The organism is Arthrobacter sp. Br18, assembly GCF_000520555.1.
Classification (GTDB): Bacteria; Actinomycetota; Actinomycetes; order Actinomycetales; family Micrococcaceae; genus Arthrobacter_D.
Window position 1 is genome coordinate 3,770 of the sequence record NZ_KI914853.1, and the last position, 49,436, is coordinate 53,205.

The following is a 49,436-nucleotide window of genomic DNA, read 5'->3' on the forward strand; positions in this document are numbered from 1 at the left end:
ACGAGCCCCTCCGGCAGCGGCAGGGAGCAGACGGTGCGGGACGCACGATACTCGGTCAATCCGCTTCCGGTCAGGTAGCCGCGCGCGATGCACTCGATCGGATACATCTGCAGCTTCCGGCACACCATCGCCCGGCCGGCGACCGCATCGGGAACTCCCCCTGCGGCGTCGGAGCCCAGCACATGGTTCGGCACACCGGCGAGCCGTTCGAACCACCACAGGCTCAATTGGGTAAGGATCCGCCCCTTGTCGGGAATCTCCGTCGCCAGCACGTGGTCGTAGGCGCTGATGCGGTCGCTCGCCACCACCAGGACGACGTCGGAATCGCCGTCGTCCGCCGGTTCGTACAGGTCGCGGACCTTCCCGGAGTACACGTGGTTCCAGCCGGGAAGTTCCGGATGCCTTGGCGTCCAGGGCTCGGAGGTGCTCACGCGTCGGCGCCCCGTGAAGCAGGTGAAGTGGGCGAAGCGGCAACCGGAGCGGAAGGCCCGCCGGCCACGCCGATCTCGCCCCGCGAGGCCTTCAGTGCGATATCGGTGCGGAACTGTCCTCCGTTCAGCCCGATCAGGGACATCCCTTCGTAGGCTTTTCCGCGCGCGGCTCCAAGATCTTCCCCCAGCCCGACGACCGCAAGCACCCTCCCGCCCGAGCTCACCACCTTGCCGTCCACCAGTGCTGTTCCCGCGTGGAAGACCTGGACGTCCTCCGTGCGCTCGGCTTTCCCGAGTCCGCGGATCCGGCCACCGGTGACGGGCGTACTTGGGTAGTTCTCCGACGCCAGCACCACCGCCACTGCGCTGCGTCTGGACCAGGTGAGGGGTTCGATCCGGTCGAGCCCGCCCTGCGCGGCCGCCAGAAGCACACCTCCCAGCGGCGTACGCAGCCGGGCGAGCACGGCCTGCGTCTCGGGGTCCCCGAACCGGGCGTTGAATTCGATGACGCGCATTCCGCGGGACGTCAGCGCCAGCCCGCAATACAGCACCCCGGTGAAGGGGGTGCCGCGGTGCGCCATCTCGTCGATGACGGGCTGCGCCACCCGCTCGATGACCTGGTCCACCAGACCGGCAGGAGCCCAGTCCAACGGCGAATAGGCACCCATTCCGCCGGTGTTAGGGCCGGTGTCGTCGTCGCGGATCCGCTTGAAGTCCTGCGCGGGCGCGAGCGGCAGGACGTTTCGCCCGTCGGAGAGAACGAACAGGGACACCTCCGGGCCGTCAAGGTATTCCTCGATGACCACGCTCCCGCCCACAGCGAAACACGCCTCCGCGTGGGCGAGCGCTTCGGCGTGGTCCCCGGTGACCACCACGCCCTTGCCAGCGGCCAGCCCGTCATCCTTGACCACGTAGGGTGCACCGAACGTGCGCAGCGCCTCCTCGGCCTGGCCGGTGGTGGTGGCCACCACCGCCATCGCCGTCGGCACTCCCGCTGATGCCATGATCTGCTTCGCGAAGGCTTTCGATGCCTCGAGCTGGGCTGCCGCGCGCGACGGCCCGAAGACGGGGATCCCTGCGTCCCGGAGGGCATCCGCCACCCCGGCGGCCAGCGGTGCTTCCGGCCCGATCACCACGAGATCCGACCGGAGCCGCTGGGCGAGAGCGGTGACCACGGCGGGATCGTCGACGTCGACGTCGTGCGTCGCCACCATCGCCGCGATCCCGGCGTTACCCGGTGCGGAATGGACCTCCCGGACGAACGGATCGGCCAGCAGGGCACGGACAAGGGCGTGTTCGCGGCCGCCGGGGCCTATCACCAGAACCTTCACAGTCGACCAGCGTACTGGGATTCACCCGTCCCGGCGAAGCCCGCAGCCCCTGTTACGGGCGCGGTTCACCCATACTCCGACAACTCCCCTCCGAATACCCACCATGATCACCATCAGGAAACTTTCCCGCGAAGCCACCGCGCTCGCGGCGCTCGCGGGAATCCTCGCCGCGGGCCTCGTGCTCGGGGTCGCCGAACTGGTCGGCGCCTTCTTCACTGCCCGCGCCACACCCCTGATCGCGCTCGGCTCCACCTTCATCGACTTCACCCCGGCCTGGCTGAAGGACTTCGCCATCGCCACGTTCGGCACCAGTGACAAGGTGGCCCTGTTCGTCGGCATGGCAGTGACTATCCTGGCCCTCGCGGCCGTCCTCGGCATCGTCGCCTTCCGCAGATGGGCGCTCGGTGCGGCGGGCGTCGTCCTGATGGGCCTGGTAATGATCGCGAGTGTCCTCTCCCGGGCGGGCGCCTCGATGATCGACGCCGCCCCCTCGATCATCGGCACCGCCGCCGGGCTGCTGGCCCTGCGCTGGCTGATCGCGCGCCTCCATTCAGATTCCGCAACAAAAGCTCACGACGGTGTCGTCGTTCCCGATGCTCCTCCCGGCCCCGCTCCCGCTTTCGCCGCGACGGGCCGGCGTGCTGCTGCCACGGGTCGGCGCGCCACCGCGTCGACCTCCGCCGCTCCCGCCGGAAGTGGCGCCCGATCCCCGTCACGCCGCTCCTTCTTCGCCGCAGCCGGGGTCACCGCGATCGCCGCCGGCGCCGCCGCCACCGGCGGCCGCGTCCTCGGCAGCATCCGGAGCAACGTGGCGGCAGCGCGGGACGGCCTCGCGTTCCCCGTCCCCTCGAGCCCGGCGAAGCCCGTTCCGGCCGGCGTCGAGGTGGACGTCGAAGGGGTCACCTCATGGCTCACGCCGAACCGGGATTTCTACCGCATCGACACCGCCCTCAGCGTGCCCCGGCTCGACCACGAAACCTGGGAACTCCGGGTGCACGGCATGGTCGAAGAGGAGTTCACGCTCTCCTTCCAGGACCTCCTCGACGCCGACCTCATCGAGCGCCACGTCACCCTGACCTGCGTGTCCAACCCCGTGGGCGGGAACCTGGTGGGCAACGCGAAGTGGCTCGGCTACCCGCTGCGCGAAGTGCTCAAGCGCGCCCGGCCCCTGGACGGCGCCGACATGGTGCTGTCCACCAGCTCCGACGGCTTCAGCGCCTCCACTCCCCTGCCCGTGCTCCAGGACGAGCGCGATGCCATGCTCGCGGTCTCCATGAATGACGAGCCCCTTCCGCTGGAACACGGCTTCCCCGTCCGGATGGTCGTGCCCGGTCTCTTCGGCTACGTGTCGGCGACCAAGTGGGTGATCGACCTCGAAGTCACACGGTTCGCCGACCAGACGGCGTACTGGACCGACCGCGGCTGGTCGGAGAAGGGGCCCGTCAAGACCATGGCGCGCGTCGAGGTGCCGCGGGCCTTCGCGAAAGTCGCCGCCGGCCCGGTCCGGATCGGCGGCTCGGCGTGGTCGCAGCAACGCGGCATCACCACGGTGGAAGTGTCAGTGGACAACGGAGCGTGGGAGAAGGTCACCCTCGCCGAGGAATATTCGGTGGACACCTGGCGTCAGTGGTCCCACGAGCTCACCCTCGACGCGGGCGCCCACACGGTCAGGGCGCGGGCGACCGACGCCGTCGACGGCGTACAGACGGAGGAACGGGCCGACACGGTGCCGAACGGCGCATCGGGCTGGCAGTCCGTGCAGTTCTCGGCCGAGTAGCCGCCACCCTCCTGGCCGGATGCCCTGCGGAACTCGCGCAGACGTGGTGGGTGCCGTCGCCGCACACCCACCATTCCTGCACGACTTCGTGCGGATCCGCCGCTGCCGGCCTGCTGGTCCTGGTGTTTTCGCCGGGCTGCCGGCAGCACGAACGCGCGATTTGAAGTCCCACGCCATAGGCAATACTTGGATCATGCCGACCTTCACCTCCGCTGATGCCGTTGACCTTGCCGTCCTGGAGCGCAACGGGTTCATCGAATCCCGCCATGTGGGCTCCGCCGTCGTTCTCGCGGCGGACGGCAGCATAGTGACCTCGCTCGGTGACATCAGCTCGCCGATCTACCCGCGCTCCAGCCTCAAACCGTTCCAGGCCCTTGCCGCGATGAAGGCGGGGGTGCCGCTGCGGGGACCGCAGGTTGCCCTGGCCACCGCGAGCCACGTCGCGAGCGACGAGCACATGGAGGTGGTGCGGACCATGCTGAGCGCCGCAGGGGTCACGGAAGAGGATCTCCAGTGCCCCGAGGACTGGCCGCAGGACGTCGAGGCACGCAACAACCTGGTGCGGAACGGCAAGGGGAAGCAGCGGATCGCGTTCAACTGCTCCGGCAAGCACGCCGCATTCCTCTGGGCCTGTACCGAGAACTCCTGGAACCACGCAGCCTACCTCGAGCCCTCGCACCCCCTTCAGCAGGGCATAGCGAACGTTCTCGAGGAGTACACCGATGAGACGCCCGGGCACTGGGGTGTGGACGGCTGCGGAGCTCCGGTGGCAACAGTGTCGCTGACCGGTCTTGCGCGCGGCATCGGAAAAATCGCCAGGGCTCCCTCGGACAAGAATGCCGACGCCCGCGCCGCGACGATCGCCACCGCCATGGTCGATTATCCGTGGGCCGTCCATGGGCACGGCATGGAGAATACCGTGGTCATGGCGGACCTGGGGATCCTCGCGAAGAGCGGCGCAGAGGGAGTTCTGGTGCTCGGCGCCCGCAATGGAGCCGCGCTGGCGCTGAAGGTGCTCGACGGCAACAACCGCGCTGCCACGCTGGTGGGACTGACGCTGTTCGCGGCGTCCGGCGCGATCGATGCGGACAAGGTGGGAGCCGTGCTCGAGAAGGTGGTGCCGCCCGTGCTGGGCGGCGGGCGCCCGGTGGGCCGCCTGCGATTGGCTGCTCCCGTGATGGCGCTGCTCGACTGAACGAGGACAGGTCGGAAGAACGAGCCGGAAGGACCAATCATGGCACGACGCCGCATCGCACCGGAGGCGGGTCGGACCGCCCTGCGGGAGGTGGCGGACGGGACTGCGTCCCGGAGCGAGCTCGCCTCGGCGGTCCGGTTCTGCCTTGAGGAGTTGGCGGAACGCGCGCCGGGCAACAGCGTGGAAGTGAGGGTGCCGCCCTTCGGCGTCGCCCAGTGCGTCGCCGGCCCGCGCCACACCCGTGGAACGCCGCCGAACGTCGTGGAGACCGACGCCGCAACCTGGCTTGCGCTCGTCACCGGCACGCTCACCTGGACCGACGCACGGGCAGCCGGCCGGGTAGCCGCGTCGGGTCAGCGCGCGGACCTGTCCACCTGGCTCCCGCTGTTCGGCCGGGTCGACACCCCGCGCGCTGACAGCGCGCAGTGAGTCATCCTGTCGGCCGGGTCCTCGCGGCTTCCCGGGCCGCCTCGGGGCGTCCGCCCGTTGCTGCCTGGCTTGTCGGCCTTGCCGTCACGTCGGTGTACATCGGATACTCCGCAACCCAGTGGCACCGGCTCGAGTCGCCGTCGTGGGACCTGGGGATCTTCACGCAGCTGGCCAAGGCCTACGCTGCGCCCGGAGCGCCGATCGTCCCCATCAAGGGACACGGCTTCAACCTCCTGGGAGATCATTTCCACCCTCTCCTGGTGCTCCTGGGGCCCGTCTACGCGGTGTTCCCCTCGGCGTTCACGCTGCTGGTGGTGCAGAACCTGCTGTTCGGCCTCGCTGTCTTCGTGGTGACGCGTGTGGGCGTCCGGCAGGCGGGCCGGCTGGCCGGCACCTGCATCGGTGTCGCGTTCGGCCTGTCCTGGGGGCTCCAGTCGGCCGTCGCGGCGCAGTTCCACGAGATCGCCTTCGCTGTTCCCCTGCTTGCCCTCAGCCTTGAGTCCGTGATCGACCGACGGCTCCTGCCCGCCGTGGCGTGGGGTTCGCTGCTGGTGTTCGTGAAGGAGGATCTCGGGGTCACCGTGCTGGTGCTCGGGCTCGTCATCGCCTGGCGGTTCCGTTCGCAGGCGGGCCTCTGGCTCGCCGCCTGGGGAGCGCTGTGGCTCGTGCTGTCGGTCCGGGTCATTCTCCCCGCACTGAACACCGGCGGCGCCTACGACTACTCCGACCGCATCGACGTGGGCCGAATGCTGGCAGACCCGGGGCTCGCCCTGGTTTCCCTTGTCAGCGGGGTCGCCAAGTACGAGACCGTGGGGCTCCTGCTGCTTGCCGGCGGCGTCCTGTTCGTGCGGTCACCACTCGCGCTGGTGGCGGTGCCCACGCTGCTCTGGCGCTTCGTCTCGATCCAGGAGGGGTACTGGGGTCCGGACTGGCACTACAGCGCGGTGCTCATGCCGGTGATCTTCCTCGCCCTGGTCGACGTTCTCGGTCGGTCACGAACCAGCGGACGGAAGTGGCTCCGTGCAGGGTCCCTGATCGCGGCTCCGGCAGTCGCCGTCGTCGCAGTCGTCCTGCTGCCCGGACAGGCCTTCGCTGACCTGGCGAAACCGCAGACCTACGAGCAGTCCCCGCGGTGGGATGCCGCGCACCGGATGATGGATAGCATTCCGGCGGAAGCGTCGGTGGAGAGCGGAGTGGTGCTCATGGCGTACCTGGCACCCGACGTCGAGGTCTACTGGCTGGGCAACGAGAATCCGGCGCCCGAATACCTCATCGTCGACGCCGAGGACTGGAGTTGGGGTCCCGTACGGCCCGCCGACGCCGTCGTCCACGCAGAAGCTACGTACCCGGGCAGTTCCTACGAGCTCATCTTCGACGAGGCCGGCTATCAGCTAGTTCGGAAGGCCCAGTAATCGCCGGTAGCCTTGACGTCATGAGCTCCGACCAGCCACTGCCCGATAATCCCCCGGAGCGCACGGAGGCAACGACATCCCGGGAGGTGACGGTCCGCCGGGCGCCTCGGTTCGTTCCGTTCATGGCGATCGGCGCTGTGCTCGGGTTCATCGCGGCCCTCGTCGTCGCCTACACCGGGCCGGTGGATCCGACCCTCACACGCGAGTCGGTGCTCGGTTTCTTCACGGTGGCCTTCGCGATTCCCGGCCTGATCCTGGGCGCCATCGTGGTGCTGATCCTTGACCGCCGGAGCGTGCGCCGCGCACAGCGGGCACGGGCGGAGCGCACGTACGACGACGACGCCCGGTAGCGCCGCGCGGCCAAGCTGACCGGCGCGAAGCACTCCCCCCTCGACTGCGCAGCAATTACCGGTTCCGCCGCTGAAAATGGTCATTACTGCGCACTCGCTGCCCGGGAACCGAAGGACGGCGGTCCGGTTGACCGCCCAACGACCAACTGCGGGACGATCAGGGGCGAGGCTCCGGCGACTCCCCGGCTGACACCTCGGGCAGATTCTTCGCATCGTGTTCCGCCAGCGAGCCATAGGCCGGTGTTCCCTCCGGCGGCGGCGGCGTGACGGCGGCCAGGATTCGGTGAAGGCTCATCGCGATCGATGCCGCCGCGCCGAAGGGGGCTTCCTTGGCCGCACTTCTGTTCATCTCACGCGCCACCCGGAGCATGGCCTGCTGAGCCCCGCGAAGCGTATCGTGAGCAATCTCGTTGACGGTCCACTGCTCGAGGACGTCGCTGACCGCGGCGAAAGCTTTCTGGAGAGGTTCCCGAAACGCAGGCGAGAGGGCGGGCTCGCGGGCGGTCCCGTGAATCGAATCCTGCAGCATGTTGGTGATGTTGATGGTGTGGAACGTGACCACCTCCAGCACCTCGATCTGCTCGAAGTCCTTCGCCAGGTCGCGGGGATGGAAGCGGCGTCGGACGTTGCCCCTGCGGCTCTCCTGGGCATACCTGAGTGCTGCCCACGCGCCCTCAGCCGTCCGTGCGAGATCCGCTTTCCGCTGGTCCCACCGCGGGTCGTCGGTGGCCCAGTTCTCCCGGAGTGCGTTGCCGATGTCCGCCATCTGCTGCGCGGCGGTCGTGCGCAGGACGGCAAGCTTCGCCACTGCCTCGTTCAGATGGAGGGGCGGGACCACCAGCGCACTGACCGTCAGGCCGATGAGCACCCCCACCACCATCTGGATGAGATAGCCCAGCGAATAACTCAGATCGTTGTTTCCGATCACCAGGACGAACAGTCCCGCGGAGGCAATTCCGGTTCCACCGCCGGCCGTGCGCTTCAGCCACCCGGCCAGCAGCACACCGCTGCCCACCACGAAGGCAATGGTCAGCGAATTCGGATCACCGATCCACGCTGCAAAGAAGGCAAGCATGATCCCGATGGTCAGGCCTGCCATGGTCTGCAGCCCCAGCTTCACCGTCCCGGCCACGGTGGGATAAATGGCGAGCAGGGCGCCCAGCGGCGCGTAGTACGGATACTCCGCCGCCACCCCGGGCATGGAAACGGCCACAACCCAGGCAATCCCAGCCGCCAGCGCAGCCTTGAACGACAGCAGGAGATGGGGGTGGCGAAGATACTGTCGCACCTCGGGGAGCTTGCTCCGCCGGCCGGGCCGCACCGTGGCGGAGCCGCCCTGTGGACTGGATGAATGATGAGCCGCCATGCCCACAGCATGGCATCCGCTCCTGAGGATCGACAGGGAACGCTGCACGCCGTCAGAAACCTGTGGGCGCCGGCTCACGCCACGGCGCACTACCACCCCGGCGTGAGAGAATGGGCAGATGCTGCGCGGTGACGGACAACTTTCCCATGATCTTCTTCCCGGCGAGAAGACACCCCAGGATGCCTGCGGTGTCTTCGGTGTGTGGGCTCCGGGAGAAGAGGTGGCCAAGCTCACCTACTACGGCCTCTACGCGCTGCAGCACCGCGGCCAGGAATCGGCCGGCATCGCCACGAGTGACGGACAGCGCATCAACGTCTATAAGGACATGGGCCTGGTCTCGCAGGTCTTCGATGAGACCACGCTGAACACGCTCACCGGACACATCGCCGTGGGCCACTGCCGCTACTCCACCACCGGATCCTCCCTCTGGGCCAACGCGCAGCCCACCCTCGGCGCGACCGCGGCCGGAACAGTGGCCCTCGCCCACAACGGAAACCTCACCAACTCGGCCGAGCTGCACCGGATGGTGCTGGAACGCCATGGAAAGCCGCGCTCCGGCGAAATGGCCCAGGGCAACACCACCGACACAGCACTCGTGACCGCTCTCCTCGCCGGAAATGACGACCGGTCCCTCGAGGAGACAGCCCTGGAGCTGCTGCCCAGCATCCGCGGCGCCTTCTGCTTCGTCTTCATGGACGAGGGAACCCTGTACGCCGCGCGGGATCCCTACGGCGTCCGGCCGCTCGTCCTCGGGAGGCTCGAGCGCGGCTGGGTGGTGGCCTCCGAGCAGTCGGCACTCGCCACGGTCGGCGCAAGCTTCATCCGCGAGGTGGAGCCCGGCGAGTTCATCGCCATCGACGAGTCGGGCGTCCGGTCCAGCCGTTTCGCGACCCCGACGGCGGCGGGATGCGTCTTCGAGTACGTCTACCTCGCACGACCCGATGCCGCGATCGCCGGCAGGTCGGTGTATGAGTCAAGGGTCGAGATGGGCCGCCAGCTGGCCCGCGAGAATTCTGTGGACGCCGACATCGTCATTCCGGTGCCGGAGTCCGGGACACCCGCCGCCGTCGGCTTCGCCGAGGAGTCCGGCATCCACTTCGCCCACGGTTTCGTGAAGAATGCCTACGTGGGCCGGACGTTCATCCAGCCCAGCCAGACTCTCCGGCAGCTCGGCATCCGCCTCAAACTCAATGCCCTGGAATCGGTGATCCGGGGCCAGCGCATCATCGTCGTCGACGACTCGATCGTCCGCGGCAACACCCAGCGGGCGGTGGTGCGGATGCTCCGCGAAGCCGGTGCGGCGGAGGTCCACGTCAAGATTTCCTCCCCGCCGGTCCGCTGGCCGTGCTTCTACGGCATCGACTTCGCCTCCCGTGCCGAGCTGATCGCCAACGGCGCAGCGGTGGCCGAAATCAGCAAGTCGATCGGCGCCGACAGCCTTGCCTACATCTCCGAGGACGGCATGATCGCCGCGACGCAGCAGCCCCGCGAACGGCTCTGCACCGCCTGCTTCACCGGTCAGTACCCCATCGAACTTCCCACCGACGACCGCCTGGGCAAGAACCTGCTCGAACACCTGGACCCCGCGGACAAGACCGGCGCCAACGGCTGCGACCCGGGACCCGACAGCGAATTCGAAGCTGTACTGACCGAGACAGACAAGAAAGAACGGGTATGAGCGCGCCGTCCAATCCCATTACCTACGCAAGCGCCGGAGTGGACGTGGAGGCGGGAGACCGCGCCGTCGAGCTCATGAAGGGTGCGGTCAAGGCGACCCACGGCAGCTCGGTGGTGGGCGGCGTCGGCGGCTTCGCCGGCCTCTACGATGTCTCGAAGCTGCTCACCTACCGGCGACCGCTGTTGGCCACCTCCACCGACGGAGTGGGCACCAAGGTGGCCATCGCCCAGGCCATGGACATCCACGACACCATCGGCTTCGACCTCGTGGGCATGGTGGTGGACGACATCGTGGTGGTCGGTGCGGAGCCGCTCTTCATGACGGACTACATCGCGTGCGGCAAGGTGGTTCCGGAGCGCATCGCCGATATCGTGCGCGGCATCGCCGCTGCCTGCTCGGTGGCGGGCACGGCACTGGTGGGAGGCGAAACGGCAGAGCATCCGGGGCTGCTGGGTGAGCACGAGTACGACGTCGCCGGTGCCGCGACCGGCGTCGTCGAAGCGGACGACGTTCTGGGGCCGGAGCGCATGCGCGACGGCGACATCGTAATCGCCATGGCCTCCTCGGGCCTGCATTCGAACGGGTACTCCCTGGTCCGCCGCGTCATCAACCAGGCGGGCTGGGCGCTCGACCGGCAGGTCTCGGAACTCGGCCGGACGCTCGGCGAGGAACTGCTCGAACCCACGAGGGTCTACGCCGCCGACTGCCTCGACCTTGCCCGCTTCGCTCCGGCCCGGGTACATGGCTTCAGCCATGTGACCGGCGGCGGGCTTGCAGCGAACCTTGCGCGCGTCCTTCCACTCGGCATGGAAGCCAGCATCGACCGCTCTACCTGGGAGCTGCCCCCCATCTTCTCGCTGGTATCCGAGCTCGGCTCCGTTCCGTTGCCGGACCTCGAGCGGACGCTCAACCTCGGCGTGGGCATGGTGGCGGTCGTCGGATCCGACGGCGCCGACGCGGCCCTCGCACGCCTTGCCGAGCGCGGTGTTCCTGCGTGGGTCATGGGATCCGTCGCCGCTGCCCGTGAAGGCCGGAACGACGGCCCGGACTACGTCCAGGGCGCCAAGGGCGTGGACGGCGGATCGGTGCGGCTTCTCGGCTCCTACGCCTGAGCGTCCTCGCGCTCCGGCCCGCCCTTCGATTGACCGTGCAGCCACGCATCGATGTCCGAGAGGAGCTCCCGTCGTCGCGCATCACTGACGAAGGCCGACCGGGCGCCGTTGGCAGCAAGCAAAGCCATCTGTCCGGCAGTGAATCCGAACGTGGTCCGGACCTGGGACAGGTTCTCATCGATATACCCGCCGAAGTAGGCGGGATCATCGGAATGGACCGACACGTTCAGCCCCCGCTCGAGCAGCTGCGGCAGCGGATGCCCGGCCAGCGTGTCAACCGCCCTCAAGCGCACGTTCGATAGCGGGCACACGGTCAGCGGCACCTGCTCATCCACCAGCCGCTGCACCAGCTCCTCATCCTCCAGGCAGCGGATCCCGTGATCGATGCGGTCGACCCGCAGCAGATCGAGGGCCTGCCGGATGTACTCCGGAGGCCCCTCCTCCCCCGCATGAGCGATGCACTTCAGGTTCGCCCGCCGTGCCCGGTCGTACAGCGCCACGAAGTCGCCGGGCGGGTTGCCCGCTTCCGCCGAGTCCAGGCCGATCCCGATGATTGGCGCCTGCATCGCCAGCAACTCCTCCAGCACCGCGAGCGCGTCCGCCACAGGCTGGTCACGCAGGAACGCCGCGATCAGCCCGCTGCTGATCCCGAATTCGTCTTCGCTGTCCGTCAGCGCCGAGGCAATCCCGTCAAGGCATACCTTCAGCGGCACCCCGCGGCTGGTATGCGCCTGGGGGTCCATCATGATCTCGACGTGCCGCACACCAGCCGTCGCGGCCCTCGCCAGGTACGCGCGGGTCATGTCGGCGAAGTCCTGCTCCGTCCGCAGGACGGCCATATTGCTGTAGTACAGGTCGAGGAAGGACTGCAGGTCCTGGAACTCGTACTGCTCCCGCAGCTCGTCGATACTTGCATAGGGCAGCGCCATGCCGTTGCGCGCGGCGAGCTCGAAGATCAGCTCCGGTTCCAGCGTGCCCTCGATATGGAGATGGAGTTCGACTGCGGGAAGCTGTGTCACGTGCTTTCCTCCTTCGGCGGGTAGGGTGCTCCTGCAATCTACTACGGCGGCCACCTGCTTGCGTGGCAGGAAGAAGACCCCGACGGCGCGCTCGTCGGTCCGGCGCGGGCGATGTCCGACGACGCCACCACCTGCTACCTGTTACCTTCTGGTCCGTCGCGGCTTCCAGGGAAACGCACCGACAGGCGCTGCTCCAGGCCGTTGACATGAGGTGCCCTCCCAAGTGCTCCTACCACCATCGTCGCCGGGCCGGGCACCATGCGGCCCCGCCGGGCGGGGTTTCGGGAAGCCGTGGAACCTCATATCGTTGTCCGTGTTGACTTGATTGCCCTGCAATGGAGGGATGGGACAGATGACGTTGCTATCAGGCCTGGAGGACTTGCGGCCACTGTCGGAGACCGAGGCGGAAATCTACATCGCGTCGGTATGCTTCAAGACCGGCCCGCCGGGAGCCGTGGGTGTGGAGGTCGAACGGATCGTGCACGACGCGCTGGATCCGCAGCGGACGATTCCGGTGGCTGAAGTCAGGGCCGCTGCTGCGGAAGTGGGCACGGACCTTCCCGGCGGTGGGGTCATCACCTACGAACCGGGAGGGCAGCTTGAACTGAGTTCGGCCTGCGCGCCCGACCTTCCCTCGGTGATCGAAGCTGTAAGGGCCGACCTGGCGGTAATCGACAGGGCAGTCGGGGACGCGGGGCTTTCCTTCAGCAGTGTTGCACTGGAGCCCTCCCGTCCTCCGCTGCGAACGCTGAACCATCCCCGGTATGCGGCCATGGAAGCCCACTTCGACAGCGGGGGTACCGCCGGGCGGATCATGATGTGTTCCACTTCGTCCCTGCAGGTGTGTCTGGACGCAGGCCTTCCAGGGATCGGTGCGGGCAGTGCCGTACAGCGCTGGCAGCACCTTCACCGCCTCGCGCCGGTGCTCGTTGCACTGTTCGGCAACTCCCCCTTCCGGCACGGAGCACCCAGCGGCTGGAAGAGTACCCGTCAGGCAGTGTGGCTGAGAACCGACCCGTCCCGCACCTCGCCCGTTCCTGACTCCGACGACCCGCCTTCAGCGTGGGCGCGGTACGCCCTCAATGCCTCGGTACTCTGCATTCCCAGTCCACACGGATCATGGGAAGCACCCCGCGGCCTGACCATGCGGGGCTGGCTGCGCGGGCACGGTCCCCGGCCCGTCCTGCAGGAGGACCTCGACTACCACCTCAGCACGCTCTTTCCGTTCATCCGCCCCCGCGGGTTCCTCGAAATCCGGGTCATCGACGCCCAGTCGGGTTCCGACTGGGAAGCCGCCGCCGCAATAACGACTGCACTGGTGGAGGACGAACTGGCAGCCGCCACAGCCGCCGAAGCCTGTGCCCCTGTAGCCGCACTCGCCGACCCCATGACCGCCGCGGCACGGGATGGGCTGGCGGATCCCGTCCTCGGACGAGCAGGGTGGCTGTGCGCTGAGGCAGCGCTGGATGCCATGGACCGGCTGAATGCCGATACCGGCACGAAGTCCAGGGTGGAAGCGTTCATTGAGCAGTACGCAGCACGCGGCCGCTCTCCCGCAGACCAGCGGATCGACGACTGGCGCCGCACCGGCCGGTTCTCGGACCCCGCACAGCGAAAGGAAATCGCCCGATGACGAATCCGGTGTCAGTAAGTTCCGCCACTGGGCTGGGGGATGTGCGTGCCTTCATCGCAGAGGGCCTGGAGCGTGCGCGCCGTCGTACCCACGCGCTCACCGCATGTGACGAGGAGGAGTTGCTCAAGCAGCATTCACCGCTCATGTCCCCGCTGGTCTGGGACCTGGCGCACGTCGGCAGCCAGGAGGAACTATGGCTGGTCCGGGACGTCGGCGGGATGGAGCCGCTTCGCCCGGAGATCGACAGGCTCTACGACGCCTTCGAGCATTCGCGCAGCAGCCGCCCTTCGCTGCCACTGCTGGCTCCCTCGGAGTCCCGGGGTTACCTCGCTGAAGTGCGCTCCAAGACACTGGACATCCTGGACCGGGTCCCGCTGGCAGGGTCACCGCTGCTGGACGGCGGGTTTGCCTTCGGCATGATGATCCAGCACGAGCAGCAGCACGCAGAGACCATGCTGGCCACCCACCAGCTCCGGATCGGCGAACCGGTGCTGCACCCCGTGGATCCGGAGGCCGCGGTGCTGGCCACCGGAGCGGCGCTTCCACCGGAAGTGCGGATTCCGGCCGGATCCTTCACGATGGGCACGTCGGTGGAACCCTGGGCCCTGGACAATGAGCGGCCGGCCCATGAGGTGCACGTTCCCGATTACTGGATCGACACGGTGCCCGTCAGCAACGGCGCCTTTCTGAACTTTCTGGACGACGGCGGGTACTCGAACCCCCACTGGTGGACCGCTGAGGGATGGAGGCATCGCAACGACGACGGCCTGACGGCACCGAAGTACTGGAAGCGGGAGGGCAGCACGTGGTGGCGGACCCGCTTCGGCGTTCTCGAACCGGTTCCCGCGGACGAACCCGTCCAGCATGTGTCCTTCTTCGAAGCCCAGGCCTACGCCCGCTGGGCCGGACGGCGCCTGCCGACCGAGGCAGAGTGGGAAAAGGCCGCACGCCACGACCCCGCCAGCGGCCGCTCCCGTCGCTACCCCTGGGGCGACGAGGATCCCACCCCGAGGCACGCGAACCTGGGCGGAGCATCGCTGCGACCTTCGCCTGTCGGGTCCTATCCCGCAGGAGCATCGGCGCTGGGAGCCCGCCAGCTCATCGGTGACGTCTGGGAGTGGACCTCCAGTGATTTCGGCCCCTACCCGGGATTCCGGGTGTTCCCCTACCGGGAGTACAGCGAGGTTTTCTTCAGCGGAGGCTACAAGGTGCTGCGCGGTGGATCCTGGGCTGTCGACGCCTCGGCCAGCCGGGGAACATTCCGGAACTGGGACTACCCCATCCGGCGCCAGATCTTCACCGGCTTCCGCACCGCCCGCGACAGCACTTCAGGCGAAGGGGCCTGAGAGTGTGCCGTCATCTGGCTTTCCTTGGACCGCCGACATCGCTGGCGACGCTGCTGGCCGCCCCCGATCACGGCCTCCTCCGGCAGTCCTGGTCGCCGCGGTACCAACGCAACGGCACCATGAACGCGGACGGGTTCGGCGTCGGCTGGTACGCCCCGGGGGATCCCGTCCCCGCCCGCTACCGCCGCGCCGTGCCGATGTGGACGGACCAGTCCTTCGCCGACGTGGCACGGGTCACCACCAGTGGAGCAGTGCTGGCTGCGGTGCGGTCGGCCACACCCGGTACGACGCCGGACGAGGCAGCCGCCGCCCCCTACGCATCGGGGAAGTGGCTGTTCAGCCACAACGGACGGATCGACGGCTGGCCCCGCTCCGCGGAGACACTGGCTGCGACGCTGTCTCCGGCCCGGCTCCTTGCCCTCGAGGCCCGGGTTGATTCGGCCCTGCTGTGGGCGCTGGTCCTGGAGCAGCTCGATTTCTCGGACTCCGCGGGCGGACACTCTCCCGCGGAGGCGCTGGCGCGCGTCGTGGCCGACGCGTCGGCCTCCAGCACGGGCAGGTACAACCTGCTCCTGACCGACGGAACCACCATTGCTGCCACAGCTGCCGGTGATACCCTTTTTTGGCGCTCAGATAACAGGGGGACAGTCGTTGCCAGTGAGCCTTCCGACGACGGTCCAGGCTGGCACGAGGTGCCGGATCAGTCCCTGCTGGTAGCCACTTCGCATGGCGTCGAAACAAGCCCGATAATCCCCGCAGAAATGGAGCCAGCACCCAGATGAACCTTTTGACAACGGCGCTTGAGATAGTCCATCACCTCCCTCCGCACTACCTCGAGCGCACGCTGCGCGAAGACGTCCGCGCAGGGCTCACCAAACCGGTGAAAACCCTGCCCCCCAAGTGGTTCTACGACCAGAGGGGCAGCGAACTGTTCGAGCAGATCACGCAGCTTCCCGAGTACTTCCCCACCCGCACCGAGCGCCGGATCCTCGCGGACCATGCAGCGGAGATGGCGGCGGCAAGCCCGGCAGAAACACTTATCGAGCTGGGATCCGGCTCATCGAGGAAGACTCCCCTGCTGCTCGACGCCCTGAAGGACGCCGGACCGCTCCGGAACTATGTTGCCGTCGATGTCAGCGACACAGCCCTGACGGAAGCCAACGGTGAGCTGTCCCGGGATTACCCCGATCTTGCACTGCAGGCTGTCGCCGCGGATTTCGAATCACAGCTGCAGCTTCTCCCGAGGGACGGTCGGCGGATGATCGCTTTCCTCGGTGGAACGATCGGGAACCTCGAGCCGGAGGCTCGGGCAGATTTCCTCGAGCAGGTGAGGGAACTGCTGGGCCAGGAGGGCGGGTCGCTCCTGCTGGGTACGGGCCTGGTGCAGCCGCCGGAGATCCTGATCCCCGCCTACGACGATCCGACGGGCGTGACTGCCGACTTCAACCGGAATGTGCTGCGCGTGCTCAACGCGGAGCTGGAAGCGGATTTCGACGTCAACGCCTTTGAGCACGTAGCGGTGTGGAACGGGGACGAGGAGTGGATCGAGATGAGGCTTCGGGCCACGCGTGCCATGCACGTGCGGCTGCCCGGTGCCGGACTCGAGATCGATTTCAAGCGGGGCGAGGTCCTGCGGACCGAGGTATCCGCGAAGTTCCGCCCCGAGGGCATCGCGGCTGAGCTGGCGGCGGCGCGGCTGACCATCGTGGGGCAGTGGACGGACGAGGACGAACGCTATGCCATGACGCTGGCCGAACCCCTCTAACCCCATCGAGTGCGCAGCAATGACGCCGATCTCGGAAAAAACCGGTAACTGCTGCGCACTGGACGGGGCTATCGGTAACTGCTGCGCACTCGACGGGAAGTTACCCACGCACAAAAGTGGCGCATCCAGCCCCGGGGGTTGGATGCACCACTTTGATGAAGAACCTGATACCGCTGCTCAGCCGGTGCGGCGTGAACCGCCGTCCTCGCCGTCGTCGCCGTACTCCTCGACGTACTTGTCCGCATACTCCGAATAGTCCGGTTCCACGGGTTCGGGAGCTTCAGTACGGCGGTTCGAGGCGCGACCGCTCGGGCCTGTGAGCTCGCGCTGCAGTGCCGTGTAGTCAGTCGCCGGGCTGAAGTACTTCATGTCCCGGGCCTGCTTGGTAGCTTTTGCCTTTTGACGGCCGCGCCCCATGGCGTGACCCCCTTTTTTGCGTCGATCCGGAGGTGGTCACTGGGGCGCAAGGCCCAAGGCTACAGTGAGGCCCCGGAGTATTCGGTCAATTTGTCGTAACCCTAGGTTACATGCTTTCACGGACGCCGGTGCGCCGGGTCCTCAGCCCGTCACGACGGTCACCATGAGGCCCTCATCCGCACCATCGCCGTCGGACCCTCGGCCCCGGTCCACCAGCACGGTGTCGCCGTCGTCGATCCCTCCGGCAAGGATGCCGCGCGCCAGACGGTCCCCGATCTCACGCTGGACGAGGCGCCGCAGGGGCCGAGCCCCGTACGCGGGATCGAAGCCCGTCATCGCCAGCCATTCGCTCGCGGCCGGCGTGACATCGAGCTGGAGCCTGCGGTCCCTGAGCCGGGACGCCAGTGCCTCGACCTGGAGGTTCACGATCCGCGAGAGGTCGTCGAGGCTCAGCGGATCGAACACGATGACGTCGTCGAGCCGGTTGAGGAACTCCGGGCGGAAGCTGGCATTCACGGTGGCCAGGACGGCGGCCCGCTTGGCGTCGTCGTCGAGCATCGGATCGACGAGGAACTGTGACCCCAGGTTCGAGGTGAGCACGAGGATCACGTTCCGGAAGTCCACGGTGCGCCCCTGTCCGTCGGTCAGCCGGCCGTCGTCGAGCACCTGGAGGAGGAGGTCGAAGACCTCGGGGTGGGCCTTCTCCACCTCGTCGAGAAGCACCACGCTGTAGGGACGGCGGCGCACCGCCTCGGTGAGCTGGCCGCCCTCCTCGTACCCGACATACCCGGGAGGAGCCCCGACAAGCCGCGCGACCGAGTGCTTCTCGGAGTATTCGGACATGTCGATGCGGATCATGGCGCGTTCATCGTCGAACAGGAAATCGGCGAGCGCCTTGGCGAGTTCGGTCTTGCCCACGCCGGTCGGGCCGAGGAACAGGAACGAGCCCGTGGGCCGGTCCGGGTCGGAAACCCCCGCGCGTGCGCGCCGCACCGCGTCGGACACCGAGGCGACTGCTCTCCGCTGGCCGATCAGGCGTGCACCGATGGTGTCCTCCATCTGCAGCAGCTTCTGGCTCTCGCCCTGCAGCATGCGCCCGGCAGGGATGCCGGTCCAGGCCGAAATCACTTCGGCGATGTCGGCGGCGCCCACCTCGTCGGCGACCATGAGCTCGGGAGCGCCGTCGGCCTGCTCCTCCGCCTGGGCAGCGTCCAGTTCCCGCTGGACCTGGGGTATCTCGCCGTAGAGGATCCGTGACGCCGTCTCGAGGTCGCCGTCGCGCTGGGCGCGATCGGCCTGCGAGCGCAGGTCATCGAGTGAGGCCTTGAGGTCACCGACCCGGTTGAGGCCGGCCTTCTCCGCCTCCCAGCGGGCGTTGAGTGCACTGAGCTGTTCACTCTTGTCGGCCAGATCGGCACGGAGGGTTTCGAGGCGCTCCAGCGACGCCTGATCCTTTTCGCCCGACAGCGCGAGCGCCTCCATCCGGAGCCGATCGAGCGCACGTTTGAGCTGATCGATCTCCTCCGGCGCCGAGTCGATTTCCATCCGTAGCCGGGACGCCGCTTCATCGACGAGGTCGATGGCCTTGTCCGGGAGCTGACGGCCCGAGATGTAGCGGTGCGACAGCGTAGCCGCTGCCACAAGGGCGGCATCCGCGATGGATACCTTGTGGTGCGCCTCGTACCGTTCCTTGAGCCCCCGCAGAATCCCGATGGTGTCCACGACCGACGGCTCCCCGACGTAGACCTGCTGGAAGCGCCGTTCGAGCGCCGGGTCCTTCTCCACCCGCTCGCGGTACTCATCGAGGGTGGTGGCACCGATCAGGCGCAGCTCACCGCGCGCGAGCATCGGCTTGAGCATGTTCCCGGCGTCCATGGACCCTTCGGAAGCACCCGCGCCGACCACGGTGTGCAGCTCGTCGATGAACGTCACCACCTGGCCGTTCGCTGAGCGGATCTCCTCCAGCACTGCCTTCAGCCGCTCCTCGAACTCACCGCGGTACTTGGCGCCGGCCACCATCGAGCCGAGGTCGAGGCTGATGAGGGTTTTGCCCCGCAGGGACTCCGGAACGTCTCCGGCCACCATGCGCTGTGCCAGGCCCTCGACGACGGCGGTCTTGCCGACGCCCGGTTCGCCGATCAGCACGGGGTTGTTCTTGGTGCGCCGGCTCAGCACCTGGACCACCCGGCGGATCTCGGCGTCGCGGCCGATGACGGGATCCAGCTTGCCCGACCGGGCGATCTCCGTGAGGTCCACACCGAACTTCTGCAGCGCCTGGAAAGTGTTCTCGGGATCGGGCGAGGTGACGCGGCGGTCGCCCCGGACGCCGGGAAGCGCCGCCGCAAGGGCGTCACGGGAGATTCCCGCCCCGCGGAGAATGATGCCCGCCGGTCCGGGATCTGCGGCGAGACCCAGCAGCAGGTGCTCGGTGGAGACGAACTGGTCGCCGAGCGACTCCGCTTCCTGCTGCGCCGCCGCCACCATCTGCAGGGAGCCCCGCGAAAACTGCGGCTGCGCCACGGAACTGCCCGACGACGCCGGCAACGCCTTGATGGCCGAACTCGCCTGGACGCTGATGTCATCGGGGCCCGCGCCCGCGGCCTTGAGGAGCGCCACGGCGACGCCGTCGCGCTGGTCCATCAGGGCTTTCAGGAAATGAGGCGTGTCCACCTGCGGGTTGCCTGCGGTGGAAGCGTTCATTGCCGCAGCTGAGAGCGCTTCCTGGCTCTTGGTCGTGAATTTGGTGTCCACAGCACTGTCCCTTTCTGATGGACGGCCGCCCGACCGTCCACGGATCGTTAACTTGAGTGTATTCCACTCAAGTCTGATCCGCAGTGCATCCTCCCCCGCTTCGCTCAGGGCGAAGCACCGCACACCAGGCACCAGCCTGTGAGGGCCGTCACCCGTTTCGGGGCGCCCGGGGTCCGGCAGGTAGTGTTGATGGTCCCCTCCGCGCCATAGCTTTGCGCCGATTTCCTGCGTAAAATTTTTGCACCAATGCCCCGCTTTGCCCGTTGGGGTTGCTATCAGCGTGGCATCAATCGATCCGAGGGAAGACATGAGCCAATCAACGAAAGCACCACCGGGCGCTTCGACTCCGGCGGAGCCCGAAAAGACCCCGGGCAAGACGCAGGTCAACAAGACGGTCTTTCTCGGCTCCGCGGCCGGCATCCTCGCCATCACCCTGTGGGCCATCGTCTCGCCCGAGAGTGCCGCGGCCGTCATCGGCTCCATCGTCGGATGGGTGTCCGTCAACCTGGGTTGGTACTACTTCCTCATCGTTACCCTAGTGGTGATCTTCGTCCTCGTCGTGGCGCTGACGAGGGTCGGCAAGACGAAGCTGGGTCCCGACCATTCCAAACCCCAGTTCAGCATGTTCACCTGGGCGTCGATGCTGTTCGCGGCGGGAATCGGCATCGACCTGATGTTCTTCTCCGTCTCCGAACCCATCACGCAATACCTCGCCCCGTCCCAGGGTGATGGCGGAACCACCGAGACGGCACGCCAGGCGATGGTCCTCACGCTGTTCCACTACGGCATCACCGGCTGGGCCCTGTACGCACTCATGGGCCTTGCCCTCGGCTACTTCGCCTACCGCCAGAACCTCCCCCTCAGCATCCGCAGCGCGCTGTACCCCATCTTCGGCAAGAAGGTAGACGGCGGCCTCGGCGACGCCGTGGACATCGCAGCCCTGCTCGGCACCATTTTCGGGATTGCGACCTCCCTCGGCATCGGCGTGGTCCAGCTCAACTACGGGCTCACCGTCATGTTCGGGCTGCCCGAGAACCTCGCCGTGCAGACCGGCCTCATCGTCGTGGCAGTCCTCATGGCCACCGTCTCCGTGGTCTCCGGCGTGGAGAAGGGGATCCGGCGGCTCGCGGAACTCAACGTCATCCTCGCACTCGGCTTGATGCTGTTCATCCTGATCACCGGCAAGACGAGCTTCCTGCTGGACGGAATCATCCAGAACACCGGTGATGTCCTCAGCCGCTTCCCGGGCATGACCCTCGACACCTTCGCCTACGACCGCCCCGATGCCTGGCTCAGCGGCTGGACCCTGTTCTTCTGGGCCTGGTGGATCGCCTGGGCTCCCTTCGTCGGGCTGTTCCTGGCACGGATCTCCCGCGGCAGGACCATCCGCCAGTTCGTCCTCGGCACCATGATCGTTCCCTTCGCCTTCATCCTGCTGTGGATCTCCGTCTTCGGCAACAGCGCCCTCGACCTCGTCATGGGTGGCAATGCGGACTTCGGCGAGACCGCGATGAACCAGCCGGAGCGCGCGTTCTATGGACTGCTGGAGCAGTACCCGGCCGCTCCGCTGCTGGTAGCAGTCGCAACCTTCACCGGCCTGCTGTTCTACGTCACCTCCGCCGATTCCGGCGCACTCGTGATGTCCACCTTCACGTCCCGCCTGAAGGACGCCGACTCCGACGGCCCCAAGTGGCTCCGCATCTTCTGGGCTGTGGCCACCGGCCTGTTGACCCTGGCCATGCTGACGGTCGGCGGCGTTCCGACACTGCAGAACGCCACCATCATCATGGGACTCCCCCTGTCGATCCTGCTGCTGTTCATCATGCTGGGGCTCTACAAGGCCCTCCGCGTGGAGAACTCGCTGATCGACAGCTACCGCTCAAGCCTTCCCGGCATCATCTCCGGGCGCGCGAACGAGGGCCGGGGCGGGCGGAACTGGCGGCAGCGCCTCGCCCGCGCCATGTCCTATCCCGGGCCTGCCCGGGCCAACCACTTCGTCGACACCGTGGCGCAGCCGGCCCTGCAGGAAGTCCATGACGAGCTGGCGGCCCAGGGCGCCGACGTCTCCCTGACCACCGGCATGGTGGAGGCCTGCGGCATCCGCCACGTCGACCTGCAGGTCAGCCTCGGCGATGAGCGGCCCTTCAAGTACCAGATCTACCCCGTGCAGTACGACACGCCGTCCTTCGCAACCGAGAACGCCGCGGCGGACGCGAAGTACTACCGGATGGAGGTCTTCTCGCTCGAGGGCAGCCACAGCTACGACCTCGCCGGCTACACCGCGGAACAGGTCATCACCGACGTGCTGGACCACTACGAGACACACCTCGAGTTCCTGCATCTCAACCGCGCAGTGCCCGGCAATACGGCACTCGCCGAGGACCAGAGCGCCAAGGACAACTGGGCGTCGGACTTCCCGCACCAGGAGGAGATCAAGTGAGTACAGCAACACTGTTCATCGGCGGCGCATGGGTGCCGGCGTCCGACGGCGGCACCCGCACCATTTCCTGCCCGGCCGACGGCGGACACGTCGGGACCGTCTCCGAAGGCACGAGGGACGACGCCGAGCGCGCCATCGCGGCAGCACGCCGGTCCTTCGACTCGGGCGAGTGGTCCTCCGTGCCCGCTCCGCAGCGGGGCGACTTCCTCCTGAAGGTGGCGACGGAACTGCGCGCCCGGAAGGACGAGTTCGCCCGTGCCGAGACCCTGGACACGGGCAAGCGCCTGGTCGAGAGCGAAATCGACATGGACGACATTGCCGACTGCTTCGCCTACTTCGGCAAGCTGGCCGGTCAGAATGCAGGGCGCATCGTCGATGCCGGGAACAACAGTGTGGTGAGCCGGATCGCCTACGAACCCGTCGGGGTCTGCGGGCTTATCTCCCCATGGAACTACCCTCTCCTGCAGGCCGCCTGGAAGATCGCGCCGGCCATCGGAGCGGGCTGCTCCTTCATCCTGAAGCCCAGCGAGCTGACCCCGCACACGGCCATCCTGATGATGGACCTCCTCGACTCGCTGGGGCTCCCCAAAGGCGTCGCGAACCTGGTGCTGGGGGCCGGTGCGGTGGTGGGGGCTCCCCTGTCCGAGCATCCCGACGTCGACATGGTGTCCTTCACGGGCGGCCTGGAAACCGGCAAGCGGATTGCCGCCGCGGCGTCGGGCACCATCAAGAAGGTGGCGCTGGAGCTGGGCGGCAAGAATCCCAACATCGTGTTCGCCGACGCCGATTTCGACTCCGCACTCGACAACGCGCTCAACGCCGCTTTCGTCCACTCAGGCCAGGTGTGCTCCGCCGGTGCCCGGCTCCTCGTCGAGGAACCCATCGCCGAGCGATTCGTCACCGAACTGGTCCGGCGCACCCGGGACATCCGCCTCGGCGGGCCCTTCGACGAACTCGCCGAAGCGGGTCCCCTGATTTCGGCCGCCCACCGCGACAAGGTCACCGCCTACGTCCGGAAGGGCGTCGACGAGGGCGCGCGGCTGCGCTGCGGTGGAACCTGGGGCGAAGGTGAGCTCGAGAAGGGTTTCTACTACCTGCCCACGGTGCTGGACCAGGTGGCCCGCGGTTCGTCGGTCCTTGTCGATGAGGCCTTCGGACCCGTCGTCACCGTGGAGACCTTCAACGGCGAGGACGAGGCGGTGGAGCTCGGCAATGACACTTCCTACGGCCTCGCCGGTGCCGTCTGGTCCCAGGACGCCGGCAAGGGCCAGCGCGTCGCTGCGCGCCTGAGGCACGGGACCATCTGGATCAACGACTTCCACCCGTACCTCCCGCAGGCGGAGTGGGGCGGGTTCGGCCACTCCAGCATCGGCCGCGAACTCGGGCCCACGGGATTCGCCGAATACCAGGAAGCCAAGCATATCTACCACAACATCGAGCCCGTGGTCACCGGCTGGTTCGAGGCACGCGTGAAGGAGGAGTCGGCATGAGCGGACTGCACCAGACCGAATTCGACTACATCGTCGTCGGCGGAGGCTCTGCGGGAGCCGCCGTGGCCGCACGCCTCAGCGAGGACCCGGCAGTGGAGGTCGCGCTCGTCGAGGCGGGCCCCGACGACCGTGGACTGGATGTCATCCTGCGGCTGGACCGCTGGATGGAACTGCTGGAATCCGGCTACGACTGGGACTACCCCATCGAGCCGCAGGAGAACGGCAACTCCTTCATGCGCCACGCCCGGGCCCGGGTCATGGGCGGCTGCTCGAGCCACAATTCGTGCATCGCCTTCTGGGCTCCCCGCGAGGACATTGACCAGTGGGAGCGCGAATTCGGGGCCACAGGGTGGAACTCCGACACCGCCTACGCGCTGTACCAGCGGCTGGAGACCAATGAGGACGCCGGACCGGACGCGCCCCACCACGGCAACAGCGGGCCCGTGCACCTCATGAACATCCCCGCCCATGACCCGTCGGGCCGCGCCCTCCTCGAAGCCTGCGCGCAGGCCGGCATCCCGAACGCCAGATTCAACACCGGCGAAACCGTCATCAACGGGGCGGGCCTGTTCCAGATCAACCGGCAGGCTGACGGCACCCGGGCGTCGTCGTCGGTGTCCTACATCCACCCCATCCTGGACCGGGCGAACTTCACGCTGCTCACCGACCTGCGGGCGCGTGAACTGCGCATCGACGCCGGGAACCGATGCACGGGCGTCGACGTCGTCGAGGGGGCATTCGGCCGTACCTCCGCGCTGACGGCTCGCGCCGAAGTGATCGTCTCGGCCGGTGCCATCGATTCGCCGAAGCTGCTGATGCTCTCCGGGATCGGACCCGCCGGGCACCTCACGGAGCGCGGCGTCGCTGTGCGGGTGGACTCCCCCGGTGTAGGCGAGCACCTGCAGGACCACCCGGAAGGCGTGATCCAGTGGGAGGCGAAACAACCGATGACGGGAACCTCCACCCAGTGGTGGGAGATCGGCATCTTCACCACCACCGAGGAGGGCCTCGACCGCCCCGACCTGATGTTCCACTACGGTTCGGTGCCGTTCGACATGCACACGCTGCGCCAGGGCTACCCCACCACCGACAACGGCTTCTGCCTCACCCCCAACGTCACCCACGCGCGGTCGCGCGGCACGGTGAAGCTGCGCAGCCGGGACTTCCGCGACAAGCCGATGGTGGATCCCCGGTACTTCACGGACCCCCATGACATGCGCGTCATGGTCGCCGGGATCCGGAAGGCCCGCGAGATCGTCGCGCAGCCGGCCATGGCCGAATGGGCGGGCGAGGAACTGTACCCGGGGAAGGACGTCCAGACGGATGAGCAGATCCAGGACTACATCCGGCGCACCCACAACACCGTGTACCACCCGGCGGGCACGGTGCGGATGGGTTCCCCCGATGACCCCCTGTCACCGCTTGATCCGCAGTTGCGTGTGAAGGGGATCCGGGGGCTGCGCGTCGCAGATGCCTCGGTGATGCCTGAACTCACCACCGTCAATCCGAACATCACCACCATGATGATCGGCGAGCGCTGTGCCGACCTCATCAGGCAGGACCGCGCCGCCGCGCTCCAGAGCAGCGGCGCCGGTGCCGCGGACAGTTCTGCGTCCGGCTGACCGGATGATCTCCCGCCCGCAACGCCTGCAGACGGGTTAGCGCAGAAGAAGGTTCCCCATCGGCCATAATGGCCTGATGGGGAACCTTCGTCGCGTCAACGCCGTTGTGGGCACTGCCGTGCTTGCCGCCACACTGTCGGGGTGCACCACCAGCGGGCCCACCGCGGAGGATGCCGCGCGGGAACTGGCCGACGGGCTCGCACTGCTCGATGTCTCCGGATCCGCCTTCACCGCTGAAGAAGCGCAGGATGTCACGACCGACCTCGGCACCATCACCGAGGCGCTGGATCCCCTCCGCCCGCAGGTCGCCGTGGCGTCGGTGGAATCCACGGGCGACGACGCCGCCACCGCACGCCTGAACTACACCTGGGACGTGGACGCCTCCGACGTCGACTGGACGTACTCGACGACGGCGCAACTGATGCGCGTGGACGACGAGTGGCAGGCGGTCTGGGACCCCGCACTCCTCGTGCCGGAACTTCAGGTCGACGAGCGCCTGACGATGGCCACAACGCAGGCGGAGCGGGCAGGAATCACCGGTGCCGGCGGTGAGGCCATCGTGACGGAACGGCCCGTGGTCCGGGTGGGCATCGACAAGATGCAGGTCCCGGAGCCGGAGCAGCCCGCAGCGGCCACTGCACTCGCGGAGCTCGTGGGGATCGATCCCGCTGCGTACACCGAGCAGGTGGCCGCCGCTGGCGCGGAGGCGTTCGTGGAGGCCATCGTGCTCCGCGATGACGCCTCCAGGACAGTGACCGATGAGCAGATCGAGGCAATTCCCGGAACGCTCGTCCAGGCCGACACTCTTGCTCTCGGGCCCACTCGCACGTTCGCGCGGGAACTTCTCGGGTCCGTGGGTCAACCGAGTGCGGAACAGATCGAATCGTCGGAGGGTGCCCTCACCGCCGGAGAAATCGCAGGGTTGTCGGGCCTGCAACTGCAGCACAACGACCAGCTGGCAGGAACGCCGGGCCTCGAGATCTCAGCGATGCCCAGCGATGGGGCGGGACCCCGCCAGCTCTTCGAAAAGGCACCCGTGGAGGGCACACCGCTGGCCATCACCCTTGAGCCGGCCCTGCAGACGCTGGCGGAGCAGGTCCTGGCCGAGGAGCCGTCGGCGTCGTCGATCGTAGCCCTCCGCCCCAGCTCCGGGGAGATCCTCACTGTGGCGAACGGACCCGGAAGCGAGGGCCTGCAGACAGCACTCCTGGGTCAGTACCCGCCGGGCTCCACCTTCAAGGTGGCCACGAGCCTGGCGTTGCTCCGAGAGGGCTTCACCCCCGAGACACCGACGGAGTGCTCTGCGGAACTCACCGTCGAAGGCCGCGCCTTCACCAATGCCAGTACCTACCCGGCGCAGTTCGTGGGAACCATCCCCCTGCTCCAGACCTTCGCGCAGTCCTGCAACACCGGCTTCATCTCGAACCGCGACATCGTCTCGCAGCCGGAATTGGCCGCAGCGGCAGCTGATCTCGGCATCGGCGTGGAATCCGCCGTCGGGCTTCCTGCATTCTTCGGGGCGGTGCCCGCCGAAGCCGAGGGCACCGCGCACGCCGCCGCCATGATCGGCCAGGGCGAAGTGCTGGTGTCGCCGCTCGCACTTGCCACCATGGCCGCCAGTGTCGGCAACGGTGCCCGCGTCACCCCGACGCTGCTGGCAGCGGGGCAGGACGAGGGGCAGCCGCCGTCGTCCTCCGCCCCGCCGTCCCCGTCGGGTACACCCGGGGACGCTCCGGCTCCCAGCTCACTCACGCCGGAGGAAGCCGCGACGCTGCGCACCCTGATGGCCGCTGTCGTCGCCGAGGGCGGCGCCCAACTCCTCAGTGACATCCCCGGAGAGCCGGTCCTCGCGAAAACAGGAACCGCCGAGTTCGGCAGCGAGGACCCGCCGCGCACCCACGCGTGGATCGTCGCGCTGCAGGGCGACCTCGCGGTGGCGGTCTTCGTGGAAGAGGGAGAGCTGGGTTCGACGTCCGGCGGGCCGCTTCTGGAAGCATTCCTGCGGGGAGCCGCAGGCTAGGAATGTGCCGACAGTTCACTGACCGACGACATGGGGGTTCCACAGCGACGTGACATTGATAGGCCGCATCCGTACGCGGATGCATTCCAGCTCATCCCGGTAAGCCCTCAGAAAGGGTCGTAGTGGATTTTTCCTTCGTACCGTTCGTCATCGGTGCAATCGTTCTTCTCGTTCTCCTCGTCCTCGTTGCCATCCTCGCGAAGATGGCACTCCATATCGCCAGTCCGGACCAGGCGCTCATCATCTCCTCGCGCGACAGCAAGGGACAGCCCGACCCCGACAGCCAGCGCGTGGTCTTCGGCCGCGTCTTCATCAACCCGTTCTCGCAGCGGGCCTATCCCCTGTCCCTCGCGTCCCGGCAGGTCTCGCTGAAGATCGAGGGCATCTCCCTCAACGGCATCAAGCTGCACCTCACCGGTGTTGCCCAGGTCAAGGTCGGCGGCGACGCCGACTCCGTCCGTAAGGCCGCGCAGCGTTTCCTGAACCAGCAGGACGCCATCGACCACTACACGCAGGAAACGCTCTCCGGCTCCTTGCGCTCGATCGTCGGCACCCTGACGGTGGAGTCGATCATCCGCGATCGCGCAACCTTCGCCAAGAGTGTCAAGGAGGAAGCCGAACATTCGATGCACAACCAGGGTCTGGAGATCGACACCTTCCAGATCCAGTCGGTGGACGATGATTCCGGCTACCTGAAGAATCTCGGCCGGCCCGAAGCCGCGCTCGCCGAGCGGAACGCGAAGATTGCCGAAGCGCGCTCCGTACAGGAGTCCGAGCAGGCCCGCGCGATCTCCGACGAGCAGGTGGCGCTGGCGCAGCAGCAGCTGATCATCCGCCGGGCCGAGCTGAAGGAGGAAGCCGACGCCCGTCAGGCACGGGCCGACGCCGCCGGACCGCTCGCCCAGGCCGAGCAGAACGAACAGGTGATCATCCGCGAACAGCAGGTGGCCCAGCGTCGCGCCGAACTGCGCGAGCGTGAGCTCGACACCGAGGTGCGCAAGCCCGCCGATGCTGAGAAGTACCGGCTGATCCAGCAGGCCGACGCGAAGCTCGAGGAACGACGGCGTGCCTCCGAGGCCACCGAGATCGAAGCCCGGGTCGAGCTCGCCAAACGGAAACTGAGTGCCGAGGGTGACCGCGTGGCTGCTGAAGCCGATGCCGCGGCGGATACCGCCCGCGGTAACGCCGCAGCCGCCATCAACGAGGCCAAGGGCCGTGCTGATGCAACGGTCATCAGCACGCGAGGTAATGCGGAGGCCGTCTCGACCGAGGCCAAGGGCAAGGCGGAAGCTGCCGGTATCGCCGCACAGGCCGAGGCATACCAGAAGTTCAACCAGGCGGCGATCCTCAGCAAGGTCCTCGAGGTGCTTCCGGCCATGGCCCGCGAGGTCGCGGCTCCCATGTCCGCGATCAAGAACATGACGGTGGTTTCCAGCGACGGCGCAAGCCAGCTGAGCAAGAATGTCTCGAGCGGCGTTCACCAGACCACGCAGATGATCAAGGACACCACGGGCCTGGACATCATCTCGCTGCTGGGAGATGCCCTCAGAAATGCCAACCCCGCCGGGCGGAACGCCCCGACCGGATCCTCCCCCACGGGCTCCTCCGCTGCTGCGCCGTCGGACAGTGGTCATGCCGGAGCTGATTCCTGACCAGCAGGGGCTGTTCAGAGTCGTCCTCGGACACACCAACAGCGGTGTCGACGGGTTGATGGGGAAATAACGCACACGCCCGGCTGGGGAGATCCAGCCGGGCGTGTGCCGATCAGGTGGGACCCGGCGCGCTTCTTGAGGAAAAACAGAACTTCCGTGCAAGCGGCCCTTGAGGGCGGGAGCCCATCCTTGAGAGAACGGTTCGGCCGCAAGGCCCGGAGGAGAGGCAGGTGACCATGCAGCACGAACAGACCCTGGACGCTCTCGATTTCGCCGGCCTGACCGTCGGTGAAGTGTGGCTCCATTACGTGAATATGGGCGGCGACATCGGCGAGACCGAAGTGGACGCCTACCTCCACGGAATGATGCCACTCCCCGCCGGCGAACGGAACTGCGTGTCCCAGGCAGTGAACGAGCTGATCGACGACGCCGCGGGCGGGCACCTTTCAGCCGGGTGCCGTGCGCCCTACAGCGTCAATCATTCGCCCATCAGGGAAGCGCTACTTCCTGCGACGAAGCAGGACTGTTCACCGCAGTACGAGGGCAGGTGCAGCGTGAGGTCGGAGAACGGGTAGCCGAAGCTGCATCGCGAGCGTCCGGCAGGTGGGCCAAATTGGGTGCCGGTTGTCACGCTTTCCCGCAGTATGACACCTGGCACGAGAGTGCTCTCCTGGAGCATCTGGCACGCTCTGCCGCCACGGAAGACCGGAACTCCTCCTCAGTCATCCTTCTCGCGGACCCGTGAGGAGTTCGATCAGGCACTGCACGGTTGTGGTGGCTGATGCGAGGTCGGCCCCTTCGGCGAGAATCCGCAGCAGGGCTCCATCGATGACGGCGAGCAGGACGCCGCCTGCGGCCTCGATGTCCCGGTATGGTACCGCCGGTCCGGCGTGAAGGCGCAGGGTATCCGTGAGCAGCGCTTCGATCCGCGAGTCGTACGCGGCGATAACGGCCCTGAGCTGCGGCTGGCGGGCGGCTTCGACGTAGCGTTCGTAAAGGCTCAGCAACGCTGTTCTATCCACGTCCGCCGAACCCACTGGAACCGGCGCGGCGACGCGGATCAGGGCCTCCGCCAGCGCTTCAGCGTCCCGAATCGGTGTATCCAACTTCCTGACTTCGTGCCGCGCCTTCTCAAGCCAGTCCTTCGCCAGGTAATGAACGGTTTCGGCAAGCAGATCGTCGAGCGATGCGAAGTAGTAGGTCGTGGCGGCCAGCGGCAGGTCCGCGTACTGGGCGACGGCGCGGTGACTGACTGCTGCAAAACCTCGCTGCATGATCAGCTTCCCGGCAGCCTCGAGAAGCAGTTGCCTTCGGCGTTCGCCTCGCACCGACGTCTTTCGCTGCGCGTCCCTCACCGCGCCCATGTCAGTGCGTACTACTGGAAAGTTGCAGACCGACAACGCCAGCGACCACGAGAACAATGGACACCAGTTTGAGCGTATCCGTGGACTCGCCCAGGTAGATCATTCCGAAGACGGCCGTGCCGACTGCGCCGATACCAGTCCACACCGCGTAAGCGGAACCGACCGGCAGGGTCCGGAGACCGATGCTCAGGAGAGTGAAGCTCCCCGCGGCGAACACCAGGAACAGCACACTCGGTAAGAGTCGAGAGAATCCCTCGCTGTACTTCAGCGAGACAGCGAATCCGGTCTCCAACAGCCCGGCTATCACGATCAGCACCCACGCCATGATTCGCTCCTCACCTGTACGTCATCCTGGTGGACCTATAGTTGGTACGATCGTACCAACTATAGGTCCACCAGTCCTCACCATCAAGCCTTCGTTGGAAATGTCCTCCCCGCGACGAGTCCCGACTCACAGGGCTCACTGCATTCGGCGGATTACTCGAGGTCGACGTTCAGTCTTAATGTCATGACAAATTACATTTCGGCTCCAAGCCAAGCAGCGGGAAAATTACGGCGATCCTCATCGACGATGTCCTTCTCTGCACCTCTGGGGTAGTGTGGAACCAGTTGTTTGTCCGGTCAAATCGATGCACTCTCAGGCATGAGGTCGAATCGAAGCTCACCGCACTGTCACGGAGGAGGATCAATGAACTCGTTGAGGCTCGACATCGATCGCTCCTCGCCGGTGCCTCTCTACCATCAGGTAGCTCAGGGGATCGAAGCCGCCATCCGCACGGGCGCCCTTGCCCCCGGAAGCAAGCTGGACAACGAGATAGATCTGGCGGCGCAACTCAGCCTGTCCCGGCCCACCATGAGGAAGGCCATGGACGAGCTGGTCCGGTCGGGACTTCTGGTACGCAAGCGGGGCGTGGGCACCCAGGTGGTGGCCAGCCAGGTGCGACGCCACCTCGAGCTGTCCAGCCTCTTCGACGACCTTCAGCACTCCGGCAGCAAGCCGGGCAGCGATGTGCTGTCGTTCGCCCATCTGGCCGCCGATGACTCCGTCCGGGAGGCCCTGGCTCTGCTGACGGGCGCGAAGGTGTACCACCTCGTACGTCTCCGGCGGGNNNNAAAAAGCCGCTGGCACTCATGGAGAACTGGGTGCGCGACGACGTCGCCGAGCTCAGTGAGAAAGCCCTCGTGGACCGGGGACTGTATGAGATCCTCCGGTCCGCGGGCGTGAACTTCCGCCTGGCACAGCAGCGCATCGGTGCGCGCACCTGCGACGACTACGAGGCAGGTCTGCTCGACATCGCGCCGGCGTCCGCGCTCCTGACGATGGACCGGACAGCGATCGACGATACCGGCCGGAACATCGAGGTGGGCCACCACGTCTACCGCGCCGATTCCTACAGTTTCGAAACGACCCTGGTCAACCGCTGAGAGAGGCTTCACCAATGGCTCGATGGGTATATCCGCTGGGATCGGCGAAGGCGGACGGCTGGCAGGTGTCCCTCGGTTCCGCTGGATCAGGGACGCCTGTTGACGGCTGGCACCACACGGGACTTCGGGTTGCTCTCCTGGCTGCCGGCGGCTCGGTGGAGCTCCCGGCGGAACCTGAGGAACGCATCGTGGTGCCGTTGAGCGGATCCTTCACCGTGAGCGCAGGAGGCCGGGACCATGATCTCGACGGACGCCCCTCGGTCTTTTCCGGGCCGTCGGACGTGCTGTACTCGGGCACGAAGGAACCGGTGAGGATCAGTTCCCGCGACGGCGGCCGGGTTGCCGTGGCCACGGCCCCGGCGCGAACGAGATACCCCGTCCGGCTGCTGAAGGCCGCTGACATCCCGGTCGAGCTGAGGGGTGCCGGCAACGCTTCACGGCAGGTGCATAATTTCGGAACACCGGGTGCCCTCGAGGCTGACCGCTTCATCGTCTGTGAGGTCCTCACGCCTGCGGGCAACTGGTCCTCCTACCCTCCCCACAAGCATGACGAGGAGAAGGACGGGGAAACGAACCTGGAGGAGATCTACTACTTCGAGACGCAGGTGGCGAGGGATTCCCCGGCTCCCGGCGCGACCGACGCCATCGGGTATCAGCGGGTCTATGCCTCGGACGAGAGGCCGATCGATGTGACAGCGGAGGTGCGCACGGGCGACGTCGTCCTGGTCCCCTACGGCTGGCACGGTCCGGCGATGGCCGCTCCCGGCTATGATCTGTACTACCTCAACATCATGGCCGGTCCGGGTGCGGTCCGCGAGTGGCTGATCAGCGACGACCCGCACCACGGCTGGGTCCGCGGCACCTGGGATTCCCAGGAGATCGACCCGCGGCTGCCGTTCACACGCTGAGTCTGAATTCGTGCTCGAGCTCCTCGAGCGACTTGTTCCGTGTCTCGGGAATGAACTTCCGTGCGAAAAGGATGGCTCCGATCCCCAGCACCACGAAGACGAAGAACGTGGTGGAAATACTGAGCGCCGCGACGAGGATGGGAAAGCTGAAGCTCACCGCGAAGTTGACCATCCACAGGACGAAGACGGACACCCCCATACCCATTCCGCGGATCTTCAGCGGGAAGATCTCGGACAGCATCAACCAGGTGACCGGTGAGATGGCTCCCTGCTGGAACGCAAGGAACGTCACGGTCAGGGAGAGAATCACGAAGCCGCGTGCGGTTCCCTCGGGAAGGATGAGGGAGAAGATCCCGATCAGGAGCAGGGCCGACGTCGTTCCGATCTGCCCGACGAGGAGCATGGGGCGGCGTCCCACCCGGCCGAGCAGCCAGATACCGACAAAGGTCGCCAGGACCGAGATGACGCCGTTGGCGATATTGGCGGTGAGCGCGGCCTCGGTACCGAAACCGGCATCCGTCAGGATCTGGGTGCCGTAGTACATGATCGAGTTGACGCCGGTGATCTGCTGGATCACGGCCAGTCCGATGCCGACCACGAACACGCGCTTCAGCCACGGTTCGCTGAGATCCTTGAAGGTTCCCATCTTGGCTTTGTAGTCCTCGACCGCGAGGGCCTTGACCTCCTCGAATTCCTTCCGTGCAACCTCCTTTTCGCGGATCTGCTGCAGCACGGAGTGCGCCTCACCGAAGTTGCCGATGGACGCGAGCCAGCGGGGGCTCTCGGGCACGAAATGCATGCCGATCCACAGCCCGATGGCGGGCAGGGTGGCGATCACCAGCATCCAGCGCCAGACGCCGTCGGTGTCGCCGAAGAAGTTTCCGAGGAACGCGTTGGTGGTGAAGGCCAGCAGTTGCCCGGTGACAATCATCAGTTCGTTGCGGGTCACCATCTGGCCGCGCCTCGCCGCCGGTGAAAGCTCGGCGAGGAAGATCGGCACCATGACCGACGCGCCGCCGACGGCCAGACCCAGCACCAGGCGCGAGGCAACCATGACGATGACGTCGGGCGCCAGCGATGCACCGAGTGTTCCCACGAGGAAGATGACGGCCAGGACGATGATCATGCGGCGTCGGCCGTATTGGTCTGCAAGCCGTCCGCCGAGGACGGCTCCGAACGCCGCCCCGAAGACGAGGGAACTCGCCACCAGTCCCTCGGTGAACGGCGTGAGGGACAGGTCCTCCTCCATGAACGGCAACGCGCCGTTGATGACTCCGGTGTCGAAGCCGAACAGGAGGCCGCCGAGGGTTGCAATCCAGGTGACCCTCCGCAGGAACCGATCCTGCCTGGTGTTCCCCGGTTTCCCTTCGGCGACACCCGCGGCCGGGATGGGCGTGGTGCTCATGGCTGGCTCCGCTCCTGCTTGGCCTTCGCGATGAAGGCGTTCATGGCGTCGAGCTGGTACCGGGACACTTCCGCGGCGTTCTCGTTCTCGGCGAAGACGCTGGAGACCATCACCGTGTCCTCCCTGTCGAAGAAGCCCAGACTGTTCAGCCCGCCGAAGAAGCCGCCCCAGTCGACGTCGCCGTCGCCGATCTTCAGGTGCTGGTGCACCCGGACCGAGTTTCCCGGCGGATTGGTGATGTAGCGGAGACCGGTCGAGGCCGTGTGGTCCATGGTGTCGGCGACGTGCACGAGCCTCAGGGTGTTCACTGCGGCCTGCAGGATGTCCTGCATGGGGTGGCCCATGTGGAAGGAGTGGCACGCGACGTACACGAAACCGATGTTGGGTGAGTTGAGCCCCCGGATCACGCGCAACGCTTCCAACCCGTCTTCGACGAAGTCGTCGGGATGAGGATCGATGCGGACGTCGATTCCCTCACGCTCGATGACCGGGAGCAGTTCCTCCATGGACCGGTAGAACGCGTCCTCCGACCTCTCCGCCAGCTCGGGGCGGCCGGTGAACTCGGTGCTCATCACGTCCACTCCCAGGTCCACTGCGATCTCGATGGCCCTCTTCCACTTGCGGACGGCGGCCACCCGTTCCTCCTCGTCAGGCGAGGCCCACCGGAGCACGGGGAGGATCGAGGCGATACCGACTCCCGCGTCCCGACAGGCCCTGCGTAACTCCGCCACGAGGGCGTCGTCGGCCTTCGGATGGCGGAAGAAGGGGAGGAAGTCGGGATGCGGGGTCAGCTGCAGGTGCTCATACCCGAGGTCGGCCACGAGTCGGGGGAACTCGAGCAGCCGGTGCGTGCTGTGGAACGGGGTGGGATCGAGCGCAGTCTTCATGGAGTCTCCAGGTATCGCTTGCGACGGGTGGGCGTGCTAGCTGTAGAGGGCAGGCTTCTCCTCCAGCTTCACCGAAACTTTTCCACCGGTCCGCTGTGCCTCGACACCCGCTTCGCAGCACGCGGCCGTCGCGTACCCGTCCCAGGCGGACGGGCCGCCGATCTCGCCGCGTGCCGCAGCATCGACCCAGGACTGCACCTCGACGTCGTACGCAGCGCCGAACCGCTCCTCGAAGCCGGGCGACACCCGGCCGCCCCAGCGTCCGGCGGTGCGGACGTACGGGCCGGTGTCCCGACCGATGTCGACGATTCCGTCCTCGAAGGACGCCTGGGTGGAGACCTGGTAGCCGAACTTCGCGTTGACGTAGATCTCGACGTCGGCGAGGACACCCGATTCCGTCTCGAGGAGCACGTGCTGGGGATCGTGCTGCCCCGTCGGCGCATTGCTGGTCGGCTTGCCCAGGCGAACCTGCACCGACGTGATCTCCTCGCCCGTCAGGAACCGGATGACGTCGAACTCGTGGACCACCGAATCGTGAATGAGCATCTCGTTGCTGAAGCCCTCCGGTGTTGCCGGATTGCGGTGCGCGCAGTGCAGCATCAGCAGTTCGCCCAGCCCGCGGTCCCGGACCACGGCGCCGAGCTGCCGGTATTCCTCGTCGAAGCGGCGCATGAAACCGACCTGGATGCGCTGGTGTCCCAGTTCTCTCTCGGCCTGCACCACGCGCCAGGCGGACTCGGCGTCGGGTGTCAGCGGTTTCTCGCACAGCACCGGAAGGTTCTTCCCGAGGGACTGGAGGAGGATGTCCTCGTGCAGGAAGCCGGGCGTGGCGATCAGGACGGCATCCACCCCGGGCAGCGCCAGCGCTTCCCCGGCATCGGTGAGGGCCACGGCGCCCTCGATGTCCGCCACCGCCGCCTGGGCACGCGCCAGGTCGACGTCGACGACGGCGGCAACCCGGGCGCCGGCGATCCGCCGGTTGAGCCTGGCGATATGGTCTGCGCCCATCCGTCCGGCGCCGATAACTGCTACTCCAAGGGTTCTGGACATCAAGAGTGCCTCTTTCCTGTGCGGGTGGTTAGTGGACGCGGGTACGGGAGCCGCAGGAGAGCAGGTACTCCCGTGTCCGCTTCGCGATCGGCAGGGGCACGTCGAAATCCACGGGATACATGTCCTGCTCGACGATCCCGAAGATGGGACGGTCCAGGGCTTCGACGGCCTCGATGACTTCGCGGAGGTCCGGCAGCCCGTGGGGCGGCTCGGTCATCACCCCGGCAAGGTTCGCGGCTGCCCAGGTCAGATTTTCGGCGTTGACCCGGGCAAGCACCTCCGGGTCGATCTGTTTGAGGTGCAGGTATCCGATGCGTTCCGGATAGGTGCGGATCAGGTCGAGGCTCGAGGCTCCGCAGTATTCGGCGTGACCTGTGTCGAGGCAGAGGTTCAGGTGTCGGGGATCGGTGCGCCGCAGCAGGTGCTCGATATCCGCCTGCGCCCCCACATGCGAATCTGCATGGGAATGGAACTGCTGGTGCAGGCCGAAGTCCTCGAGCAGCACCCTGCCGAGCCGATCGTGTCCCTCACACAGGTCGTTCCACTGCGAATCGCCCAGTGTGCCCGGTTCCACGGCCTTCCCGGTGACGTCGTCGCGCCACATCGCCGGGATGACCACCACATGTTCGCCGCCCATCGCGGCGGTGAGCTCGGCGACTTTCCGGGCCGGCTCCCATGCCACCTCCCACTGGTCGAGGCCCCGGTGGAACGCCGTGAACACCGTTCCCGCGGAGATGGACAGGTCGCGCTGTTTCAGTTCGTCCGCCAGACGCGCCGGGTCGCTGGGGAGGTAACCGTGAGGGCCGAGTTCAATCCACCGATAGCCGGATTCGGCTACCTCGTCGAGGAATCGTTCCCAGGGAATCTGCCGCGGATCGTCGGGAAACCAGACACCCCAGGAATCAGGCGCCGTACCGATGATGAGTTTGTTGATCGTCATGACGTCGTTGTCCTTTTCGGCATCAGTGCCGGTTGCTAGCCCAACAGCGGGCGCTGGCGGAGCTTGTGGTCGGTGTAGGTTCGGTAGGCCCCCCGGGTCGAGTCCAGGTCGGAGACGGCGGAGACCGGGACGTCCCACCACGATTCCGACGATGGCGCATCCAGCAGAGGGTCCGACTCCACATGGACGAGGATCGGTCCGCTTCCCTCAGGCGCGGACCGCGCGGCCCGGACTGCTTTCTCGAGATCCGCAATGGCCGTTCCGCCCGGCTGGATCCGCGTCACCGTCACACCGAGGCTTTCGGCATTCAGCGCAAGGTCGATCGGCAGGGGGGAACCGGCGTCGAAGCTGTGCTGTTCGCCGTCCAGGAAACGGTATTGCGTGCCGAAGCGCTGCGAACCGAGGGACTCGGACAGCGCGCCGATCGAAGCGTAGCCGTGGTTCTGGATCAGGACCACGATGAGCTTCAGCCGCTCCGCGACAGCGGTGACCAGTTCCGTGTGCATCATGAGATACGACCCGTCACCGACCATCACGACGACGTCGCGATCAGTACCGCCGCCGGCGCTCTCGGCGAGGGTGGCGCGCTTGACGCCGAGGCCCCCGGCGATCTCGTACCCCATGCACGAGAAGGCGTACTCCACGTGGTAGCCGTAGGGATCCCGGATGCGCCACATCTTGTGCAGATCACCCGGCAGGGAGCCCGCGGCGCAGATGACGACGTCCTGGGGAGCCATCGCGCGGTTCGTTGCCCCGATGATCTCGTTCTGCGAGGGCAGCGGCGAGTGGCGGGTGTCGAACGCCTCGTCCACGGCAGCGTCCCAACGGCGCTTCTCACCGGCGGTCAGCTCCGCGAGGTCCGCTCCGGTCCGATAGCCTCCCAGTGCTTCCGTGAGCCGCAGGAGGGTTTTGCGGGCGTCTGCCACGATGGGCACGGCGGTGCCGTGCTTGTAGGCGTCGATCGGAGCAATATTGATGTTGATGAACCGCACGCCCGGATGCTGGAAGGCGGCACGGGACCCGGTGGTGAAATCCTCGTAGCGGGTTCCGATGCCGATGATCAGGTCCGCCTGCGCGGCGAGGGCGTTTGCCGCCGTCGTCCCCGTGGAACCGACGGCGCCGAGTGCCAGCCGGTGGTCCCACGGGAGCACACCCACTCCCGCCTGGGTGTTTCCGACGGGGATGCCAGCCGCCTCCGCGAAGGCCGCCAGCTCCTGGTGGGCGAAGGAGTACAGCACTCCGCCTCCGGCGATGATGAGCGGACGCTTCGCGGCGCGGATGGCTTCCATCGCGCGGCGCACATCGTCGGCTTCCGGCTCGGGACGGCGGATGCGCCACTCGCGCTGCTCGAGGAACTCGAGGGGCACGGCGATCTCCTCGGCCTGCACATCCTGCGGCAGCGCAATGGTGACGGCTCCGGTGTCGGCGGGGTCGGTGAGTACCCGCAGCCCGTTGAAGAGCGCCGAGTAGAGCTGCTCAGGACGCGACACGCGGTCGAAGTACCTGGACAGCGGACGGAACGCGTCATTGACGGAGATGTCATACGCCTCGGGCCGTTCCAGCTGCTGCAGTACCGGGTCCGCCGCGCGGGTGGCGAAGATGTCGCTGGGCAGCAGCAGCGCCGGCAGCCGGTTCGTGGTGGCCAGCGCTGCTCCGGTCAGCATGTTCGTGGAGCCCGGTCCCACCGATGCGCTCACCGCGAAAGTGGCCCGCCGGCGGGTGTGCCGTGCGTAGCCGACCGCCTGGTGAACCTGCGCCTGCTCGTTGCGGCCCTGGTAGTACGGCATCAGCGAGGGGTCGGTTGTCTGGAACTGTTTCAGAGCCTGCCCCACCCCGGCCACGTTCCCATGACCGAAGATGCCGAACATTCCCGGGATCAGGCGTTCGCGGTACTCCTGACGGCCCACGTTGTCGACCGTGTACTGCTGGCTCAGAAAAGCCACAACTGCCTGGGCGACGGTCATTCTGCGTGTCGACATCAGCCCACCACTCCTTCCTGTGCCCGTGCTGCCGGTACGAACTCCCTCTTCAGGAGCGACGCGGCGGTGTCCACCGCTCCTGCGACGTCGTCATCCTGCGGGTACAGCAGTGTCCGTCCGACGGTGAGCCCCTGCACCCCCGGCAGGTTCAGTGCGGCCTCCCAACTGGCGAAGATCTCATCGGGCGCGCCCGACGGGTCTCCACCCAGCAGGACCGTGGGCAGCGTTGTCGCGGCCATCACGCGGTCCATGTCGGCCACGACCGGGAGTTTGAGCCAGGTGAAGGCGCTGGTGGATCCCAGTGCTTCGGCGATGACGACCGACTTGATGACGGCATCGGCGCTGAGGTCATTGCGCACCCTGCCGTCCTCCCAGAAGGACAGGAACGGCTCGACCATCGCGATCAGCTGCTGTTCGGCCAGGCTGTCGATGGCTTTGGCCGTGGTTTCGAGGACGGAGGCGGTCACGGGATCGCCCAGGCAGATCCGGGTCAGCATCTTGCCGCCGTTGGCGCCCAGGGCCTTGAGGGCGGCTGCGGTGTGGCCGGTGAACCGGTCGTCGATCTCGTTGATGAGGCCGGACAGCCCCCCGCGGTTCATCGAGCCGAACAGCAGCTTCCCGTCGAGAGCTCCCAGCAACAGCAGGTCGTCCAGGATGTCCGGCGATGCGAGCACGCCGTCCACGAGCGGGTTTCCCAGTGCCACGAGAAGCCGGTCGAGGAGGTCACGGCGGTCCGCCATGGCTGTGGGGTCCTGCCGGACGGCGAGCGCTCCGCGGGCCGGGTGATCGGCGGCGACGATGAAGTTCTGGTGGCCGGCTTTCAGCCCCGGGTGGGGACCCCTGTTCGCTGCAGCGCGGGCAACGGCTCCCGGGTCCTCGAGCTTCTGGACGGTCAGGTGGACGTAACGGCGCGGGTCCGAAGGGTCGGGGGTGGCAGTGTGCGCGTTCACTTGGCCACCTCCGAGAAAGCCCGGCCCTGCTCTTCGAGAAGCGCTGTGACTTCCGCTTCTGTCGGCATGGCATCCGCACAGGACAACCGTGAGGCGACGATTGCACCGGCGGCGTTGGCGAAATCAAGAACCCGTTCCAGGGGCCACCCGGACAGCAGCCCGTGGCAGAAGGCACCGCCGAAGGCGTCCCCCGCACCCAGTCCGTTCACCGTTTCCACGGGAACGGGAGCCGACACGACACGGGTGGTCAGTGTCTTGGCCATCACGCCCTCACGCCCGAGCTTGACGACGGCAAGGTGCACTCCGGCGTCGAGCAGTCGGTCGGCCTGCTCGTCGGGCGTGCCGGGTCCCACCGCTACCGCGCACTCCTTGTCATTGCCGATCGCCACGGTGACGTGCGGCAGGATTTTTGTCACCTCCGCGCGGGCCTCCGCCTCGGATGCCCAGAACATCGGCCGGTAGTCGAGGTCAAGGACGGTGAACTGTCCCTCCCCGAGGTCCTTCCGCCGCCGCGCCTGATGGGCTGCGAGGTGCGCACTCCGGCTGGGCTCCTGGGAAAGCCCTGTGACCGTCGACCAGAAGATTGCGGCGTCCCGGATGGCACCGAGGTCGAGTTCGTCGGCTGTGATCTGCAGGTCCGGCGCCGTCGGCGTCCGGTAGAAGTAGAGCGGAAAGTCCTCCGGCGGTCTGATGGCGCAGAAGGTGACGGGAGTGGGGAGCCCGTCTACGGCCGTCACGAACGTGTCGTCGACCTGGAACTTCCTCAGCTCGCGGTGGAGATAGTTGCCGAATGGATCAGGGCCCGTCCGCGTGATGACTGCAGCACTTCGTCCGTAGCGTGCCGCGGCCACTGCCACGTTCGACGGTGATCCTCCCAGGTACTTGCCGAATGACGTGACGTCTTCCAGACCGACACCGATATCGTTGGGGTAGATATCCACGCTGATACGTCCGATGGTGAGCACTTCACAAGTCACGGTCGACCCTGACCTTTCTCTGTTGCGGCCCGCCATCGTGCCTGATGCGGTCCCTGCCGGCGATGGGCCGGCTTCTGGTTACACTGTTCAGCACGTCGGCAAGTCTGTCAATGTTTGTCAGTACATAAGGACAAATCTTCGCGTTCTACCCGGTGGGGACAGCGAGCTCACCGTTGAGGTACTGCGACCGCCCGAAGCCGAAGGACCAGTCACCCGGACCTTTTCCACGTAGCCGATGAAGACGTCCGCGCCTGCGACGCCGGCAGCTCCGAGTTCCTGCGCATCCGGGCGAAGAGAGCGGACTTTGCTTGCTCGCTTCGCCCTCCCTGCGTGAAGATCTGGATCATCACTACATCGTTGGTCCGCTGGAACCCCAATCCCGCATCCTGGGCAATCAGCTCACCGGGTCCGTGCCGGGTCAGGATGTGGAAGAGGTCCCGCTCCGGGATACGGTATTCGGCAAGGATGGCCCGTGGACGCTCCTGCTGATGAGGGCAAGCTGCTCGACGGAGCGCCCTTCGTTGACGTCGATCCGCACAAGTGGCATGGAACTCTTCCGTTGGTTTGTCCTGACATACTAACGCGAGTACGGCTGAGGTTCAAGGGCTCCTGCGGGCCGGTCCCGCTACCGGTAATACGCCATGCGTGCACTGGAGGAGGGCACGATCTCCTTGCCGAGCGGCATGAGGGACACCGGAATGAGCTTGAGGTTGGCGATCCCCAGCGGGATTCCGATGATGCTGATGAACATCGGAATGGCGGTGACCACGTGCCCGATGGCGATCCAGATGCCGGCAACCACCACCCAGATCACATTGCCCAGCGTCGAGAAAGCGTAGGTCCGGCCTCCGCGGTCCACCACGCTGCGCCCGAAGGGCCAGAGGGCGTAGGCGCCGATCCGGAAGGACGCTATTCCGAAGGGGATGGTGATGATCAGCAGGCAGCAGAGGATCCCCGCCGCGAAGTAGCCGAGGGCCAGCCAGATTCCGCCGAACAGCAGCCAGATGACGTTCAGGAGTGTATTCATGGCCTTCATTCTTCCCCAGGAACCCGGAGTGTGGGCTTCAGGCATGAAAAAAGCGCTCCTCCCCGGGAAGGAAGGAGCGCTTTTCGAGTGCTTAGCGGGGGCGGCGGTCGTTCGACGCCGGAGCGGTTGCACGGCGTGAGCCGCTCGGCCGACGCGCGGCGTCGGAGCGGCCGGCCGAGGGCGCTGCGTGGGAACGTTGCCCGCCTGCTGCCTGACCGCTGCCTGCCGCGGCGGGACGCCGCGGAGCGACATCGCCTGCACGCTGGCCGGCAGCCGGCCGGCGGGTGCGGGTCGCACCGTTCTCGGAGGACGACGAGGCTCCGGCGTCGGCCGGACGACGCCGACTGCCGCCTGTTCCGCCGTTGGCGTCGGAACCGAACCGCGGAGCCTGCGGCTGATCCTTGCGACGCTCGGCACGGTTGCTGGAGGAAGCTTCGGCGGCGACGCGCCCGCGGCCACCACGGCCACCACGACCGCCCGGTGCGGGAGCCGCGGCGCCGCGGCGCGCACGCTTGCGCTCGGCATTGGCTCCGGTGGAGCTGCCGTCGCCGCGCTGGGTTTCGCGCTGCGCGAGCAGGGCAGCACGGGTGCGCGGATCGATCTTCTCTGCGACATCGCCGATCAGCTTGCCCACCAGCGGCGAGGTTGCCTTCACGTTCTCGAACGCGACGTCGACACCGGCGGCGCGCATCAGCTTCTGCACTTCGGACTTCTGCTCGGGCAGGGTGATCGTGACGACGGTTCCTGAGGAGCCGGCGCGCGCCGTACGTCCGGAGCGGTGCAGGTACGCCTTGTGCTCGGTGGGCGGGTCGACGTGGACCACGAGCTCGACGTCGTCCACGTGCACACCGCGGGCTGCGACGTCCGTGGCCACCAGGACGCGCACATCGCCGGTCGAGAACTCCGCGAGGTTGCGGTCGCGGGCGTTCTGCGACAGGTTCCCGTGGAGGTCGACGGCTGGGATGCCGGCGTCGGTCAGTGTCTTGGCCAGCTTCCGGGCGTGGTGCTTGGTGCGCATGAACAGCAACCGGCGTCCGGTTCCCGACGCCAGCTGGACGATCAGCTGCTTTTTCTGCGTCTGGTCCCCGATGAGCAGGACGTGGTGCTCCATGGTGGTCACCGCTGCCTGCGGGTCGTCCACGGAGTGGGTGACCGGCTTCGTCAGGTAGCGGTTCACGAGCTTGTCCACGCCGTTGTCCAGCGTTGCCGAGAACAGCAGTCGCTGACCCTCGGCCGGAGTGGTGTCCATCAACTTCTTGACGACGGGCAGGAAGCCGAGGTCGGCCATGTGGTCCGCCTCGTCCAGAACGGTGATCTCCACCGACTCAAGGGTGATCAGCTTCTGGCGCATGAGGTCTTCAAGACGGCCGGGGCAGGCGATGACGATATCGACACCGGCGCGGAGGGCCTTCTCCTGGCGCTGCTGGGACACGCCGCCGTAGATGACGGTGGTGTTGAGCCCGAGCACGTTGGCCAGGGGCTCGATCGTGTTGTTGATCTGGGTGGCCAGCTCGCGGGTGGGAGCGAGCACCAGGGCCAGGGGACGGCCCGGCTTGCGGCGATAGGCCGCTTCCTGCTCGGACAGCCGGGCGACCATGGGAAGCGCGAAAGCGAGGGTTTTGCCGGATCCCGTCCGGCCCCGGCCGAGGACGTCGCGTCCGGCAAGGGTGTCAGGGAGGCTCTTGACCTGGATCGGAAATGGTTCGGTGATTCCCTGTGCGGAAAGGTTTTCAACCAGCGCTTTGGGCACACCGAGGGCAGCAAAAGTAGTCATGTAGTTAGCACGAACTTTCTTCTCATCTTCCCCGGCGCCGGTTGGCACAGGGGTTCGCCGAAGAAAAGTCAGACAGTGTCCACCGCGCTCACGCTGTTGGGAGCATCTTGCGGGACAAAAGAAAGCGTTCATCGACGCATGCCGCGCGTCAAACCACCGGTGAGAACCGGCACGTGCGCAGGCAAGTCTTCTTATTCTAGCACTTCTCAACACTCACTCCGGACGCCGTCGCACGCTCCGCCTCACATCGGCCTTCCCTGTCAGTGCCCGGCGCCGAGCTTCCCGCCGAGCCGTTTCCGCATGAGGGCGGAGGCATCGTTAAGGCCGATGATCTCCACTGCGGTTCCACAGTGGCGGTATTTTTCCTGGATCGCGTCCAGCGCTGCAACGGTGGAGGCATCCCACAGGTGTGATCCGTGCAGGTCGATGACCACCCGGCGGGGGTCGGTGGCGTATTCGAACTGGGTGTAGAGATCGTTCGAGGAGGCGAAGAAGAGCTCGCCGTTCACCGTATAGGTGGCTGTGCTTTCGCCGTCCTGGTGCCGCTCCGTGCGTTCGACAGTGACGAAGTGCGCAACACGACGGGCGAACGCGACCATGGCCACGAGCACTCCGATGCCGACGCCGATGGCGAGGTTGTGGGTCCACACCACCGTGATCACCGTGGACAGCATGACGGCGGTTTCACTCTTGGGCATGCGCCTGAGCGTTGCGGGGTGGACACTGTGCCAGTCGAAGGTGGCGATCGCCACGAAAATCATGACGGCGACGAGGGCTGCCATGGGGATGATGGCCACGATGTCGCCCAGGGCGACCACGAGAACGAGCAGGAAGAGTCCAGCGAGGAAGGTGGAGATCCGGGTGCGGGCACCGGAAGCCTTGACGTTGATCATCGTCTGGCCGATCATCGCGCAGCCGCCCATGCCGCCGAAGAACCCGGTGATGATGTTCGCCGCTCCCTGCCCCCAGCTTTCGCGGGTCTTGTCGGAGCGGGTGTCGGTGATGTCGTCGACGAGCTTCGCGGTCATCAGCGATTCGAGCAGGCCCACGGCAGCCAGCGCCAGGGCGAAGGGCGCGACGATCTGGAGCGTTTCGACGGTCAGCGGCACATTCGGGAAGAACAGGGAGGGCAGGCTCTCCGGCAGCGCGCCCTTGTCGCCCACCGTGGGAACCAGGACGTTCGTCAGGACGGCGAACACCGCCAGGACGACGATGGCGACCAGCGGCGCGGGTACAGCCCGCGTCAGCCGTGGGAGGCCGAACACAATGAGCAGGCCCGCGGCGACCATGGGATAGACGAGGAAGGGGACGCCGAGCAGTTCGGGCACCTGGGACAGGAAGATCAGGATGGCCAGAGCGTTGACGAAGCCCACCATGACGGAGCGGGGAATGAACCTCATGACCCGGGCGACACCCGAGACGCCGAGGATGACCTGGAAGGCGCCCCCGAGGATGACGGCGGCGATGAAGTAGTCGACGCCGTGGCTCGCGACCAGTGGGGCAATCACAAGGGCCACGGCTCCCGTTGCTGCTGAGATCATCGCGGGGCGCCCACCGAGGAAGGCGATGCTGACGGCCATGGTGAAGGACGCGAAGAGCCCGAGACGAGGGTCTACTCCGGCGATGATGGAGAAGGCAATGGCTTCGGGGATGAGAGCGAGGGCGACGACCAGGCCGGCAAGGACCTCGGTCTTCAGGAGGCGCGGTGTGCGCAGTGTTCTCAGGACTGATTGCCGCTCGAGCGGCGTGAACTCAGGGGGAGCCACTGGAGCTGGATGTGCGGTCATGGTGGGACACTACGCGAAAAGAGCGGCAAGCAGCTCATCCGACCTCCTCTGCGCCCCTTGATCGTAAGCGCCGCCGCTGACCAGCACTTCATCGGCTCCGGTACCCGACAGCAGCTGCTCCAGCCTCCTCTCAACCTCCGGCAGCGTGCCGTGAACCGACGTGGCCAGAAAATCGTCCATCAGCTTCTTCTCCCTGGCGGACACTGAGGCGTATTCCCCGCGCGCCATCGGTTCGAGGGGAGGGAATTCGCCCCGAGTCCTTGCCATGGCCATGGCATGGGCTTCGGGTAGCAGTTGCTCCAGCGCAGCCTCGGAGGTGTCCGCGACGGCAATGTCCGCCGACACCATAACGAACGGCGTGTCCCGCCACGCCGACGGCCGGAAGTGGGCACGGTATTGCTCGACCGCCGGAATTGTCCCGTTGGAATTCCGCCGGGACAGTGCCGGTCCGCCGATGACGACGCCGAGCCCGGCCCTTGCGGCGGTCTGGACTCCCGCGCCGGTCGCGAGGACGAATACCGGCGTCGCGGAGTGGTTCCGGGGGCGGGCGGTGATGGCTGCGGAACCGGACAGGTAGGCGAGCAGCTCCAGCACGTCGGCCTCGAACCGGTCCGAAGCCTCCTCGCCGCTGCGAAGCGCGTCCCGGACGGCGGAAGTGAATCCGATCGAGCGTCCTACACCCAGGTCGATGCGTCCGGGATGAAGCGCCGCAAGAGTGGCCGCCTGCTCGGCGACCACCAGTGGCTGATGGTTCGGAAGCATGATTCCTCCCGAACCCACCCGGATCGTCCCGGTCCGGGCTGCGATCGCCGCCATCAGCACGGCAGGCGCGGAACCTACGATCCCGGGGACTCCGTGATGCTCCGCCACCCAGAAACGGTGGTAGCCCAGCGCCTCGGCCCGCTCGGCCCGCTCCACCACCGCGCCCAGTGCATCCGCTTCCGAGGATCCTCTCCGCGCGTTGGCTCGATCGAGAATTGAGAACCTGGTGGTGGGGAAAGGCATACTCCCTCAAACCGTGCGGACGGTGGAGGAATTCCGGCAGGCCTACCACTCCCTCCGGGGCTCCGGAAGGCTCGAAGATCCGAAGGCAGGCAGGAGGGGTGCTGGTCTAGGGTGGATTCGGGGTATCGACGGAGAGCAAGGCATCGATTCACGAAGCACGTAACGTTGGGTTCATCACTGGACGCGTCGCGGCTGGGGCTGGGATGCATGGGAATGTCGGCCTTCTACACGGGGAGCGGCAGGGACGACGCCGGTGCGCTGGCAACGATTCACCGGGCCCTTGAACTCGGCGTCACCTTCTTCGACACGGCTGAAGTGTACGGGCCGTATGCCAATGAGGAGCTCCTGGGCCGGGCTTTCGCGGGCAGGCGCGACGACGTCGTGATCGCCACGAAGTTCGGTACGATCCGGCACACCGCGGACGACGCGGTGGGCGTCGACGGCAGCGCGGCGAACGTGCGCCTGTCGGTGGAGGGCTCCCTCAGGAGACTGCGCACCGACTACATCGACCTCTACTACCAGCACCGCATGGACCCGGACGTTCCGGTCGAGGAAACCGTGGGTGTGCTCGGGGAATTGGTGCAGGAGGGGAAGATCCGGCATATCGGCCTGTCGGAAGCCGCTCCCGCCACGATTCGGCGCGCACACGCCGTTCACCCGGTGACAGCCCTGCAGACCGAGTACTCCCTGTGGTCCCGGGACCCCGAGCAGGCGATCCTTCCACTCGTCCGCGAACTGGGGATCGGCTTCGTCCCCTACTCCCCCCTCGGCCGAGGATTCCTCACCGGGACCATCCGGTCGGTCGACCAGCTTGACGAGTCGGACTTCCGCCGCAGCAACCCCCGCTTCGCCGGGGAGAACCTGCAGGCGAACATCCGGATCGTGGAGCAGGTCGACGCCGTCGCCGGTCAACTGGGCGCAAAGTCGGGGCAGGTGGCGCTGGCCTGGCTCCTGGCTCAGGGCAGTGATCTTGCGCCGATTCCAGGGACCAAGCAGATCCGGTACCTCGAGGAGAACGTTGCCGCGGATGCACTCGTCCTCAGCGATGCGCAGCTCGCGGCACTCGACAGCGTTGCCGCTCCGGCCGGCGACCGGTACGCCGACATGTCACCGCTCAACCGCTGACGCCGCACCAGGGCCCGCCGTTCGCCGCCCGCCAGCAGAAGGGCACTCCATAGCCATGGTCTCCAGTACGCAGATCCACCTGCGATCCCGTCCCACCGGATGGCCGACGCAGGACAACTTCAACACGGTGAGGCTTGACCTGCCGCCGCTGGCCCGGAACGAAGTCCGGGTGGCCAATGAGTTCGTTTCAGTCGACCCCTACATGCGGGGACGGATGAACGACGTCGAGTCCTACATCCCGCCGTTCAGCCTGGACGAGGCCATCAGCGGGACAGCGGTGGGCAGGGTCACCGGGTCCACCAGTGATGCCTTCCGCGAGGGTGACGCCGTCCTCCACTTCTCCGGGTGGAGCGACGTTGCGCAGGGTCCCGCCAGGGGGTTCACGAAGATCAGTGACCTTCCCGGCCTGAACCTCTCCGTCTATCTCGGCGCACTGGGAACCACAGGACTCACCGCGTACGTCGGCCTGACCCGCATCGCCGGGCTGCAGAAGGGCGAGACCGTGTTCGTCTCCGCCGCGGCAGGAGCGGTGGGGAGCGTGGCCGGGCAGGTCGCCCGCCTGCTGGGCGCCCGGCGCGTGATCGGCTCTGCCGGCTCAGCGCATAAAGTTGCGGCGCTGACCGGGAAGTACGGCTTCGACGCCGCATTCAACTACCGGGTCGCGCCCGTCCGGGATCAGCTGCCCGCTGCGGCCCCGAAAGGCATCGACGTCTACTTAGACAACGTGGGAGGCGATCATCTCGAGGCCGCCGTCGATGCGCTGAATTCCGGCGGACGTGCCGCACTGTGCGACGCAATATCCCGCTACAACAGCACCGGCACACCTGCGGGACCGGACAATCTGGGACAGCTGATCACCAAGAACCTCACGCTCGAGGGATTCACTGTGACGCGCCACCAGGACCTGCAACCGGAATTCGCGGCGCGGATGGTCCAGTGGCTCACGAACGGCGACGTTGTGTTCGATGAAACCGTCGTCGAGGGTATCGACAATACGGTCCGGGCCTTCCTGGCCATGATGCGCGGGGTGAACACCGGAAAGATGATCGTCAGAATGTAGCCGGCGCGATCCGTCCGGTCCGTGCCGCCATTTTTTCGGAGTGCCGGGAGCACGAGAGGAGCACTCCTGTCAGCGCCAGGAGCGAGATCATCGATGATCCGCCGTAGGAAATGAACGGCAGCGGTATGCCCACGACCGGAACCAGCCCGGTGACCACTCCAATATTGAGCACTGTCTGTCCCAGGATCCAGACGAGCGCACCACCGCACACCAGGGTGACGAAGAAGTCGCCGGACAGGGTTGCGATCCGGTAGATCGCGAAAGCCAGGGTCGCGAACAGGATGAGGACAACTGCCGCGCCGATGAACCCGAGCTCCTCGCCGAGGACAGCGAAGATGAAGTCATTATGGGCTTCCGGTATCCAGTGGACCTTCTGCCGGCTCTGGCCCATTCCTTCGCCGAACATGCCTCCTCCGGCCAGGCCGTAGGTTGCCTGAGCGCCCTGGTAGCCAAGCCCTTCGGCTGTCCCGGCACTGGAAGGGTCCAGCCATGCAGAGATGCGGCTTGTCCGGTTGGGGTTCGAAATAACGGCAGCGA

At 66.8% G+C, this 49,436-nt stretch carries 40 protein-coding genes and 2 pseudogenes; 21 read left to right on the forward strand and 21 right to left on the reverse strand.

Annotated elements, in window-relative coordinates; all coding sequences use genetic code 11:
- Both Y704_RS25165 and purD read right to left on the reverse strand, forming a co-directional pair.
- A partial coding sequence (locus Y704_RS25165) for a phosphoribosylaminoimidazolesuccinocarboxamide synthase (RefSeq protein ID WP_035771825.1) occupies positions 1–431 on the reverse strand: 431 nt, incomplete at its 3' end.
- Positions 428–1,762, reverse strand: a complete 1,335-nt coding sequence (gene purD, locus Y704_RS0106245; protein WP_035771826.1) for a phosphoribosylamine--glycine ligase — start codon at positions 1,760–1,762, stop codon at positions 428–430. The genes Y704_RS25165 and purD, both read right to left, overlap by 4 nt.
- Positions 1,763–1,865: 103 nt before the next feature.
- Between purD and Y704_RS0106250 the strand changes: the two genes are divergently transcribed.
- The 5 genes from Y704_RS0106250 to Y704_RS19385 all read left to right on the forward strand — a co-directional run bounded on the left by Y704_RS0106250 (position 1,866) and on the right by Y704_RS19385 (position 6,925).
- Positions 1,866–3,539 carry a molybdopterin-dependent oxidoreductase gene (locus Y704_RS0106250; RefSeq protein ID WP_035771827.1) on the forward strand — a complete coding sequence of 558 codons (1,674 nt, stop codon included), beginning with the start codon at positions 1,866–1,868 and terminating at the stop codon, positions 3,537–3,539.
- A gap of 193 nt (positions 3,540–3,732) precedes the next feature.
- Positions 3,733–4,734, forward strand: coding sequence for an asparaginase (locus Y704_RS0106255; protein WP_026549479.1), 1,002 nt, complete (start codon positions 3,733–3,735; stop codon positions 4,732–4,734).
- A 39-nt stretch (positions 4,735–4,773) separates the two neighbouring features.
- Positions 4,774–5,163, forward strand: coding sequence for a sterol carrier family protein (locus tag Y704_RS19375; RefSeq protein ID WP_035771828.1), 390 nt, complete (start codon positions 4,774–4,776; stop codon positions 5,161–5,163).
- Positions 5,160–6,575: a DUF2079 domain-containing protein gene (locus tag Y704_RS19380; RefSeq protein ID WP_051476755.1), complete on the forward strand. Its 1,416-nt coding sequence runs from the start codon at positions 5,160–5,162 to the stop codon at positions 6,573–6,575. The genes Y704_RS19375 and Y704_RS19380 overlap by 4 nt, the downstream gene beginning before the upstream one ends.
- 20 nt (positions 6,576–6,595) lie before the next feature.
- Entirely contained in the window at positions 6,596–6,925 is a 330-nt protein-coding gene (locus tag Y704_RS19385; protein WP_035771829.1) for a hypothetical protein, read from the forward strand.
- Between the two features lie 157 nt (positions 6,926–7,082).
- On the opposite strand, the gene Y704_RS19390 is transcribed toward Y704_RS19385, so the two are convergent.
- Positions 7,083–8,291, reverse strand: coding sequence for an FUSC family protein (locus Y704_RS19390; RefSeq protein WP_051476756.1), 1,209 nt, complete (start codon positions 8,289–8,291; stop codon positions 7,083–7,085).
- A 118-nt stretch (positions 8,292–8,409) separates the two neighbouring features.
- Between Y704_RS19390 and purF the strand changes: the two genes are divergently transcribed.
- Positions 8,410–9,969, forward strand: coding sequence for an amidophosphoribosyltransferase (gene purF, locus Y704_RS0106280; RefSeq protein ID WP_026549480.1), 1,560 nt, complete (start codon positions 8,410–8,412; stop codon positions 9,967–9,969).
- Positions 9,966–11,081 carry a phosphoribosylformylglycinamidine cyclo-ligase gene (purM, locus tag Y704_RS0106285; RefSeq protein ID WP_026549481.1) on the forward strand — a complete coding sequence of 372 codons (1,116 nt, stop codon included), beginning with the start codon at positions 9,966–9,968 and terminating at the stop codon, positions 11,079–11,081. Before purF ends, purM begins: the two co-directional genes overlap by 4 nt.
- Here the strand turns inward: purM and Y704_RS19395 are convergent.
- Positions 11,072–12,100: an adenosine deaminase gene (locus Y704_RS19395; RefSeq protein WP_051476757.1), complete on the reverse strand. Its 1,029-nt coding sequence runs from the start codon at positions 12,098–12,100 to the stop codon at positions 11,072–11,074. The two genes, purM and Y704_RS19395, sit on opposite strands and share 10 nt — an antisense overlap.
- 352 nt (positions 12,101–12,452) lie before the next feature.
- On the opposite strand from Y704_RS19395, the gene Y704_RS19400 reads away from it, so the two are divergent.
- Genes Y704_RS19400 through egtD form a run of 4 tightly spaced genes read left to right on the forward strand, consistent with a single transcriptional unit; the run spans position 12,453 to position 16,844 of the window.
- Positions 12,453–13,733 (forward strand): glutamate-cysteine ligase family protein, encoded by a 1,281-nt coding sequence (locus tag Y704_RS19400; RefSeq protein ID WP_162149375.1) that lies wholly within the window; start codon positions 12,453–12,455, stop codon positions 13,731–13,733.
- Positions 13,730–15,079, forward strand: coding sequence for an ergothioneine biosynthesis protein EgtB (gene egtB, locus Y704_RS0106300; RefSeq protein WP_051476759.1), 1,350 nt, complete (start codon positions 13,730–13,732; stop codon positions 15,077–15,079). Before Y704_RS19400 ends, egtB begins: the two co-directional genes overlap by 4 nt.
- A 2-nt stretch (positions 15,080–15,081) precedes the next feature.
- A complete protein-coding gene (egtC, locus tag Y704_RS0106305; protein WP_026549483.1) occupies positions 15,082–15,861 on the forward strand; it encodes an ergothioneine biosynthesis protein EgtC in 780 nt (259 codons plus the stop codon).
- Positions 15,858–16,844: an L-histidine N(alpha)-methyltransferase gene (egtD, locus tag Y704_RS0106310; protein ID WP_026549484.1), complete on the forward strand. Its 987-nt coding sequence runs from the start codon at positions 15,858–15,860 to the stop codon at positions 16,842–16,844. Before egtC ends, egtD begins: the two co-directional genes overlap by 4 nt.
- A gap of 177 nt (positions 16,845–17,021) precedes the next feature.
- On the opposite strand, the gene Y704_RS0106315 is transcribed toward egtD, so the two are convergent.
- On the reverse strand, positions 17,022–17,261 hold the full coding sequence (locus Y704_RS0106315) for a DUF3073 domain-containing protein (RefSeq protein WP_026532710.1): 240 nt from the start codon (positions 17,259–17,261) through the stop codon (positions 17,022–17,024).
- Between the two features lie 141 nt (positions 17,262–17,402).
- Positions 17,403–20,012, reverse strand: coding sequence for an ATP-dependent chaperone ClpB (clpB, locus tag Y704_RS19405; protein WP_035771830.1), 2,610 nt, complete (start codon positions 20,010–20,012; stop codon positions 17,403–17,405).
- 307 nt (positions 20,013–20,319) lie between these two features.
- Here clpB and betT point away from each other — a divergent pair, with 307 nt between their 5' ends.
- From betT to Y704_RS22665, 6 genes are all read left to right on the forward strand, one after another.
- Positions 20,320–22,452, forward strand: a complete 2,133-nt coding sequence (betT, locus tag Y704_RS0106325) for a choline BCCT transporter BetT (RefSeq protein WP_035771831.1) — start codon at positions 20,320–20,322, stop codon at positions 22,450–22,452.
- Positions 22,449–23,942, forward strand: coding sequence for an aldehyde dehydrogenase family protein (locus Y704_RS0106330; RefSeq protein WP_026549486.1), 1,494 nt, complete (start codon positions 22,449–22,451; stop codon positions 23,940–23,942). Before betT ends, Y704_RS0106330 begins: the two co-directional genes overlap by 4 nt.
- Positions 23,939–25,564, forward strand: coding sequence for a GMC family oxidoreductase (locus Y704_RS0106335; protein WP_026549487.1), 1,626 nt, complete (start codon positions 23,939–23,941; stop codon positions 25,562–25,564). Before Y704_RS0106330 ends, Y704_RS0106335 begins: the two co-directional genes overlap by 4 nt.
- Before the next feature lie 76 nt (positions 25,565–25,640).
- Complete coding sequence (locus Y704_RS0106340) at positions 25,641–27,584, forward strand: penicillin-binding transpeptidase domain-containing protein (RefSeq protein ID WP_026549488.1); 1,944 nt, start codon at positions 25,641–25,643, stop codon at positions 27,582–27,584.
- A 122-nt stretch (positions 27,585–27,706) separates the two neighbouring features.
- Complete coding sequence (locus Y704_RS19410) at positions 27,707–29,236, forward strand: flotillin family protein (RefSeq protein WP_081747441.1); 1,530 nt, start codon at positions 27,707–27,709, stop codon at positions 29,234–29,236.
- Positions 29,237–29,466: 230 nt separating this feature from the next.
- On the forward strand, positions 29,467–29,811 hold the full coding sequence (locus Y704_RS22665; RefSeq protein ID WP_051476761.1) for a hypothetical protein: 345 nt from the start codon (positions 29,467–29,469) through the stop codon (positions 29,809–29,811).
- Between the two features lie 147 nt (positions 29,812–29,958).
- Here the strand turns inward: Y704_RS22665 and Y704_RS0106355 are convergent, their stop codons facing one another.
- A complete protein-coding gene (locus tag Y704_RS0106355; protein ID WP_026549489.1) occupies positions 29,959–30,600 on the reverse strand; it encodes a TetR/AcrR family transcriptional regulator in 642 nt (213 codons plus the stop codon).
- Position 30,601: 1 nt separating this feature from the next.
- Positions 30,602–30,925: a DMT family transporter gene (locus Y704_RS0106360; RefSeq protein ID WP_026549490.1), complete on the reverse strand. Its 324-nt coding sequence runs from the start codon at positions 30,923–30,925 to the stop codon at positions 30,602–30,604.
- Positions 30,926–31,288: 363 nt separating this feature from the next.
- On the opposite strand from Y704_RS0106360, the pseudogene Y704_RS19420 reads away from it, so the two are divergent.
- Together Y704_RS19420 and iolB are read left to right on the forward strand one after the other, a co-directional pair.
- A pseudogene (locus Y704_RS19420) lies at positions 31,289–32,025 on the forward strand (GntR family transcriptional regulator).
- Between the two features lie 14 nt (positions 32,026–32,039).
- Complete coding sequence (gene iolB, locus Y704_RS0106370; protein WP_026549491.1) at positions 32,040–32,933, forward strand: 5-deoxy-glucuronate isomerase; 894 nt, start codon at positions 32,040–32,042, stop codon at positions 32,931–32,933.
- Here iolB and Y704_RS0106375 read toward each other — a convergent pair.
- From Y704_RS0106375 to Y704_RS0106430, 12 genes and pseudogenes are all read right to left on the reverse strand, one after another.
- Positions 32,923–34,338 carry a sugar porter family MFS transporter gene (locus Y704_RS0106375; protein ID WP_026549492.1) on the reverse strand — a complete coding sequence of 472 codons (1,416 nt, stop codon included), beginning with the start codon at positions 34,336–34,338 and terminating at the stop codon, positions 32,923–32,925. The two genes, iolB and Y704_RS0106375, sit on opposite strands and share 11 nt — an antisense overlap.
- A complete protein-coding gene (locus Y704_RS0106380; RefSeq protein ID WP_026549493.1) occupies positions 34,335–35,225 on the reverse strand; it encodes a sugar phosphate isomerase/epimerase family protein in 891 nt (296 codons plus the stop codon). The genes Y704_RS0106375 and Y704_RS0106380 overlap by 4 nt, the downstream gene beginning before the upstream one ends.
- Positions 35,226–35,261: 36 nt before the next feature.
- Complete coding sequence (locus Y704_RS0106385; protein WP_026549494.1) at positions 35,262–36,275, reverse strand: Gfo/Idh/MocA family protein; 1,014 nt, start codon at positions 36,273–36,275, stop codon at positions 35,262–35,264.
- 28 nt (positions 36,276–36,303) lie between these two features.
- Complete coding sequence (locus Y704_RS0106390; protein WP_026549495.1) at positions 36,304–37,215, reverse strand: sugar phosphate isomerase/epimerase family protein; 912 nt, start codon at positions 37,213–37,215, stop codon at positions 36,304–36,306.
- Between the two features lie 35 nt (positions 37,216–37,250).
- Positions 37,251–39,179: a 3D-(3,5/4)-trihydroxycyclohexane-1,2-dione acylhydrolase (decyclizing) gene (iolD, locus tag Y704_RS0106395; RefSeq protein ID WP_035771832.1), complete on the reverse strand. Its 1,929-nt coding sequence runs from the start codon at positions 39,177–39,179 to the stop codon at positions 37,251–37,253.
- Positions 39,180–39,193: 14 nt separating this feature from the next.
- A complete protein-coding gene (locus tag Y704_RS0106400; protein ID WP_026549497.1) occupies positions 39,194–40,144 on the reverse strand; it encodes a Cgl0159 family (beta/alpha)8-fold protein in 951 nt (316 codons plus the stop codon).
- Complete coding sequence (gene iolC / locus Y704_RS0106405; protein ID WP_026549498.1) at positions 40,141–41,121, reverse strand: 5-dehydro-2-deoxygluconokinase; 981 nt, start codon at positions 41,119–41,121, stop codon at positions 40,141–40,143. The genes Y704_RS0106400 and iolC overlap by 4 nt, the downstream gene beginning before the upstream one ends.
- 145 nt (positions 41,122–41,266) lie before the next feature.
- Positions 41,267–41,668 (reverse strand): annotated as a pseudogene (locus Y704_RS23290) (tautomerase family protein).
- A 78-nt stretch (positions 41,669–41,746) separates the two neighbouring features.
- Entirely contained in the window at positions 41,747–42,148 is a 402-nt protein-coding gene (locus tag Y704_RS0106415) for a YccF domain-containing protein (RefSeq protein WP_026549500.1), read from the reverse strand.
- A 91-nt stretch (positions 42,149–42,239) separates the two neighbouring features.
- The gene (locus Y704_RS0106420) at positions 42,240–43,922 is read right to left on the reverse strand and encodes a DEAD/DEAH box helicase (protein ID WP_026549501.1); all 1,683 of its coding nucleotides are present in this window, start codon (positions 43,920–43,922) and stop codon (positions 42,240–42,242) included.
- A gap of 260 nt (positions 43,923–44,182) precedes the next feature.
- Positions 44,183–45,709: a SulP family inorganic anion transporter gene (locus tag Y704_RS0106425; protein ID WP_051476763.1), complete on the reverse strand. Its 1,527-nt coding sequence runs from the start codon at positions 45,707–45,709 to the stop codon at positions 44,183–44,185.
- A 9-nt stretch (positions 45,710–45,718) separates the two neighbouring features.
- Positions 45,719–46,714, reverse strand: coding sequence for an MsnO8 family LLM class oxidoreductase (locus Y704_RS0106430; RefSeq protein WP_026549503.1), 996 nt, complete (start codon positions 46,712–46,714; stop codon positions 45,719–45,721).
- Between the two features lie 165 nt (positions 46,715–46,879).
- On the opposite strand from Y704_RS0106430, the gene Y704_RS0106435 reads away from it, so the two are divergent.
- Both Y704_RS0106435 and Y704_RS0106440 read left to right on the forward strand, forming a co-directional pair.
- Positions 46,880–47,839: an aldo/keto reductase gene (locus Y704_RS0106435; RefSeq protein ID WP_035771836.1), complete on the forward strand. Its 960-nt coding sequence runs from the start codon at positions 46,880–46,882 to the stop codon at positions 47,837–47,839.
- A 55-nt stretch (positions 47,840–47,894) separates the two neighbouring features.
- The gene (locus tag Y704_RS0106440) at positions 47,895–48,899 is read left to right on the forward strand and encodes an NADP-dependent oxidoreductase (RefSeq protein ID WP_026549505.1); all 1,005 of its coding nucleotides are present in this window, start codon (positions 47,895–47,897) and stop codon (positions 48,897–48,899) included.
- Here Y704_RS0106440 and Y704_RS19425 read toward each other — a convergent pair.
- Positions 48,889–49,436 (reverse strand): FtsW/RodA/SpoVE family cell cycle protein (locus Y704_RS19425; protein ID WP_162149376.1); only part of this gene is annotated, 548 nt, incomplete at its 5' end. The two genes, Y704_RS0106440 and Y704_RS19425, sit on opposite strands and share 11 nt — an antisense overlap.

Bases quoted from the DNA above. Each gene is read 5' to 3' on its own strand.
- Y704_RS0106250 (WP_035771827.1), top strand. From the start codon at position 1,866: ATGATCACCATCAGGAAACTTTCCCGCGAAGCCACCGCGCTCGCGGCG.
- Y704_RS0106255 (WP_026549479.1), top strand. From the start codon at position 3,733: ATGCCGACCTTCACCTCCGCTGATGCCGTTGACCTTGCCGTCCTGGAG.
- Y704_RS19375 (WP_035771828.1), top strand. From the start codon at position 4,774: ATGGCACGACGCCGCATCGCACCGGAGGCGGGTCGGACCGCCCTGCGG.
- Y704_RS19385 (WP_035771829.1), top strand. From the start codon at position 6,596: ATGAGCTCCGACCAGCCACTGCCCGATAATCCCCCGGAGCGCACGGAG.
- Y704_RS19390 (WP_051476756.1), bottom strand. From the start codon at position 8,291: ATGGCGGCTCATCATTCATCCAGTCCACAGGGCGGCTCCGCCACGGTG.
- purF (WP_026549480.1), top strand. From the start codon at position 8,410: ATGCTGCGCGGTGACGGACAACTTTCCCATGATCTTCTTCCCGGCGAG.
- purM (WP_026549481.1), top strand. From the start codon at position 9,966: ATGAGCGCGCCGTCCAATCCCATTACCTACGCAAGCGCCGGAGTGGAC.
- Y704_RS19400 (WP_162149375.1), top strand. From the start codon at position 12,453: ATGACGTTGCTATCAGGCCTGGAGGACTTGCGGCCACTGTCGGAGACC.
- egtB (WP_051476759.1), top strand. From the start codon at position 13,730: ATGACGAATCCGGTGTCAGTAAGTTCCGCCACTGGGCTGGGGGATGTG.
- egtD (WP_026549484.1), top strand. From the start codon at position 15,858: ATGAACCTTTTGACAACGGCGCTTGAGATAGTCCATCACCTCCCTCCG.
- Y704_RS0106315 (WP_026532710.1), bottom strand. From the start codon at position 17,261: ATGGGGCGCGGCCGTCAAAAGGCAAAAGCTACCAAGCAGGCCCGGGAC.
- betT (WP_035771831.1), top strand. From the start codon at position 20,320: ATGAGCCAATCAACGAAAGCACCACCGGGCGCTTCGACTCCGGCGGAG.
- Y704_RS0106335 (WP_026549487.1), top strand. From the start codon at position 23,939: ATGAGCGGACTGCACCAGACCGAATTCGACTACATCGTCGTCGGCGGA.
- Y704_RS0106340 (WP_026549488.1), top strand. From the start codon at position 25,641: ATGGGGAACCTTCGTCGCGTCAACGCCGTTGTGGGCACTGCCGTGCTT.
- Y704_RS0106355 (WP_026549489.1), bottom strand. From the start codon at position 30,600: ATGGGCGCGGTGAGGGACGCGCAGCGAAAGACGTCGGTGCGAGGCGAA.
- Y704_RS0106360 (WP_026549490.1), bottom strand. From the start codon at position 30,925: ATGGCGTGGGTGCTGATCGTGATAGCCGGGCTGTTGGAGACCGGATTC.
- iolB (WP_026549491.1), top strand. From the start codon at position 32,040: ATGGCTCGATGGGTATATCCGCTGGGATCGGCGAAGGCGGACGGCTGG.
- Y704_RS0106375 (WP_026549492.1), bottom strand. From the start codon at position 34,338: ATGAGCACCACGCCCATCCCGGCCGCGGGTGTCGCCGAAGGGAAACCG.
- Y704_RS0106380 (WP_026549493.1), bottom strand. From the start codon at position 35,225: ATGAAGACTGCGCTCGATCCCACCCCGTTCCACAGCACGCACCGGCTG.
- Y704_RS0106385 (WP_026549494.1), bottom strand. From the start codon at position 36,275: ATGTCCAGAACCCTTGGAGTAGCAGTTATCGGCGCCGGACGGATGGGC.
- Y704_RS0106390 (WP_026549495.1), bottom strand. From the start codon at position 37,215: ATGACGATCAACAAACTCATCATCGGTACGGCGCCTGATTCCTGGGGT.
- iolD (WP_035771832.1), bottom strand. From the start codon at position 39,179: ATGACCGTCGCCCAGGCAGTTGTGGCTTTTCTGAGCCAGCAGTACACG.
- Y704_RS0106415 (WP_026549500.1), bottom strand. From the start codon at position 42,148: ATGAATACACTCCTGAACGTCATCTGGCTGCTGTTCGGCGGAATCTGG.
- Y704_RS0106420 (WP_026549501.1), bottom strand. From the start codon at position 43,922: ATGACTACTTTTGCTGCCCTCGGTGTGCCCAAAGCGCTGGTTGAAAAC.
- Y704_RS0106425 (WP_051476763.1), bottom strand. From the start codon at position 45,709: ATGACCGCACATCCAGCTCCAGTGGCTCCCCCTGAGTTCACGCCGCTC.
- Y704_RS0106430 (WP_026549503.1), bottom strand. From the start codon at position 46,714: ATGCCTTTCCCCACCACCAGGTTCTCAATTCTCGATCGAGCCAACGCG.
- Y704_RS0106440 (WP_026549505.1), top strand. From the start codon at position 47,895: ATGGTCTCCAGTACGCAGATCCACCTGCGATCCCGTCCCACCGGATGG.